This is a genomic window from Polynucleobacter sp. JS-JIR-5-A7 (assembly GCF_018687935.1).
Taxonomy (GTDB): Bacteria; Pseudomonadota; Gammaproteobacteria; order Burkholderiales; family Burkholderiaceae; genus Polynucleobacter.
Map to the genome: position 1 here is coordinate 1,724,582 of NZ_CP061308.1, position 57,671 is coordinate 1,782,252.

The window sequence follows — 57,671 nt, forward strand, 5'->3', positions numbered from 1 at the left end:
GGGTGGAGGCGCGTTTAATGTTCGAAATAGCAAAAGAAATACAAAAGATGTCATACCCAAAGGCGTTACTTGGATTAAAGACAAAATTATTGGATTTAACCCAGATGCGAATGAAGTCAATGTTTCGTATGGAGACCCAATTAAATATAAGTATCTTGCAGTAGCAACAGGGTTAAAAACAAATTGGAATGCCATCCCAGGCTTGATAGAAAGTATTGGGAAAAATGGTGTGACTTCAAACTATAGCTATGACTACTCCCCTTACACATGGGAGTTAGTTCAGCAAATGAAATCAGGTAAGGCAATTTTCACACAGCCGCCGATGCCAATTAAATGTCCAGGAGCTCCACAAAAGGCAATGTACTTATCTTGCTATGAATGGGAGCAACAAGGAAAACTCAAAAATATTGAAGTGGAACTAAACAATGCTGGCGCAGCTTTATTCGGTGTTGCAGACTTCGTGCCACCTTTAATGGAGTATGTAAAAAAATATAACGCTCAATTAAATTTTAATTGCAATCTGATCTTAATTGATGGGCCCAACAAGAAAGCGACCTTTGCAGTCAAAGATGCTGATGGCAATACAACACAAGTTGAAAAGTCATTCGATATGCTCCACGTCGTACCACCTCAAGGGCCACAGGATTGCGTCAAAGGAAGCCCCTTAGCAGACACAGCAGGCTGGGTAGAAGTTGATCAATTTACTTTGCAACATACTCGCTATCCAAATGTTTTTGGTTTGGGTGACTGTTGCTCATCGCCAAACTCTAAAACAGCTGCTGCTGCCAGAAAACAAATTGTTGTAGTTGCTGAGAACTTATTAGCACACAAACATCATCAAGCAATGCCACTTAAGTATGATGGTTACGGCTCCTGCCCTCTTACCGTCGAGAGGGGAAAAATTGTCCTTGCAGAATTTGGCTTTGGTGGAAAACTCCTGCCAACATTCCCATGGTTAATCAATCCACTTAAAGCCACTAAGCTTGCATGGATCTTAAAGAAAGATGTGCTTCCTTGGCTTTATTGGAATGCCATGCTTAAAGGTAGAGAGTGGCTTGCTCGTCCATTTGAAAATTAACAAATGGAAAATATGTTAATTGCTCCAGCGCTTGGAGTATTCATTGGCGTACTGATGGGGCTTACTGGAGCTGGGGGCGGCATTCTTTCGGTGCCCCTGCTCGTGTTTGCCTTTCACATGCCGATCTCGGAAGCCGGCCCCATTGCCCTGACTGCTATTGCCCTCTCTGCTGGGGTCGGTGCACTCATTGGATTAAGGACCAAAGTTCTGCGTTACAAGGCTGCCTTGTTTATGGCGCTCTTTGGACTTATCCTCTCCCCCGTGGGTTTATGGGTTGCACAACGCGCTCCGAATACGCCACTGCTATTATTGTTTAGTGGAGTATTAATTTACGTCGCAGGCAGAATGTTCATTCAGGCCACTCAAACGATTGCCGGTAAAGCACCCGAATTGACTAAGCCGCCGCCATGCCAGCTCGATATGTCAATTGGGAAATTAATTTGGACAGTACCTTGCGCCAGATCTTTGATGTTTGCTGGCGCCTGTGCGGGCTTCTTATCAGGATTACTCGGGGTTGGAGGCGGCTTCATTATCGTGCCATCTCTTAAGAAGTTTACAGATCTTCCAATGAAGGCAATCGTAGCTACATCATTGGGTGTCCTTGCTATGGTTTCTGCCGGGGGTGCAGCAATATCGCTAGCGTCAGGCATTTTAGATTTTTCGATTGCCGCTCCATTTGCCATTGGATCTCTAGTGGGTCTGCTAATTGGCAAAGTCTTAGAAAAAAATATTAGTGGCCCAAGAGTCCAACAAATCTTTTCTGTTTTCACTTTTTTAGTTGCTTTGAGTCTTATCTATAAATGCATTATTTAACCTGGAGAAATATATGAAACCAACCCGTCGTCAATTCATGATCATGTCAGCTGCTGGTGCTGCTACTTTGGCATTAAACAGCAAGGTTCAAGCCCAAGCAATGGTTGCTGAAACTGATCCACAAGCTGCCGCTTTGGGCTACAAGGCTGATGCCTCTAAAGTAGATAAAGCTAAGTACGCTAAATATGCTGCTGGCCAACAATGTAGCAACTGCGCCCTGTATCAAGGTGCTGCTGGTTCTGCTGCTGGTGGCTGTTCTTTGTTTGCTGGCAAGCAAGTTTCAGCTAAGGGCTGGTGCTCTGCTTACGCTAAAAAGGCGTAATTGCTGATTTTGCATTAATGCCAATACAAGGCTGCTTCGGCAGCCTTTCTTTTCACAATAATTAAAGGCCGCGCTCTGAAAAAGCACGAAGTGCATCAATACTGGGGACTTGGACTGTAAGCCTACTAATATTTGATATTAGTCCCTGCTCTGACATAGATGCTAAGGCCCTACTAATGGTTTCAAACTTTACATCCATCATCAACCCCATATCTTCGCGCTTAAACAATGGCGCAACTGCGGAATTACCAGATGGCTTTGCTAGCTTCAGAAAAAACCGTGCAAGCCTAACTTCGATCCTACCGGTATTAATCTCAGAGAACCATGACTCCGATTGCGATAAAGCCTCCCCCCATTTTTTAACGATTTGACGATGAAGGCGTGGAGACTCTTCACCAAGGGTAGAAATAATATTTTTAGGAATTCTGCAAAGACGAATATTGGTTAGAGCTGTCGCAGAGTGAGAGTAAAGATCACTCAATAAAGCTTCCATCCCAAATAAATCGCCAGGAGTCACAACGCGAACAATCCTCGTGGAGCCATCTGGATTGAGATGGAGTAACTTTATATACCCCTCCCGCAGAGTATATAGATGTGATGATGAATCATTCTGGGAATAAATTAATGAATTAGCTTCATACTTTAAATCGTCAATTGGGGCATGTATTTTCGAAAAGTCTTCCTCATTTAACTCTGCAAATAAAGCAGAGTTTCTGATAGAGCATGACCCACAGTCGCTCTGACCTTGCCACGCAATCTTGATGTCTACCGGCTTCATCATGGATTTATCTTCAAATTACTTTATACAGTTTTATGAATATATGCGTATATACGCATACATATATATGTACAAGGTCATATATAAGATGAATAATAAACGGTGTGAACAGGTTTAATAGTAAGTAAGCGCACTAGCTTTACCCTTAAATATCCGATATGAAAAAAGCGTATACCCCAAAATAGTTGGGAGCACGATGATTGCTCCCCAAAAAATTACCCATAGAGACTCAGTGGCTGCAGCAGCCTGCCATAAAGTCATTTTGCCAATGATGACATATGGAAAAATACTATAAGCAATGCCAAAGAATGCCAGCCAAAAGATCGCAACAACAAAAGAAAATGGTAACCACTCTAGCTTACTAGCACCCCGCTCTAAGGATTGGATAGAGTGATTTGTGAGCAGAAATAAAATAGCGGTTGCCAGTGGTACCGGTGAGAGCCAAAGAATTTGTGGCCATGCAAACCATTTGTTCATGATTTCAGGGCTAAAGTATGGTGTGGCAGCCGAGACCAATGCAATACCAAATCCAGTGAGCCATAAACTGGTTTTAGCCCATCGAAATGATTGCTGCTGAAGTTGTCCTTCTGTTTTTAAAATCAGCCATGTTGACCCAAGCAGCACGTAACCTGCTGGTAAACATATTCCAACCAGCAGTGAAAAACCCCAACCTAAAATTCCTGAATCAAACCCCACGATCAGGCGGCCGATCATGATGCCCTGAGAGACTGAAGCAATCAGACTACCGATATAAAACAATAAATTCCAAAGCGGCTTTTGTTCAATATTGACCTTAACCCTAAAGTCAAATGACACGCCTCGAAGAATTAACCCCATCAACATCGCCGCTACAGGTAAGTAGAGCTCAGTTAGTATCGGCCCATGAGCCAATGGAAACGCGACAAGTAATAGGCCAACACCTAAAACAATCCAGGTTTCGTTGGCATCCCAAAAAGGGCCAATCGATGCAATCATCATATCTTTGTCATGGTCTGATGCTCGATTGAGCAGCATTCCAATTCCTAAGTCGTAACCGTCCAGAACTACATAAGACAGCATGGCAAATCCCATGGCGACAAAGAAAAATAGCGGGAGCCAGACAGATGCTTGGGTATAGTCAATTGAGGTCATAACTTAAGTCCTAAAAAGACTCCACGAAGTTTCAGATTGCTTTTCAACTTGAGTTTTGGCGTTTTCTTTATCGTCAGCCTGGCGAGCCAGATAGAAGACAACCCAAATATAAGCAGCTAGTAAACCCATATATAAAGTTAAGTAGGCGAAAAGAGTAGAAAAGACCATGCTTGTTGGCAAAGTGGTTGCGGCTTGTGCAGTGGTCAGCACTCCAGTGACCAAATAAGGTTGTCGCCCAATTTCAGTTACGTACCAACCGGCTAAAACGGCAACCCAGCCAGAGAAGGTCATCAGCACTAAACCTTTGGCCAACAACTTTGGTAGAGGCCGATTTTGACGCATCTGCCAACGTCCCAACCATGAAAATAAGAGCATTAAGACACCAACGCCAACCATCACTCTAAAAGCAAAAAATACAGGGGCAACAGGAGGAATCTTATCTCCAAAGTCATTCAATCCCTTGACCTCACCATCCCAACTATGGGTTAAGTAAAAAGACGCCAACTTAGGAATGCTTATCTCATAGTCGTTAGTACGAGTTTGTTTATTGGGTATCCCAAAGATTACTGCAGGCACACCAGTACCGCCATTCCAAATTCCCTCCATAGCGGCTAGCTTTGCAGGTTGATGATGAAGCGTATTTAGGCCATGTAGATCTCCAAGCATAATTTGAATGGGCGTTAAAACCATGGCAGCAGTGAGCGCCATTTTCATCACCATCAAATTTGCTTCCGAGCGGCTATTACGAAGGTAGCGGTAAGCAGAAATACCGGCTAAGAAAAACGATACTGTTAAAAATGAAGCTAACATCATGTGCCCCAGGCGATAAGGCATCGATGGATTAAAGATGATGGCTATCCAATCAACGGCATGCGCTCTGCCATCAATCATGGTAAAACCCTGCGGAGTTTGCATCCATGAATTTAAAGCAATAATCCAAAAGGCTGAAAGGCTCGTCCCAAAAGCCACCAAAAAAGTAGCTAATGTATGCACTCTTTGCGAAACACGCTTTGCACCAAATAGCATGACGCCTAAGAAAGTTGCCTCAAGGAAAAAGGCTGTTAGGACTTCATAGGCCAATAATGGACCGGCAATATTGCCAACGGTTTCCATGTACCCAGGCCAGTTTGTTCCAAACTGAAAGCTCATCGTGATACCACTCACGACACCTAAAGCAAATGTTAAGGCAAAGACTTTGATCCAGAACTGATATGCCTCTTTCCAGCAATCTAACCCAGTCCTGTTGTGTTTAATCTTGAAGTAGAAAAGGAACCAGCCTAAGGCAATCGAAATAGTCGGGAACAAAATATGGAAGGAAATATTTGCACCAAACTGGATTCTGCTCATAATAAGTGTGTCCAACATCCTATTGCCCCTTATTTTTGATGTACTTTTTTATTATCCTCTTAACCACTATGAATTGCTGAGCTTGGCTTTATACCCATCTCATTTAATCGACCGTTAAGACAATGCGAGCGTCAAACCTCAAAATGGATTAATTTACGGGGAGTTGATGATGGCTGACCTATAGTGCCGTGAAAATTAATGTGTAAAGTGTGTGGAGTTTGCCTACACACTTTCTAGCATGTCCAGCGTTACTTAAATGTAACGTCCATCCTCTACTCCATCCTACAAAAGCAATATAGAAACTGTTGCGTAGTGCCCATTGGAGTTTGATGTAGCTCTGTTGAGCTATTAATTAGCTTGAATGTCTTACCGAACTGCCCGTGAAGGTTTTCTGAGTCATAGCGAACGACATCCAACCCACTACATTTCTCAGGGCCATCTGGACCAAAAGTGGACATAATCACATAGCCGCCATGCTTAACTGATCGCATAACTTGCTCTACATACTTCACTCGCTGAGCTTGTTCAGTTAAAAAGTGAAAGACTGCTCTGTCATGCCAAACATCAAAGTAGTTTTGAGGCAACGTAGCCTGCGTAATATCAGCACAATACCAATGAACTTTATCGGCTTTTTTGCCAATGCGATCCCTGGCAACATCAATTGCTTTTTGAGAAATATCTAAAACACTAATATCTTGATAGCCCTCAGATAAAAGATCATCGACTAGGGTCGCCTCGCCTCCACCAATATCAATAATGGCAGCATCCTTAATACTTGTGGCTTGATGAATCAGATTTAAGGATGTCTCTAAATGCGGCGCATACCAACTAACTGCATCTGGCGCCTTAGTGCCATAAACCTTTTCCCAATGCTCTTTGTTATCCATGACATCCCCAACCTATTAATAGGCTTACTTTAGCTTATATCCAGCATGACAAGCAACGCATGCCTGTGTTGTATTGCCCAGCGCAATTAATGCGGGCTTGATATTGCCTGTTGCGGCTGTATTTTGAACTTCAATTGCAAACTTACTGGCATTTCGATGCATAGCGGTACCAGCTTCTTGCATGCCCTTTGGCATGAACTTGGAATTTTCATACGCACCATGTAATTTAAGCGTATTCATGCCTAGACGATCCTCTGCAAGCTGTGCAGCTTTGTCATATTGCCCCTTGCCCATTGCCTCTTGTATTAGAGAGATTGTTTGCAAATGATCTCGCATATTCGTCAAGATATGCTCTTTCATCAGCGCAGGAAAATCTACTGCCACTCGATTATCTTGTGTAGTGCCATTACCAGTGTGCATCATATGCATTTGGTGCATTTGTGCCATATCAGCTTCTACAGCTGGCATAGGCGCGACACTCTGCTCACCATGCATCTGGTGTGTATCGGCACCTTTATATCCAAGTAAGGATGGATCTAACATACCGCTAATCATGGCAATGTGTCCGAAAACCAAGAACAAAGCTACACAGATTGCATGAATCTTGAGCTTGCCCATTTGATCAAGGCTTTTATTTACAAAACCAAATTCTTGTAGGGCAATCCAGATTAAAGGTAGACCACCAATCAAATATGTTGATACCGCCACTACATCAATTACGGTGCGCCATTCACCAGCCTTGGTAATAGGCAAAACGACTGTGGTCATTAAGTACGCAATGATGCCAATGAAATACAAGCCCACGGCGGTGCCAGCAAAGCGGTTTAGGTGAAATCCAAATCCATCAAACTTGCGGGTAAATAAAATGTAGAGCTCAGTAATAGCCAAGGTCTCTGCAAGCACTACTGGAATAGCCATAAAAATCAGCAGGTTCCAAGGCTGATTATCAGCAAGTAACTGCATATAGTGAGTCATATTCATTTTTAATCTCCTAATACATCAATGCGCAAAACCACCCGAAGGTGGCTTTGTACCAACTAATAACACTTTATAGTCTATCCGCAGTTTCTGCCTGACATCATTTGCGGACCATGTCCTGCTGGCAAAGTAATGCCTTTTTCTTTGGCGCGCTTTTCCATCTCGGTATGTGTAGCTGTCATGATTGCTTGACGCTCTTCTACTGTCTTGGCATCAATCATCTTGTCCATCATGGCAAGTCGTTCTGCTGGAGTCATCAACTCACGCATGATTTTCATGTTGGCGTTTTGTCCCATCATCTGACCTTGCATCATTTGGCCGCGCATCATGCCTGGGCCCATGCCATTACCCATTGGGCCTTGTTGAGCATAAACACTTGCGATGCCCAATCCAAGACCTAAAGCAGTCACTACGCCAATTACGATTTTGTTTACAGTTTTCATTTTGATTTCCTATTCATTTAGTTAGTTACAGCAACAGCTTGAGCCGCTCTTACAAGAACCACTTTTTGCTTTACTAGATACGTCTGTACTCACTTGTGCCGGATAGCCATCTTCTTCTAAAGCCGCAAAAATCTCTTTCAAGTGTTGCGTGACATAGCCCTCGACCTTGACGGCGCCAGAAGCAAGGTCTACCTCAACCTTCTGCACCCCGGCAATTGAATTAATGGCTTTTTCAACATGCTTTACGCAAGCACCACAAGTCATGCCACTGACAGTTAAATTGATTGTTTCCATAGCAACCTCCTTTGTATGGACTGATTATTGGCTCAATCATCCAAATGGCGTATGATTTAGATCATATGGAACTCTATATTCCTGAACTGCTAAAGGAGCTCCTGCCCAAAGGACTATTGGGGCAATGCCATGCCCATCACTTTGAAAAGGGTGATTACCTTTTCCATCAAGGTGAAAAGCCTGAATACATGTTTTTTGTTGTTTCAGGCGAAGCTGTTCTTACTAGGACTAGTAGCCATGGGGAGCCCACCACCTTACAAAGGTGCAAGGGTGGCTTTCTGAGTGAAGCCAGTTTACTAACAGATGCCTATCACTGTGATGCTATTGTGACCAATAGTGGGCAGGCAATTACGCTGCCTATTAAATCTTTAAGAGATGCGTTGACTGATAGCAAATTCTCAATGAAATGGGTGCAGCTACTTAGCAAAGAGATCATGCGCCTTCGAACACAATCTGAACGATTGGGACTCAAAGATATTCGCAGTAAATTAATTCATCTGATTGAGACCGAAGGCAAACAAGGCGTATTGACACTTCAGTCTGATTTCAAATCGATGGCTTCAGAGATTGGGGTAACGCATGAGGCTTTATATAGGGCTATTGCCTCCCTTGAGAAAGAAGGGTTACTGAGAAAGCAATCGAATTCTTTAGAGTTACTTAAGAAGAAATGATGCTGAATTGACAAAATCACATCGGTTTAGCCCCTCAATTGCCATTTGGCTCTCAATCGCCTTCCACATTGGTCTAATTCTGTTGTGGGCTAAGTATGAAGGCTTTATCCATGCAAAACCTCAAGATAAAAATCCAGACATCATTGAAGTTCACTTAGAAGATCCTATTATTAAAAATAGTAGCGATCAACAACTAGCATCATTAGCGGCACCATCAGCCCCAACTTCGGAAGAGTGGGCATTCGCATCTAAGTACACATTAAAAAATAGTAAAGGCTATAGACACTCTTTTGGTCAACAAGTGCGAAGCATGATGGGAACTGCTGTAGAGGGGCCGGATCAAGGGCATGTGAGATTTAGAATTGAAATTGCCCCAAATGGAACTGTCGCTAAAGTGGAAACACTTTGGAAAACATCAGACAAAGCAGAGCAATTAGCGAAAAAAGCAATGAGGTCTATGCCGCCTCTGCCGCCCACGCCAACAGGTAAGTCACTTATCTTTGAGAGAACAATTTCATTTACACCTTTTGCATCTAATGATGCCCCAGTCTATAGAGATGATTGCCTGCCCGATACACCAGCATCTGGCAATCCATTTGCTTGGGATGGCAAATCACCGCAAGAGATTAAGCAATATAAGCCTGCCGAAAAACTCAGCCCTGAAGCATTAGCAGAGTGCCTCAAACAATTACCTCAGGATTCTATCGAAGGTGTAGCCGCCCATAACCAGCGACAGCTGGATCAATGGGAGTCAAGCAATCTGAATCAAAGAAAGTAGTATTCACATACATACGTCTATGCGCATATATTTGTAATGTCGCTTAAAGCGACCTTCCTATAATGAAGTAGGCCCACACAATAAAGGCTTCTATGGCTTGGATCATCACCAAATATCTACTAACAGCAGGAATGGTTGTATTCATTTCTGAGGTTGCCAAACGCAGTGATAGGTTAGGCGGTTTTATTGCGGCATTACCCTTAATGACTCTTTTAACTCTTGTATGGCTGTATGTAGAAAACCAACCCGAAGAGAAGATAGCTAATCACGCTTATTACACCTTCTGGTATGTGATTCCCACGCTACCTATGTTTCTATTATTTCCATACTTACTTCCAAGGCTGGGGTTTTGGATGACGATGGGTGCGTGTGTAGTAGCGACGAGTATCTGCTTTGGACTGTTTGCTTTACTGATGAAGGGCTTTGGAATTGAACTGCTGTAAAAGTGTGCAGTAATTGCCTGCACACTTTCTTAGCATGCTCAGCGTTACTTAAAGTAACGCTCAAATGACCAAATCTCACCTTTAGTCTCAAAAGCTGGCTTTTTGTGACGTTTAGGTCCTGTTTAGGTTCTCTGGTTATGAGAGCAGATACCCAAGGTAGACCCATATAAACAGGGGCTCTGCGGGTGGTCAGTGCCGGTGTGTAAGCAAATGTGTAAGCAAATTCGTGGATTTAAAGGAGGTGCTAGCTCACTCTTTGGTTTTCATAACCACAGGAATTTTGGAGCAACCATCTAGCACTTCGTTGCTCCAAAGCTTGTATGCCCAATTATTCTGCTTGCCCTCCCTCTTCATGAACCTTCTTGTAAACCAACTCAAACATAGCAGTATTTACATAGTCATAAATCCAATCCTTCCAATCAAAAACTTCATCCCACTGCTCCTCTGAAATATCTAAAACATTATCAAATTCATGCCGCCTTTTAAACCACATGAAGATAACTTCATCCTCTGGGCAGCTTTTGAAAATATCAACAATCTCTTTAGCCGTATATCTCATGATTTCACCTCGCAACTGACGCTTGCTCTCTCACGCTTTAGCTCTCTATTTTTCCGATCCATTTTTGCAATTTCATTTCGAGCTAGATCCATGTTTTTGCATAAATGCTTGGAAAAATGCTTTATTGCTAGATCCTCTAACGCTGGATCTGCTGGTAATTTGCCAATGACGTGGTACTTATTACCAACCCCCAAAGAACATATGACGATTTCATAAGCACAGCTATTAGAATAAATTCCTTCAAATTCTTTCGGGCCATCAAAGCTTGTAAAGGGAGAATCTGCCTTCACAGCTAGGTATGTTTTAGCCAATCGAATTTTCTCTTGTTCAATATCAGCAGAGCCTTCATGATCAGCGCCTGAAATTCGAATCCGCTCAATACCACCATGATGCTCAATAAAACCAACTAGGTTATTAGGAAGAATTCCGCTTTCCCTAGCGCTTTCTATTGCGCGAGCATATCCATGTGCAGTTCTACGATCAGAACGGGTGATATAACGCACGAGCACAGTTAGATCGGGGGTATTTTCTTGCGTACGGATTTGATATTTGTCAGCCAGAACTGAACGCATGATGCTGATCTGTTCAGCTTTATCTATAGCGCTATCCAGCTTGACTGATAACGCATAGATCTTTGCTAACAACTCATAAAGCGCAATGCGACCTGAAACGATGTAGTTTGTATGAAAGCTTTCATGCTCTAAAGCTAAATCATCAGCCTGCCCTATCAAGGTCCTATTCATAACAGCAGTTTTAGCTTTTGTTTCTACTTCAATTAATTCTGTATTCATTTTTGTTTTCCTTTGTGGATTAGTAAGCGTTACTTCAAATAACGCTTACTTTGTAAGATTTAATGAAATGTTTTTTGACCAAGACTTTCAAAATCAAGGCATAAACGTTCGCAGGCCTCATCAATAGCAGACTGAAGGGCCCCACTTCTAGTTGAGGAATCAAGCTCCTCTAGAAAAAGTGACTCAACTTCATAGATCACCTCAAGATCTCTTCTACTTAGAGGCTGTTTTTTTAATACGCGACCAATAGTCAAAGAAAAGTCTTGGAAACGAGACTCACCCAACCGATCCAAAAGAAAATATCCAATCTGCAGATTTAGTTCACTCTCGGTTACATCTAAATCATTAGAAGAATGCGTGCTTGTCATTGCAGACATGTGGTCAATTAAGCCATCACGATCAATAAAATTTACGCCATATTTTTTACACGCTTTTAGACGTGCTTTAGTTACAAGCGAATCCTTCAAACACATGCCATGATGTTCAAAAGTGATCGCATCAATCTTATCCAATACAGCTAAGTCCTTTCTATTTAAAACCTGCTGCTTCTCCACCTTCATCATTGCGTGGCAATAACGCAATAACTCATCACTACTCAAATTTGCTTGAATAGTCTCTCCGGTATCCACTAAACAGACACCACTATAAGAATCAAATACATTTGCTACTGAAGACATCTTTACTGTTGTTTCCATTTCAAAACTCCTTTAAAAGCAGCGAAATTGCTGTATTAATAGAATCTCATAACTAACATTTAATAGAAATTACATTTAAAATGTGATCGTTAAGTGTTAATATATTTTTAAGTTATTAATGAGAAATCGAGTAAAAAATGCTGCCAAATAAGTCAAAGAAAGATTGGGCTACAAAGGGTATCCAGGGCTATGTGATGCTGATGCTCGAATATCTGCGCCTAAGTCCTACTTACGAGCTAGCTAGAAAAGCGAGGGCTGGCAAGCTAACAACTAAAGAGAAGAAGTTATTGCCTGAGGACTTTGACCTAGTTCTTAAGACTTACGATGAATATGGTGATGTAGCTAAAGTGAAGTTTGATGATTGGTGGATCAGTACCGGCATCAATCTATACGGTACTGAATACGTTAAACCTCAAGTACGTCAAATAGCTAATATTGAAAAGAATGAAGAGTATGAGTCTGAGTTTAATAAAGCACTGGAGCATTACTTCAAAACATTTCGCAAACAAGAGGGTTCTGGCCGTGCGCTAATTCTGGCAATTCCACTTGGCATGCCTAAGCGAGCCATCCTAAAGGAAGTTACCAGAGTGATTAATCGGACTGGCGTTACCGTTCCACCCAAAGCCCAAAAAGCCAAACGCTCACTCACAGCCAAACGTTTACGTTCTGCGCCATTATTTATTGGGATTAAATTACTCTGGGCAAAAGCGCAGCATCCAGATTGGGTGAACTGGCGCTTAGGTGTTGTAGCTAAAGTCAGTCCCACTAATGCAATAGGCCTTGATATCAGCGCCACTAAAGCGAGCGCCAAAACAGTCGATCAACGCAACAATATGACTGTACTTACCAGTAGAGCTTTAAAGAAAGCACAGTACATTGCCGAGAACGCAGCTCGCGGCAGATTCCCTGACCCAAAGCCAATCGCCCTGCCAGACTTTGATTACGAAGATATCTATAGGCGCATGCAAATCTCTAACCCAAAGCTTAAAAAAACTTAGATTAACTCTACCGCCCTGCGCTTCATATCATCATTAACATCAATGTATGCCTGTGTAGTACCGATATTGCGATGACCCGCTAAGCTCATCAGCACCCTTACCCCGATACCTTTACTGGCTAAGTTGGTAATAAAACTTCTACGACCACTGTGACTAGTGGCGCCGGATATTCCAGACTCTTTATAGATATGCTTAAAGTGCTGCGTTAATGTATTTGCTGTAAACCCACGTTTTGGGAACTTCTGTGTGGGAAAGAATGCATAGTTGCGGTCTTTAATGGTGATCTCATTGGCAAACGCTTGTAACTCCGCTTTTAGGCGCTCATTTAGGAATACTGTGCGTGGGTGGCGTCCTTTGGTTTGCTCTGGCAATAAGCGGATTTCACTTTTCACCTTGTTTTCACCGTCTAAAACGTCGCATATACGCAGGGCTGCAACTTCCCCTACTCTGAGCCCACCCCAATGGGTTAATAGCAACATAGCCCGGTTACGCACGCTATGTTTGGTGGTTTGTACATATGTCAAAACTTGGGTAAGTTCTGTACTACTAAACGATTTTGCTTGTGGCATATAGCTGTCCTTTAAATGTAATAAATACGCAGCTACAGTATGTTTTCTGATGTTTGGTTTGGACAACCGACTATGGCAGAAATGCCACAGAAAAAAGGGCTTTCGATTTCAATGACTTACAAGATAACTACAGGAAACTATACTTTCCTGTAGTTTTTTATTTAGCTGGTTTTTACTGGAAAACCATGGTGTAAATGGCTAAAGTTGTGGCTAAGATGCCGCGATATTTTGAAGGCTGTTTAAAACGACCGATAAGCGTTTTAAATTGGGGCCAAGCTACCCAAGCCAGCGAAAATGAAAGATCTCCGCTTAAAACTATTCTGTTGTTATAAAAATTAGCTATAGTTACTTAAACAAACTTAATTTGAGGTGAAAAATGTCTACACCTGTAGAAAGCACGTTTACTTTTTATGGCAATGAAAAAATTCGTGAATTAGAAAAAGAAATTATCCGAAGATTTAAGAATGATTTCGATAAAAATACAGATAGTTCTGGAACATACTCGTTTGATAAAAATGCAGAGAGATATTCTGCTGTCACAAGAATACTTTATGGCATGAGTAAAGGCGATGAATTTGATGGTGGTGAATTACTTGGAGCTTATGGTTGCTGGTATTTTGGTTCAACCCATAAGCTTGAGTTTGAAAGTAAAAATATCGCTCCTGAAAAGTTACAAGATCATATTGCTAAGTGCGCTTCAATCATAGATCCCGATGTTGTTGTTCAAATGGATTATAAGGACAATAACCCCTATTTAATTGGTACCAGAATTGTCTGTTTTAACGAATTACTTGGATTCATTGAGCACAAAGAGGAAGAAGAATTAAGCTATAGCTGGTCATGTGATATCGACGATATTGATGATGTATTAGAAGAAGAAACTGACTTAAGCAGGGATGACATCATGTCGTTCCAAGAAATGGATGAGCGAATTGAGGATTTAAGAGAAACTTGTATTGAAGAATTTAATTCAATATCAGGAAGAAATATTGAATTTATTGAAATAGATAGATAGGCGAACTACGTTCTCCTGTGATTTCGCTTGTCGCTCATCACATTTCTTTTTCGTATTAAGAGCTTTTGGAAGATTCAACCTACACTGAGCCTTAAGTAGCAGGCTCAGTAATAGAAAAGGACTTTTGTTGAGTTCTTTACTACACCACTTATGGGCACAACCAGTTTGGGAAGGGCGGTTTCGCTGTCTCCTTTTACGTGCGGCTTGAAACGCAACAATGACAAAAGCAATAAGTGGCTACCTTTGTCTTGTTTGAAAGTTGCCGTGTACGCAGGGCTTTCTCGTGATCTATAGAGCTATGTTCTACAATCTTTGTGCTAATTCATATACTTGATTCATATTAGTCAGCAAGGCTAATGGCGTCCTGTAAAGGATAGTGAATTAAGTCTCTGCTACCGCCCAGAATTTCCGTCTCCGTGATCAACAATGTCCAGTTTTCGGGTGACATAACGACTAGGTGTCACAGCCCTTGTTTCGGTAGTAATAAGTAATGGCATACAAAACGTTCTTTTGTTTTGTCGTCATAGTTATTTAGCAAACCACACAAATTCCTGCTTAATTCTGGATTCTTTTGGTTGCCTATTTTCTGGTTGCCCAACCACCAACTCAGATCATATTGTTATATGTGCCCATTCATTTACCAAGGAGCCAATGTGAGCACACTAGATTCACTTAAATTAGTAGCGGTCACCAAACCAGCTAAATTACCCCCAATTGTCCAAAGAAGAAACAAACTATCTGACAAGCTATGGGAGCAGATCCAACTTGCAGAAGCAAAAAGTAATGGCGGTACATACGCCCCACTTAAGTCCAAACGCATTAAAGATATTGAAGGCAACATCAAGCTACTGGATGTACCAAAGCGCATTAAGCCCTGGTGGTTTACTGCTCAAAATGGCAAAGTCTGCTTAATCCTGCGCTATGGCTCCAAAGCACTTGAAATTTCGCAAGGGAAAACTGCTATAGAGCTAGATAAAGCCAATGAGCTAATCCCAACATTACAAAAGATTAAAGCTGCGGTAGAAGCTGGGGAGCTAGATCATTTAATAGATGTAGCAACTGAAGCAGTAAAACTGGGTTTCAAACACTAGTTACTGGATTGCTAGTAAATACAGTTATGAAAAAATACATCGCAACCATCAAAGTAAAAGGCCAATCCATGAAGACTGCCGTTTTTGCAGATAGCTCCATTCATGCCAGATTAATATTGCAATACCAATTTGGCATGGATTGCATTCTCTCCAGCCCCACTGTATCGACCAAAGAAGATTTGGAATTTGAGCTCTTAGAAGAGATTATTAACAGAATCAAACCAATCAAACCCACTAAGCCCCTTACTATTGATCAAGCTCGTATAAATGACTTAAAACGACAAGATGCCGCTCTGAAACAAAGATTAAAGCGTGAACGTTTTAGGCAAGACCAAAAGCATGATTTACTAAAGCAAATGAATGACCACAACAAGAATCATTCAAATTATTAAAAAATTTACCGCGCAATTTTCAGCGCCATGCGAGATCTCGGCCCCTGGTGATTTAATCTAACCCTCAACCAAAATCAGGCGAAATGACCCGAATTCACCTGATTTTTAAGAATTTTCATATTGATCATTTATCTACCTAAAGACGACTGACAGACATAGTACAAATACTCACAAGCGTTACTTAAAGTAACGCTTGTTTCGACCTAAGCTACCCGCAACTCCCGTTCAGCCCTTTTCTTGCTAGGATAGTTTTCAGCAGCCCTGCTATCCGCCTCAATAAGCTTTCTAGTTGTAGCGCCTCGTAATTGCTCAATAGCCTGTATCACCTGCAAATGGCTATAGTGCCGCTCTATCATTAAGACGCTAGTACCCATCTGTTTGGCTAAGGTATGAATAGGCACCATATCGTGAGTAAGTGCTAACGTGGCATAAGTATGACGTAGGCTATAGAACACCCGCTTTTGATTAGTCTTTGGATCAATGAGCAAACCATGATCCGCTAAGAAACCATCAAACATGTGGTTTAAGACATCACTTAAATCTCTGCCTTCTTTCGTCCTAAAAATGTAGTCATCATTAGTGGGTTTAATCAGCTCAGCCAAAGGATCTTTAATAGAGCTAGCTACTCCATAGTTACGCAAGGCAATACGCTCTAAGACTCTGATGCTTGGTAAGCGTCCAATAATTTGCCTTTGCCCAGTTTTACCTTTTACTGTCATCTCGCAACTACGGTTTAGGCTATGTACTTCAATGACTTCTCCATCCTCGTCCAATTGATCTGTGACTGTACTAATTGGATTCATCATGAAACGGATTTGCTTCCATTTCATATCTAAGAGCTCTATACCTGGTCTTGCACCAGTATCGACCAGCATCTCTACATAGTCTCTAAGGATTTCACGACGCTCGCGCACATCCTTGGTTCGGCCTGACTCTATGTATGGGCCAAGTAGTTTTAATAGCGCTCTCAGTTCATGCAATTCAAATGCTGGACGACGAACACTCTCCTTAGTCTTACCATCTAGCTTAGGACGATTACTGTCAGTTAAGTAACCCCTGACAATGGCTTCATCAAAAACCCTGTTAAATGCGGCATTTTGAGTCTTACGATTGCTGTTTGATATTACCAAGCCGTATCTAGCTTCACGATCATCGTAGTACTGCTGTAGAGCATCGTAATCAATATTGGTAATGAGTCTTTGCCCAAGACTGGGGATGAAATGCTCATTAATAATGCGGATATAGTCTTTGTAGATTGATTTACCTAAGCCGCCCTTTAGATCTCGCTCCATGCGATCAATAGCCAACATGGCGATATCTTTAAAGCGCTTGGTTACTACTGGGATGCCAGAGCGCTTCCGAATCTCGGCTTCTACCAATAGCTCTTTAGCCTTATTGATCGCTAAATCAAGCTGAGTTTCTTTAGTAGTTGCTCGTATCCACTTGTTATCCACCTTATAGCGACATTGCCATACGGCACTATGCTCGCGTTGATAGAGAGTTAGGTTACGGTGTATGAGTTGATGTGTACTTTCTTTTTTAATTGCCATACATATACTTTAGCTTCTGACCACCAGCTAGGACAACCTGATTGGAGGAATTAGTAGGGTCAATTTAGCCAAAAGAACTTGTGGCTAAGAGTGGGGATTAATGGAGGGTTTGTGGGGATACAAGCACCAAAATCTAAGCCCTAGTTACAACTCAAAAAAGTTTATGAATGAATAAACAAGAGCAGACTTACTTACTAAAAAATATGAGAGATTCTTAGGTTGGATAGCCACCGAGGATTTTTAGGTGTTAGGCTAATGCTTGCTCAACAAGCACATCTGATAATTTTTGTTGCTGCTTACTTGCTTTGCAAATGAGATTTTTTAGACTATCGCAAATTAAAAACAACTCGGCAACCTTGTCGGCAATCCTATGCTGCTCCTCGAGAGGGGGCAAAGGAATAAAAGTATTCTTTAGATTATTTTGAGTAATTTGATTAATAGTTGTTGTCTCAACGCCATCAAGCAATCTACGAAATAAATCTGAGTCAAGAAAGATTTTGATATATCTTGCATAAGGGCTTCTTAAGACGGCCATGAAGGCCTCAAATACCATTGGCTCGTTTAGATCATCTATAAGCGCAGATTTGCCAACTAATGATTTACTTCCGTTTCTTGAGCAAATCAATATATCGTTTTTGTTTAAGAAAAGAGATGGCTTGATTGAAGTTGTTACCCTTACCAATTCCGTCAGATCAATTACTCCATTTTGGATATTGGTAGATCTAAGCACGGGAACGCCATCATTTGAAATATCATTTGGAGAATATGTTAGACCAATACTTGTCTCGCCAATTTCCCCCAATTTTGTCAATACCCAACCTTTAGGTAGGATATAACCAGAATTACCGTCCGAGCAATCTTTTAACCCCTGATCTATTTTTTCTCCCGGCATTTGTTCTACAAGTCGGCCCGTTACAGCCAGCATTAAAATACACTTTTTTAATCTTTCAATATCAACTTCTGAAACAAACAAGACATCAAAAAACTTCGACATTCTGATCCAGCAGTTTTTAAATTCATCTGAGTCCCTCGCCTCGAGAAGAGATAAAACTATGCATTCCGCTAACTTTGATCGAGAAAGATTTGATAAGATCATTTTTTCTTCCAGGAAATCACAAATCTTCAAATAATCTTCTACTTTTTCAGCAATTCGATACTGCTCAGAAAGAGGCGGCATCCCAAATGGAATGGATTTAATTTGTTCAGTACTTAAATTTGGTATTGCACTTCCATACGAATTCTTTAAATTTTCAGAAATTTTTGTTGTTAGAAAATAAAAAAGAAATTTTTTAGAGCAGAGGATGGGGTTAATTTTTCCTACGCGCTGATTCAAATACAAAATCTCATCCGTATTGTTAAATCCTAACTTACCAGTAGTCGCACCTGACATTGCAATTAATAAATCCCCTCTAACAACCTTTAAGCTCTCAGGCAAAGAGGCAACGACCGATTGAGGAACATAGGATAGATTGGAAAGGTCTACGCAACCATTTTGTATATCCCCAATCTTTACTATTCCAATTCCTACTGGAATAAAGTGCTTGCTTGAAAATGCATAGCCATTTACAAAATCTATGACCTCACCAACCCTAGTTGCAATCCATCCCTCTGGAAGGGAAAAATCTAACTCATCGTTACTAGCAATCTCGGTGGTTTTAGATTTTTTAATCTCATTCCCACTAACCATTGCCGCTCTTTTAAGTTTAATTTTTGCAAGGAGCTGGGTCGCACTTTCTTCTTCCGACAATTGAGGGGCTAACTTTCCCTTAATTCCCAGATGAATAATTAACGATCTTAATTTATCAACCCCATAAACTCGCCCAAATGATGAGGATTTTCGTCCGCGAGACAAACTATCTTCAAGAGAAGATGCGGTCCATAGATCTAAATGCTCAATAATAAGATCTGCAGCAGACTTCATAAAGAATTTCTGGGAAAAAGTGCGTCTGTTAGGGCATTTTTTAGCTTATCTCTCAAATGCTTAATTTCTTCCTGAAGTGCATCATACTCAGTTAGCAATATTTCTGGATTATGTGCTATCAGCTCACTAACATGAGGGTTCTTAATATCAAGATTGAAGTTTCGCGCCTTAATTGCATCAATCTCTACCTTCCAGGCTTGCTTGCAATCTATGCGCTCTCGAAAACTATCTTCTTCGCATCCCCACCATCTTTTCTCAGCCTCAAATTCCTCAATTTTCATTGGTTTTGTTTTGTTGTAACTCTTTACCCCTTCTGGATAAGGATGTTCGTAAAACCAAATATCTTTTGTTGGGGTGCCCTTAGTAAAGAATAGAAGATTTGTACTAATAGAGGTGTAAGGTGCAAATACACCTTTTGGAAGACGTACGATAGTGTGAAGATTGCATTCTTCTAAAAGCTTTTCTTTGATTCGAGTCTTTATTCCCTCGCCAAATAAAAATCCATCGGGAAGAACTACCGCAGCTCGTCCGCCGGGTTTCAGCATTTGCATAATGAGAACTAAAAAGAGGTCAGCAGTCTCCCTTGTTCTAAATGCTGCGGGAAAGTTCGTTTCAATACCATCTTCTTCCATGCCGCCAAATGGTGGGTTTGTAACCACTACATCTACTCGCTCTGATGGGCCCCAGCTAATTAACGGCCTTGCTAATGTGTTGTCGTGACGGATATTGCTTGGCACATCAATGCCATGAAGAATCATATTTGTTGTACAGAGCAAGTGTGGCATTGGCTTTTTCTCAATGCCAAAGATACTGCCTTGCAGCAGCGCTTCATCTTCTAATGTTCTGACATCATTCTTTCTAATGTGCTCAATTGAGCATGATAAGAATCCGCCTGTACCACAAGCTGGGTCCATTACCATTTCACCAAGGCGCGGATTAACCATCTGCACCATAAATTCAGTTACAGCTCTTGGCGTATAAAATTCACCCGCATTTCCGGCGGCCTGTAAATCCCTGAGGAGTTGCTCGTACATATCGCCAAACAGGTGGCGCTCTTGAGCTTTGTTGAAATCAACACCCTCTTGAATTTTATTGACCACCTGACGAATCAATTGACCAGACTTCATGTAGTTATAGGCGTCTTCAAATACCGAGCGAATAACGTAAGCGCGTTGATCCCCGCCTTTAGCCTCTAAGTTTTGCAGGGCTGGAAATAGGTCATTGTCCAAAAAATGCTTTAGTTCATCACCAGTCATGCCTTCGGCATTGGCCGCCCAATTTCTCCAGCGATATTTTTCTGGAAGCGGCGATTTATATTTATCTTGCAGCAATTCCCACTCGCTCTCACGATCATCAAAGATCTTAAGAAATAGCATCCATACCAACTGACTTAAACGCTGAGCATCCCCATCGACACCTACGTCTTTACGCATGATGTCTTGAATTGATTTAATGGTTGAACTAATACTCATAAGTGGTAAAGCCTATCTATTGGGGTGATGCTATGAATTTTAGGCGTAGAGCTGGTTTTCTAGCTCATGCAAAGCAGCTATATAGCCAGGCTTACCGCCAAAAGCTGATACCAGCTCACTTGCTGTGCCCATTTTACTGAATGGATCTAAAGTCAGAATCTTAATATCGTCAATATTTTCGATTCCAGTATCTGCATATTTTTCTAGCAGCGCCTCGAGAACTTTACGAGCTTGATCGCCATACTTGGTAAAGTAATTGCGTTTCTTCACTTGATCAGCACGCTCTCTTCGAGTCAGTGCTGGTTGATCGAATGCCACATGACATATCAGATCAAATGCATCGCAGTCTTTATTGACTTCCTGTGCCAATGCCTCAAGCAGCACACCATGCTCTTCGAGTTCTTTAATCACTGCAGCCTTACGTTCGGCAGAAGTCCATCTTTTTAAGAATTCATCTAATGTTGAGTAGTCCTTACGTACCGCCTTGCGGGTGTAGTCTTTCAATGATTCAGTAATTAACTTACCTTCGGGCCCGTAGTATTGGACCCGCTCTGCTACCACCTGAACCTCTACATCACCAATATAGTATTTGGCACGCTTACCTTCTGGACTCGGCGGAAATCCTTCTCCGCCAGTATCGCCGCCGGTACCACCATCCGACCCGCCCGTGCCGCCATCCTCACCCGGTTCATCAGGCGGCGTTGGAGGATCATTGGGTCCAGGGTTATATATAACAATTGGGGGTCCATCAAAACCTTCATCAGCAAAAAGCTCGGTGGCTTTTTTAAAGTCCATGATAGTGAACCAATACTTACCGTAATCCTCATTAATTCTTGTACCACGGCCAATCATCTGCTTAAACTCAGTCATCGACTTAATATGCTGGTCAAGCACCACTAGCTTACAGGTCTGAGCATCTACACCTGTGGTCATTAATTTTGAAGTGGTGGCAATTACTGGATAACGTTCTTCAGGATTAATGAAGTTATCAAGCTCTGCTTTACCCTCTTGCTCATCTCCGGTAATACGCATGACATACTTGCGATTTTCTTTGACGCGATCTGGGTTTAAATTAACTAAAGCCTGGCGCATGCGTTCCGCATGATCAATATCGTCGCAAAATACGATAGTCTTAGCATATGGATCGGTAGCCTCCAAAAACTCAGTTATCTTCTTAGCTACCAACTCCGTACGTTTTTCCAATACGAGCGTGCGATCCATATCACTCTGGTTATAGATGCGGTCTTCTATTACCTGTCCACGCTTATCGACTTGCCCACTACTTGGTCTCCACCCTTGCAAGTCTTTGTCTATATCAATTCGAATTACTTTATATGGCGCAAGGAATCCATCTTCAATGCCTTGTTTTAAAGTGTAGCTGTAAACAGGATCGCCAAAATAAGTAATGCTGGAAACATCCTTGGTTTCTTTTGGTGTAGCAGTTAAACCAATGTGTGTTGCTGATGAAAAATACTCCAAGATCTCACGCCACGCAGAATCTTCAGCCGCGCTACCCCGATGGCACTCATCAATCACAATTAAGTCAAAAAAGTCTGGTGAAAACTGCTTGTAGATATTCTTCTCTTCATCATTGCCCGTAACCGCCTGATAAAGGGAGAGATAAATCTCATAACTTTTATCAATCTGCCGCTTACTAATTTTGGTCATTGCAGCGCCAAAAGGCTTGAAGTCATTATTTTTTGTTTGATCTACCAAGATATTGCGATCAGCCAAAAATAGAATGCGTTTCTTGGTACCAGATTTCCAAAGGCGCCAAATAATCTGAAATGCTGTGTAGGTTTTTCCAGTGCCAGTAGCCATCACCAATAAAATGCGATTTGCGCCACTAGCCACTGCTTCAATCGCCCTATTTACAGCATTAACCTGATAGTACCTTGGGGCACGTCCGGTACCATCATCGTAATAAGGCATTTCTACGGTATTTTTGGCTTCAGGTGTATTAACACCTTTCCATCCACAGTAGCGCCGCCACAAATCCTCTGGCGATGGAAATGATTCTAAAGAAAGTTCTTGCTCAACCTTATCAGCTAGACCTGTTCGATCATGCATCAAGAAGGCATCGCCATTGGAGCTAAAAACGAATGGCACATCAAGCGTTTCAGCATAATCAAGCGCTTGCTGCATTCCAGCGCCTACGCTTAAATTATTTTCCTTGGCTTCAATGACTGCAATTGGAATATTAGATTTGTAATACAACACATAATCCGCACGCTTTTGCTTGCCTCTAGTATGCAGCTTCCCACGGACAATAATCCGTCCTTTAGTAAAGCTTAACTCTTCCCGAATTTGAGAATGCAAATCCCAACCGGCAGAAACTATGGCCGGGGTTATGAACTTTGTACATATATCGCGTTCACTAAGGGACTTCTTGCTCATTTATATCTTTTAATATTAAGGGTGTGTATAGATAATATAAGAATTATCCTGAAATTTTTGTAGATTTGGAGCGATTAACTGATGAAGACTTATATAAAAATACTGGGGCTATTGCCTCTTTTAGGATTAATCCTGGAATCAGCCTTCGCTCAAGCCATTTATGACGCTAACGGTCAATATAAGGGCTATAGTCAAACTAGCCCAAGCGGAGTAACCAATATTTACAACTCCCAAGGCCAAAACGTCCAATCATTTCAAACCGATAATGGACAAACTAACTTTTATAGTCCACAAGGCCAATATCAAGGTTCCAGCACTACCCCAATTCAAACTACCCCAAATACAACAATTAACACTCCGCGCCAAGCACCCCAGGTACCCACTGTTAAGGGATGGTGATGAGTAAGCGTCACTTAAAGTAACGGTCATTGATGAATATTCATCTCATCGAGAAAATATCTTCCTAACTCTTGATTAAGTTGGCGAACCCAATCTACAACTTCTCTCCCTTTGAGATATAAATCAGTAAAGCGGGCATCGTTATATTCCTTCTGATAATGAAATACCCCGTTACGATACCGCTTGAGCAGCCCAAGATTATCTGATTTAAGTAATGTGTTTATTGCATCATCTTTTAGTCCGAGCTCAATCCAACCTTCTGCAACCGCATATATAGTTCCATACCAATACCCCATATACATAAATGCATCCATACCATTGCTACCATCTTTTGTTACAGATGTCATAAGCGTTGAATCAAAGTGATCACGCATTTTATTTGCCCAAATGTAATAGCGGTGCAAGGATAGTAGCTTTTCTTTTTTGGATACTGTAATCATGGATATCATCCTATCATTTGCACAACTGTTACTTAAAGTAACGCTCAAAAAAATACCAACCCGAAGGTTGGTATTTTCATTTCTGGTGGGCCCACCAGGACTTGAACCTGGGACCAAAGGATTATGAGTCCTCTGCTCTAACCAACTGAGCTATAGGCCCGTTAATCTTTACATGCAGTTTTTACACTTCTTAACTACCTAAAACCACACTAAAACCGCATTTACTACACACCTCGGTTTTTGCTCCGGTGTGTAAGCGGTGTGTAGTGAATTTATACCGCCTAATTCACCACTAACCTCTTGAATCTATTGAGGTCTTAGCTACAAGACCACTAGGGCTTCTTTCTTATGAGTCCTCTGCTCTAACCAACTGAGCTATAGGCCCGTTAATCCTTCGATCAATCTTCCTCGAGGAAAGTCTTGAGTTTATCGCTGCGGCTTGGGTGACGCATTTTTCTCAAGGCCTTTGCTTCGATCTGACGAATACGCTCACGGGTTACGTCAAACTGTTTACCTACTTCTTCGAGCGTGTGATCTGTACTCATCTCAACACCAAAGCGCATACGCAATACTTTTGCTTCGCGTGGTGTCAGTGAATCAAGAACATCTTTCACTACATCGCGCATCGAGTCATGCAATGCTGCTTCAGCTGGAGCCAAGGTGTTGCCATCTTCAATGAAGTCACCCAAATGAGAATCTTCGTCGTCTCCGATCGGAGTTTCCATAGAGATTGGCTCTTTTGCAATCTTCATGATCTTACGAATCTTATCTTCTGGGATTTCCATCTTCAGTGCCAAGGTTGCAGCATCTGGCTCATGACCAGTTTCTTGCAAGATTTGACGGCTGATACGGTTCATCTTATTGATGGTCTCAATCATATGAACTGGAATACGGATCGTACGCGCTTGATCAGCAATAGAGCGAGTAATCGCCTGACGAATCCACCAAGTTGCATAAGTGGAGAACTTATAACCACGACGGTATTCAAACTTATCTACTGCTTTCATCAAACCAATGTTGCCTTCTTGAATCAAATCAAGAAACTGCAAACCACGGTTGGTGTATTTCTTAGCAATCGAGATCACCAAGCGTAAGTTGGCTACGGTCATCTCACGTTTTGCTTCACGCGCACGCTTCTCGCCCGCAATCATTTGCTTGTTCACTTCTTTTAATTCAGGAAGTGGGATAACCACATTCTTCTGAATATCAATCAACTTCTGTTGAAGTTCCTGAATCGCTGGTACGTTCCGTTGTAAGAGAGCGCTATAGGGCTTGTTCTCTTTGAGTAACTTGTCAGTCCAAGTGAGATTCATCGACATCTTAGGGAAATCTTTTAATACTTCACCACGATTAACGCCAACTTTATCTACCAACAAGTTAACGATGCCACGCTCTAGTTTCCACACTTGATCTACTTGTGAGCGCATCGTGTCACATAACTTCTCAACACTCTTCGCAGTTAAACGGAAACCCAGTAACTCTGCACGAATTGCATCTTGTGCCTTGATATAGGCCGGGCAGTTATAACCATCTTTATCAAAAGCACGACGCATCTTGTCAGCTTGCGTGCGAACAATTGCAAACTTCTCTAAGGAAATTTGCTTTAACTCTTCAAGCTGTTTAGCGTTCGCAGTTGCAGCGCCACCGCCACCACCTTCGTCTTCACCTTCCTCTTCACCTTCTTCAGCATCAGGATCAATCTCTGGCTCTTCTGGTCCAAGCTTGATGTCTTCCGCATTAGGATCTACCAAGCCATCAACGAACTGATCGATTTCCATTTCGCCGGAAGCAATCTTATCCACGTTGCTCAGAATCTCTGCAATCGTGACAGGGCAAGCAGCTAAAGCCATCACCATGTCTTTGAGGCCGGCCTCAATCTTCTTGGCAATGACGATCTCGCCTTCGCGAGTCAACAAATCTACTGTACCCATCTCACGCATATACATACGGACTGGATCAGTGGTACGACCGAACTCTGAATCTACTGTAGAGAGCGCTGCTTCAGCTTCTTCTTCAGCTTCTTCTTCAGACGCTGCAGCAGCAGTGTTATCAGACAGAATTAAGGTTTCAGCATCAGGCGCTTGTTCGTAAACAGTAATACCAATGTCGTTCAACAAACTGATCAAGGTTTCTAATGCATCAGCATCAGACAACTCATCAGACATCACGTCATTCATCTCGCCATGGGTTAAGTAACCCTTGGACATACCCATCTTGATCAAAGTCTTCAAGCGCGCACGACGTAATTCTTGTTGCTCTTCAGTACCTAACTGTTGTGCTGCGAATTCTTTTAAGAGGGCTTTTTCTTTCGCTTTACGCTCACGGGCTTTTTGCCGATCCGTTAATACTGGTTCAGCGCCATCTGCAGGAGTCTCAGCTTTAGCTTTACGGCCGCGCTTTTTTTCTTCATCAACGACTGGAGCAGCAAGCTCGGCTCCTTTTGCTTTTTTACCTTTTAACTCTTCTACTTTTGGTGCTGGTGCAGCCTTGCCTTTTTTAGCCGGCTCTACCTTTGCAACCTTAGCTGGTGCTTTCGCAGCAACCTTGACCGATTTGGCTGGAACTTTTACAGGTGCTTTCTTGGCGGCTGGCTTTGCAGCGGCTTTCACTGGTGCTTTAGCTGCTTTCACAGGAGTCTTCACTTTTACAGCTGGCTTAGCAGGTGCTTTCTTGGCAGCTGGCTTGGCAGCAGCCTTTACTGGTTTAGCAGTGGCCTTCTTAGCCGCTGGCTTGGCAGCAGCCTTTATTGGTTTAGCAGGGACCTTCTTAGCAACCGGTTTTGTGGTCGCCTTTTTGGCTGCTGGTTTTGCAAGCGCTTTTACTGGCTTAGCCGGAGCTTTTGCTGTTTTAACTGGTTTTTTGGTCTTGGTATTAGGCATTTATTAGCACTTACTCACATTACTGTTATTGATCTCGACTGATAAAACACAGCCCCTTAACTCACTTACTCACTTACCCCAAATTTCTTCAAAATAAAGCGCAAGTGGCTGAATTAATTCGTTTTTTTCTTGGGAACAGAGGATTATAGTCGATTGCGACTTTTTTAACCCCTGATTACCTAAAAATATGGGGTATTTTTCAGGTATTTCTAGGGGTGTTTCAGTAAATTCTTAGGAGAATTTCAGCTTTTCACCCAATTCACGATATCGGGCTTTATCTTGGTCGCTGGCGGTCTCACCAGCGATTTTTTGGGCAATGTCGGTCATTTCTTGTTTGAGGTGAATCAGCTCTAGTTTCTTAAAGGCCCCGTCTAAATCGGCAGCTGCCCCCTCAAGCTCCAAGTCAGAATCCATGACACGCTTTCTGAGTACTTCATACATTGAGGCAAGCTCACTACGAGAGAGTTGATCTTGAAACATTGCAAATGCCCCGGCGCCTACTGTGTCAGGTTTTCCGTTTTCCCCTGGAATCAATTCCACTTGATCACATTGAGATAAAAGATCTTTCATTAATGCGAGTGCATTGGCTGATCGTTGCTCAGCAGCTTTGAGTGCGAGCGCACGCTGATTGCTATCGAGCGCTTTACCTAAATGCGGAAACTGAATTAACACACGTAACATCTGCTCGGCTAAATCGGTTGGCGCTTTTGGTGGCTCAATATTCTGTGTCGCCACTCGCTTTGCAGAGCCTTTAGAGGCTTGCCATGGAGCGCCTTGTCGATTGCCGGTATTAGAGTAATTGCTTTGATTGTTTTGATAATGGGTTTGCTTTGCCTGAGCAGGCTGATAGCTTGTCTGTCGAACAGGCACTACCGTTAATCCGCAAAAAGCTTCTAACTCAGTAGGAGTGGTGTTAGTTCGAATGGCGAGCTCACGCAAAATTTGGGTACGCAACGCAATCGGTGGCATGGATAGTAGCAAAGGCTTGGCCGCATGATGCGTATGGGCTCTACCTTCCGGAGTTGTTAGATCGTGATCTTCGCTCGCAATCTTAAAGAAGAAGCTGGAGATCGACATTGCCTCTTTGATGACTTTTTCAAAAGCAGGTGCGCCATAAGCACGAACATAACTATCAGGGTCGTGCTCAGTTGGTAAGAATAGGAAACGAATTTCTTTATCGTCAGACATGAGAGGTAGACAGGCTTCAAGAGCGCGCTGGGCTGCACGTTGACCAGCAGAGTCGCCATCAAATGAAAAAACAACTTTGTCAGTTTGACGCAATAACATGCGTACATGGTTTGCAGTACACGCCGTACCCAGCGTGGCCACTGCATTAGGGAAACCCAATTGCGCCAGTGCTACAACATCCATATAACCTTCACACACCAAGACATATTCTTGCGCACGAATCGCTTGTCTTGCCTCAAATAAACCGTAAAGCGTATTGCCTTTAGAAAAGAGTGGTGTCTCTGGAGAATTTAAATATTTAGGCTCACCTTGATCTAAGATACGACCACCAAAGCCAATCGTTTGACCTTTGGGATTCCGAATCGGAAACATCACACGATCCCGAAAGCGATCGTAGCGCTTGACTGCTGGCTTAGTCATAGGGGAGCCTTCAGCCTGTTCCCCTTGAATCAGTAAGCCGCCTTCCACTAAAGTCTTGACTACTTCATCGTTGGCGTAGGAGCCAAAGACAGCTTCAAGACCTTGCCAACCATCAGGGGCATAGCCAAGTGAATATCGTTTAGCAATCTCACCAGTCAGGCCGCGCCCTTTTAAATACTCTACTGCGCGAGTACTACCCTTAAGTTGTTGGCGATACCAATCAGCTGCAGAACTCATCACCTCGCTAAGTGCCATCGCCTGCTGTTGTCTTGCAACATCATTCGCTGTGCGCTCTTCACGTGGTACATCTAAACCTGCAGAACGCGCGAGCTCTTCAATGGCATCGACATATCCAAGACCAGAATATTCCATCAGAAAACTGATGGCAGATCCATGGGCACCGCAACCAAAGCAGTGATAGAACTGTTTGGTTGGTGATACAGAAAATGAGGGGGACTTCTCTGAATGAAAGGGGCACAAGCCTTGGTAGTTTGCGCCTGCTTTTTTTAACTTTACGTGCTGCCCAACCACATCAACGATGTCGACCCGATTTAAAAGATCGGCAATGAAGGATTGTGGAATGAGCGCCATAAGGCTAAGAGTATGGAGCGAGTTCTCTTATTTTGCGAGTGCGGCCTTTACTAAGCCAGATACCTTGCCCATATCTGCTTTGCCAGCCAATTGACCTTTGAGTGCGCCAATGACTTTACCCATATCCTGTAGACCAGCAGCGCCTGTAGAGGCAACCGCGGCTGCTACTGCAGCAGCAACTTCAGCATCGGACATTTGGGCAGGCAAGTAAGCCTGCAGAATGACCATCTCAGCAGATTCCACTGCGACCAAATCGTCACGCTGTGCTTTTTCAAATTGAGAGATCGAGTCTTTGCGCTGCTTGATCATTTTTTCAATTGTCGCAATGATGGCTGCGTCATCGAGCACAATGCGATCATCTACTTCGCGTTGTTTGATAGCAGCTAACAAAAGTCGAATGGTGCCAAGACGTGCAGTCTCTTTAGCGCGCATCGCGTTTTTCATATCTTCGGTAATTTGATCTTTCAAACTCATTTGATTCTTTCTGATGTTGAATGTATCCAGTTTTAGTTGGCTATTTAAAAAGCAAAAACCCGCTGCGTTTCACCGTCAGCGGGTTTCAAAGCTTCTCGGTGAAGAGAGCTTTAAATTCTATTAGTAAAGCTTCTTCGGCAACATTTGGCTGCGAATACGCTTGTAATGGCGTTTAGCAGCGGCAGCCTTTTTACGCTTACGCTCAGCCGTTGGCTTCTCGTAAAACTCGCGGGCACGCAAGTCTGTCAAAAGACCATTTTTTTCAATGGTGCGCTTGAAACGGCGCAATGCCACTTCAAATGGTTCGTTTTCGCGGAGGCGGACTGTAGTCATACTTATTTAACTCGTATATGCTCGATAAATATCGAAAAATTAACTGAATTGCGATTCTAGCACGACCAAACCAAAAAATGATTGTTTTAGGAATAGAAACTTCTTGTGATGAAACCGGGGTGGCTTTATACAACACCACCCCCTGGGAAGAGGGCAAACCTGCATTCCAAGGCATTCTGGGGCAGGGTTTGCACTCTCAGATCGCCATGCACCGAGATTACGGGGGCGTTGTCCCAGAGTTAGCCTCTCGAGACCATATTCGCCGGGTTTTACCCCTTTTAGACCAATCTTTGACCCAATCTGGCCTGAAATTAGCCGACATTGATGCGGTTGCTTTCACTCAAGGTCCGGGTCTAGCAGGCGCCCTACTGGTTGGCAGTGCCTTCGCCAAATCCCTCGCCCAAGGCCTCCATTTGCCCTCGATCGGGATTCATCACCTCGAAGGACACCTACTTTCGCCACTTTTGGGCCAAACTGCACCCCAATTTCCCTTTATCGCTCTCCTAGTTTCTGGTGGACATACCCAACTCATGAAAGTCTCTGGCATTGGCCAATACGAACTTTTAGGTGAAACCTTAGACGATGCCGCGGGTGAAGCTTTTGATAAAACTGCCAAATTATTAGGTCTTGATTACCCCGGTGGTGCAGCTATTTCTAAACTCGCAGAACAGGGTCGCGTCGGAATATTTGATTTACCAAAACCGATGCTGCACTCTGGTGACTTGGATTTCTCATTCTCGGGATTGAAAACTGCAGTTCTGAATCAAGTCAAAAAGTTTGAAGAGAAAAAAGTATCTGATCCTACTAAGGTTGCACAATTTCATGCGGATCTTGCGAGAAGCTTTGTCGATGCCATCGTTGCGGTCTTAGTCAGTAAATCTGAAAAAGCACTGAAACAAACTGGCTGTCAGAATTTAGTACTTGCTGGCGGTGTTGGTGCCAACTTGCAATTGCGTGGCGCTTTAAATGAGAAGGCTACACGTCAAGGTTTTGAGGTGCACTACCCACCACTAGAGTTGTGTACCGATAACGGCGTGATGATTGCTTTTGCTGGTGCACTACGCATGCTTGCCAAAAATAATGGCTCCACAACTTCTGGAGCCTTTGATATCAAACCCCGTTGGGATTTGCAAAGCAATAATTTGGTTTAGCTTGCTTTACTTCTTATGACTGATACGAGCAAATGCACTGTGATTGTGGATGGACTCAAAGTTCTCAGCCTCAACTACAAAAGACTGGATACGCTGATCTGCCTTAAGATTGCCAGCTACATCACGCACTAAGTCTTCAACGAATTTAGGATTACTGTAGGAATGCTCAGTCACCCACTTCTCGTCAGGGCGCTTAAGTAAACCCCAGAGTTCACTAGATGCCTCGCTCTCGGCAGCGGCAACTAAATCTTCTACAGTCATCTGTGTTTTGGAATCCAATGTCACCGTCATCGTGACATGTGAGCGCTGATTGTGCGCACCAAACTCCGAGATCTCTTTTGAGCAAGGGCATAAACTCATCACAGGTACTTGTGCGCGTAGAACTAATTCAATATCGGTACCACTAGCTGTAGGTTGCGTATTTTGTTTGGCAGTGGCCATCCAAGTGACTTCGTAATCCATCAAGCTTTCGACACCAGAAACGGGCGCTGCTTTTTTAACGAAGTGGGTGTAAGTAAATTGCACATGGCCTTCTTTAGCATCTAACAAAGGCAACATCTCTTTTACGAGTGCGACAACCGTAGTGCTATCGACTGCCGCATCTTGCTTTTGCAAGAGCGCCATGAAACGAGACATGTGCGTGCCCTTGACATGCGCAGGTAATGCCACATCCATCTCAAAAGTACCAACCGATGGAAAGTTGCCAGTCTTGCTGCGAATCATCAGTGGATGACGTACACCCCGAATACCGACTTGCTCAATGGGCAACGCGCGCACATCCAAAGTGGATTGCACATCAGGCATTGCACTAGCTTTCAGAAAGGCGGGGTTCATGTCATTCATGACTCTATTTTCAAGCAAAACGGGCTTATTTGCCTGAAATTGCTGAATTTGCCATTAATACCGCAGGAAAACGCTTTTTAATAGAGTTTGTAATACCCTCAACATCCAAGCCACACTTAGTCATGAGCAGCTGATAGTCGCCATGTTCAATAAATTCATCAGGAAGACCTAACTGCAATAGGGGCTTGTTAATCCCGAGTGAGGAGAGCGCCTCCAAGCAAGCGCCGCCAGCGCCGCCAGCAATGGCGCCATCTTCAATGGTGACTAGATAATCATGATCGGCCGCTAATGATTTGATGAGATCAATATCGAGTGGCTTTACAAAACGCATATTGGCAACAGTCGCATCGAAACCTTCAGCTGCTTCTAATGCGGCATACAACAAAGTGCCAAATGCCAAGATCGCCACACGCTGTCCAGCGGGTGCGTTCGATTTACGACGAATCTCACCCTTACCCAAAGGCAAAGTACGCAGCTCTGTTGAAGGAATAGTGCCAACACCTGAACCACGCGGGTAACGCACGGCACTAGGGTGAGCTTGATGATATGCAGTCGTCAATAAATCGCGGCACTCTGCTTCGTCTGCTGGCGTCATCACCAACATATTTGGAATACAACGCAAGAATGGAATGTCATACGCACCGGCATGTGTTGCGCCATCAGCACCCACTAAACCTGCGCGATCGAGTGCAAATAAGACTGGCAAATCTTGCAGAGCAACGTCATGAATCAATTGATCGTAGGCGCGTTGCAAGAAAGTGGAATAGATCGCCACCACTGGCTTCATGCCTTCGCAGGCCATACCTGCTGCAAAAGTCACTGCATGTTGTTCAGCAATACCAACGTCGTAATAGCGTTTAGGAAAAGTCTTTTCAAATTCAACCAGACCAGAGCCTTCCCGCATGGCTGGTGTAATGCCAATCAACAAAGGATCAGCATGGGCCATATCGCAAAGCCATTCACCAAACACTTGAGTGAATGTTTTCTTGCTAGCAGCAGCTTTCTTGACGCCCTCTTTAGGATTAAATTTGCTTGGCCCGTGATATAGCACTGGATCAGCCTCAGCCAACTCATAGCCCTGACCTTTTTTAGTCACCACGTGCAAGAACTGTGGGCCATTTCCCTCGAGCGCTAGGCGGCGTACGTTCTGCAACATGGGAATCAAAGCATCTAAGTCATGACCATCAATCGGGCCAAAGTAGTTAAAGCCAAATTCTTGGAAGATGGTTGATGGTGAGACCATGCCCTTGGCATGATCTTCCAGGCGTTTAGCAAACTCGCGCAGTGGGGGTGCGATCGATAGCACGCTATCAATTCCTTTTTTGGTTGCTGAGTAAATATTGCCACTGAGCAATCTGGCAAGGTGACGATTAAGCGCACCCACTGCTGGTGAGATCGACATATCGTTGTCATTTAAAATCACCACAAGGGGCAAATCGTCATACACACCCGCATTATTCATTGCTTCAAAAGCCATGCCGCCCGTCATCGCACTATCACCCATCACAGCAACTGCAACTTGGCGTTCACCCTTGGTTTGAAAAGCACGTGCCATACCCATTGCTGCAGAAATACTAGTCGATGAGTGGCCAGTACCAAAAGCATCAAACTCGCTTTCAGCACGCTGAGGAAATCCTGACAATCCTTTGAATTGACGCAGAGTACTCATGCGCTCTCGACGACCAGTCAAAATTTTGTGCGGATAGCTTTGATGACCTACGTCCCAAACGATGCGATCGCGCGGCGTATCAAATACGTAATGCAAGGCAATCGATAACTCTACTGTGCCCAAGTTAGAAGACAAGTGTCCACCAGTTTTGGAAACGGATTCCAAAACAAATTGGCGTAACTCATCGGCAAGAGCAGGCAGCTCTTCGCGAGAAAGTGTTTTTAAATCGTCAGGAGAATTAACGGAATGCAAAGTCATCGAATCTAGTTTGTCTCATTTGCCTCTATTGACAACCAATAGGGCTAAATCTTTTAAGGCCTGCGCTTGATCACCAAAACCATCCAAACTACTGATGGCGGTTTCTTGCAATTCTTTCGCCTGTTTCTGTGCATAGTCTAAACCCATCAAGGTCACATAGGTTGGCTTGTCATTGGCTGCATCTTTACCAGCAGTTTTTCCAAGAGTTTGACTATCAGCCGTAGCATCCAGCACATCATCCACAATTTGGAAAGCCAAACCCAGGGCTTTTGAGTATTTTTGGAGTTGGGCCAATTGATTTGCATTGAGATCGGCAGCAATGCCACCGAGTTCTACCGCACAAGAAAGCAAAGCACCGGTTTTCATGGCATGCATTTGTTGTAAACCTGCCAGATCTAATTTCTTACCAACGCTCTCTAAGTCAATAGCTTGACCACCCGCCATACCGCGCGAACCAGAGGCTGCAGCTAAGACACTGATCATGCGTAAACGATTATTCATATCGCACTGGGCGGTAGCCAGAATTTCAAATGCGCGGGTTTGCAAAGCATCGCCCACTAACAATGCAGTTGCTTCATCAAAGGCTTTGTGTACTGTTGGTCTACCGCGGCGCAAGTCATCATCATCCATGCAAGGCAAGTCATCGTGCACTAATGAATATGCATGAATACATTCGATCGCTACTGCTGCAGCATCTAATGCCGCATTCTTTTCCTGGGAAAATTGATCACCCAGTTCACCTGCCGCATAAACCAATAGAGGACGAATCCGTTTGCCGCCACCTTGTGCTGCATAACGCATGGCTTCATGTAAACGCTGAGGCGTTACCTGCGCAGAATCAAGCAAACGATCTAAGGCAGATTCAGTGCGTTCAGAGTGAGCGGCAATCCACGCCTGAAATTGAAAAGGAGTACCCAATTAAGCCTCGAACACTCTCACTTGCTGTTCGACTTGCGCAAGAACCCCTTGGCAATGTTTCAGCAAAGCTGCGCCCCGTTGATAGGCCAATAAAGTCTCTTCTAGAGAAAATTTGCCAGACTCCATGTCAAAAATGAGCTTTTCAAGCTCTTTTACAGCTTGCTCATAGCGCAGATCTGGGTCGATTTGGATCTCAAGACCTGGTTTTTGACTCTCTGATTTCTTGGCTGGCATAAGCGGGTTCCTTCATATTTCCGATACGGATTGCCCTCCATATTAAAGCGAGATGCCCCTCAGATGGGTATAATCGACCCCTTCCTTTCCAATATCGATCCGTCGATGGTTGGATTGGTTATTCCGCTTAGCTTCGGCTGACGTTTTCGGGGGTGGGGAGAATGACTAATCTGGCTACCGCGCAGAAGCTTGCGCCGTCCAATCTACAACTGCCGGTTTCGGCATATTTCGATGCTGATTTGTATCAGCAAGAAATTGAACTGCTTTTTAAGCAGGGTCCTGGCTATGTTGGCCATGAACTCATGGTGCCTGAAGTGGGCTCCTATCAAACTTTAAGCGCAGAAAATGAAGGTCGCATCCTCGTTCGCAATAACGAGAGTGTTGAACTGCTTTCCAATGTTTGCCGGCATCGCCAAGCACTGATGCTCAATGGCAAAGGTAAAACTGAAAATATTGTTTGCCCCCTGCATCGTTGGACGTACGACTTAGGTGGCAATTTACTGGGTGCACCGCACTTTGAAGATAAGCCTTGTTTAAATCTTGGCAAGTCCCCTTTGCAAAATTGGCAAGGCCTATTGTTTGAAGGTCCCCGCGATGTGCGCGCTGATCTTGCCAAACTCGGTGTGGCAGACGATCTCCAATTTGATGGCTATCTGCTCGACCATGTTGAAGTACACGATTGCAATTACAACTGGAAAACTTTCATCGAGGTATATCTCGAGGATTACCACGTGGTGCCGTTTCATCCAGGCTTAGGCAAGTTTGTTTCATGCGAAGACTTGCATTGGGAATTTGGTGATTGGCATAGCGTACAAACTGTGGGCATTCATAAAGATCTCCAAATCCCGGGATCGCCAACCTACCGTCATTGGCACGAAGCCGTGCTGCGCCAATTTGACGGCAAAGCACCACGCCATGGGGCGATCTGGCTGACCTACTACCCTAATGTGATGGTGGAGTGGTACCCAGGTGTTCTGTGCGTTTCTACATTGCATCCGATGGGTGTCAACAAGACTCGAAATATCGTTGAGTTTTACTACCCAGAAGAAATTGCCTTATTCGAGCGTGAATTTGTGGAGGCCGAACGTGCCGCTTACATGGAGACCTGCATCGAGGATGATGAAATCGCAGAGCGCATGGATCAAGGAAGAGCAGCACTACTTGCTCGTGGCATTAATGAGGTTGGTCCTTATCAAAGCCCGATGGAAGATGGCATGCAACATTTTCATGAATGGTACCGTCGCGCTATGAATTTTCAAGGTGCATAATCTAAATTAGTAGCTTTCCTCCTTTCCTCGCTACCTCAATATAGGAAACATCATGACTCCTCTAATTACCGCAAACCAGTTAGAAGAAATCATCAATAGTGGTGAAGATGTTTTGCTCTGCGACTGCCGCTTTGATTTAACCGATCCAGAGTCAGGCAAGAAAGCGTATGAAGAGAGCCATATTCCTGGTGCGATTTACGTCGATCTTGATCGCGATATGTCAGGCAATAAAACAGGCAGCAATGGCAGACACCCTTTGCCAAGTCCTGAGGCATGGGCACAAACTAAAACCCGTTTAGGCATGACTCCCAATACTCTCGTAGTTGCTTATGACAAACAGGGCTCGGTCTATGCCAGCCGCTTGTGGTGGATGCTCAAAGCTACTGGCCATGCGAAGGTTCAAGTCTTAGATGGCGGTCTTGATGCCTGGAATGGCCCTATGGGCACAGTGCCACGCAAACCTAACCCTGCACCGCAAGCCATTGAGCCAAGAACCTATGTTGGGCTTGCCTTAGTAGATGAAGTGGTAGCCAACTTACAAACCAAGAAACTTACGGTCATTGATGCGCGAGCTAACGATCGCTTCCATGGTCAAAACGAAACTTTAGACCCAATTGCTGGACATATCCCTGGCGCAATCAATCATTTCTTCAAAGGCAATTTATCTGCGACTGCATTTAAACCCGCAGAGCAACTCTTTAAAGATTTTGTTGAATTACTAGGCCCTGTCAAACCTGCTGAAGTTATTCACCAATGTGGCTCAGGCGTTACTGCATGTCACAACCTTCTGGCGATGGAAGTCGCTGGTCTCAAAGGCTCTCGCTTATATGCGGGCAGCTGGAGTGAATGGTGTGCTGACCCTAGCAGACCAGTCGAAACTTAAAAACAAACTTTTGAATTAGTGCAGGAGCGAGAGTAGGATCACAAATCCTACGCCGCAGGCAATCAACACTGTTTGACGCAGTGACTCAGCCCAGTGTGGGCGACGGTGCATTTGCGGAATTAAATCACTCACCGCAATGTAAATAAAACTGCTTGAAGCAATCACGAGCAAATACGGCATCGCTGCATGCGCTTTCTCTAAAAAGAAGTAGGCCAATACCCCGCCCACTACAGCTGACAGACCACAGATGAAGTTGTAGAGCAAGGCGCGAGTGCGCGAGAAACCTGCATTGAGAAGCACAATGAAGTCACCAATCTCTTGTGGAATCTCGTGAGCAATGATGGCGATCGCCGTAAAGATACCCACTTGATAGTCGGCCATAAAAGCAGCGGCAATCAAAATGCCGTCCACAAAGTTATGAATACCATCACCTACCAAAATCATCCAACCACTGCGCCCTGCATTCTCCGCATCATGACCGTCATGATGGTGATGACCATCACCTTCGTGATGATGGTCATGGCGCAACAAGGCAATTTTTTCTAGCAAGAAAAATCCTAATAATCCCGCCAACAAAGTCGCAAATAAGTACTGGGGGTTAGTACCCTGCATATTGAATGCTTCGGGTAACGAGTGCAAGAGCGCTGTGGCCAGCAGAATACCAACCGACAAGCTGACCATGTTATTGACCATCTTCGACAGCAGCGCGATTGAAAAACTGGCGGCGACCAAAACGCTAGCAGTACCTGCTAATGCTGTCACCAAAAGAATACTTTGAAGAACCGTCATCGAGAGTTACGCTACACCCATTTTCTTAAACCAAGCAAGACATTTCTCCCAACCATCTTTAGCAGGGCCTTCGCGATAGGTTGCGCGATAGTCAGCATGGAAGGCATGAGGGGTATCGGGATATACCTCAATCAGAGAGGCTTTTGCCGCAGGATTTTTCGGTGCTGCTTGCGCAAGTGCTGCACGCATTTGCTCAACACTCTCCAAAGAGATGCCAGTATCAGCGCCACCATACAGGCCTAGTACTGGGGCTTTTAAATCTGCAGCTAAATCGACTGGATGACGTGGGCTATTTTCAGTTTTTTCACCAATCACTCTTCCATACCAAGCCACACCTGCCTTGACTTGCGGCAGAGTTGCAGATAGCCAAGTGATGCGCCCACCCCAGCAAAAACCAGTTACACCGACTCGCTTCAGATCACCACCATTTTTGCCAGCCCATACCAAGGCAGCCTGCAAATCATTTAAGACTTGAGCATCGGGTGTCTTGGCCACAATGTTTGCCTGAATTTCAGCAATGGTGCCGTAAGTATTAGGATCTCCTGCGCGCGTAAAAAACTCAGGGGCAATCGCGAGATATCCAAGCTTTGCAAAACGACGTGTGACGTCAGCGATGTATTCATGAACACCAAAAATTTCACTCACTACGATGATGATCGGCAAATTACCTTTTGCATTTTCTGGACGAGAAACATAAGCAGGTAGCTGGAAGTTACCGATAGGAATCATTTGCTCGCCTGCTTTGAGACCCTTAAAGTCGGTCTCAATGGCGGCCGCCATCACAGGATCAGAGGCAACTACAAAGCCAACACCCAGTGTAGTGACAGCACCACGTAATGCGGTAGCGCCGGCGACCGAGGTTTTCATAAAATTTCTTCTACTATTCAGTGTCTTATTGCTCATCGTGTTTATCTCCTAGCTATTTACTAACGCTACTAATGCGCCTCTTCCCAATTATCGCCAATCCCAATACTAACGACCAATGGCACCTTCAATTGAGCCACATTGCACATCAAATCCGGTAACTTTTCCTGCAACAGATCGATTTCATTCAAGGGAACGTCAAATACCAACTCATCATGCACCTGTAATAGCAGCTTCGTCTTAAGTTGTTGCTTTTCAAGCCAGTCTTCCACGGCAATCATGGCAAGCTTAATCAGGTCGGCAGCCGTTCCTTGCATCGGTGCATTAATCGCAGCACGCTCAGCACCCTGACGACGCGGACCATTGGAGCCTTTAATTTCCGGCAACCAGAGGCGTCTACCAAAAACAGTTTCTACATAACCATTTTCTCGAGCCTCTAGGCGAGTACGCTCCATATATTGCGCCACCCCAGGATAACGATCAAAGTACTTTGCAATATAGTTTTGCGCTGCTGAACGCTCAATCCCCAGATTGCCTGCTAAACCAAAAGCGCTCATGCCATAGATCAGGCCAAAGTTAATGACCTTGGCATAACGACGTTGCTCTGAATTGACATCATCTTGCGGGATACCAAAAATTTCTGCGGCAGTGGCTTGGTGTACATCTTTGCCATCACGAAAGGCTGCCAAGAGATTTTCGTCTTCCGCAATATGTGCCATGATGCGCAGCTCAATTTGAGAATAGTCGGCTGATAACAATTTGCAGCCCTCAGCCGCTATAAAGGCTTCGCGTATGCGACGACCCTCTTCTGTGCGCACCGGAATGTTTTGCAAGTTTGGATCACTCGATGCCAAACGCCCGGTGACTGCGGTTGCTTGCGAAAAGTTGGTGTGGACGCGCCCTGTTTTAGGGTCAGCCATGCGCGGTAGCTTTTCAATATAGGTCGACATTAGCTTGGCTAAGCTACGATAGTCCAAGATACGCGCCGGTAATGGATAGTCCTCCGCCAATTTCTGCAAAACTTCCTCGTCGGTTGACGGTGCGCCTGATGGCGTCTTCTTAATCACTGGCAGTTCCAGTTGTACAAAGAGGATTTCAGCAATTTGCTTGGGTGATTGAATATTGAATGGCTGCCCCGCCAGTTGATGAATCTCACCCTCCAGTTCCAAAAGGCGCTTGCCAACTTGCTGACCCTGTTTACCCAATAAAGCAGAATCGATTCGTATGCCATTACGCTCCATGATTCCCAGAACCCGCATGGCAGGCATCTCGATCTTTTCATACACATAGAGCAGGCCTGGGCTTTCCTGAATCTGTGGCCAAAGCTCGTGGTGCAGGCGCAAGGTAATGTCCGCATCCTCTGCCGCATAGTCAGTAGCAATCTTCAAATCGACCTGGTCAAAGCCAATTTGATGAACCCCTTTGCCACACACCTCTTCATAGCGGATCGTTTTCATCCCTAAGTGGCGTTCAGCCAAGCTATCCATATTGTGCGGAAGGTGTGACTCCAGCACATACGACTCGAGCAGAGTATCAAATGCAATGCCGCCTAAAGTAATCCCATAGTTTGCAAAAATATGCGCGTCATACTTTAAGTTTTGCCCCACCTTGAAATGACTTGCACTCTCTAGCCAAGGTTTTAATTTAGCAAGCACAGCATCTCGATTAAGTTGTACTTCACCATTACGATGCGCAACTGGAATGTAACAAGCTTCACCTGGCTTTACTGATAAAGAAATCCCAACCAACTCTGCAGCCAATGCATCTAGGCTGGTTGTTTCTGTATCAACCGCAGTCAGTTGCGCGCTTGCAATTTTTTTTAACCACTTCTCTAAAGCAAGGTCATCAGTGACACACTCGTAGTGACGCTCAATTGCATCCTGAAGATCTGTCGTGTCTTGCGAGAGTGCTTTAGTGGGGGCAGTGGCAATAACTCGTGATTTTTTAGAGTCATTTTCTGCGCTGGTATTGGTGATGGGCGTACCCACCAAATCAAAGGCAGCGGGCTCAGAACTATCATTTCCTGGGCTGGTGAGCTGCTTTTCAACATCTCGCAACCAAGTCTTAAAGGCATAGCGTTCGAATAGCTCTCGAAGCAAAGCAGCATCTTCTGACTTCGCATGCAAATCATCTAAGCCTGGCAAATGAGGAGATAAATCACAATCCGTTTTGACGGTGATGAGTTGTCGTGCTTGTGGCAACCACTCTAAAGAAGCGCGAAGATTTTCACCCACTACACCTTTGACTTGATCGGCGTTGATCATCAAATTATCGAGATTGCCAAACTCTGCCAACCATTTGTTCGCAGTTTTGGGGCCTGCTTTAGGAACGCCTGGCACGTTATCCACTGCATCGCCAATGATGGATAAGTAGTCGACGATGAGTTCAGGAGGTACACCAAACTTTTCCTTTACCCCTTCGATGTCCAGCTTTTCATTGGTCATCGTGTTAATAAGTGTGACAGAGGGATTGACTAACTGGGCTAGATCTTTATCACCAGTAGAGATAATCGTTTCCCAACCTGCTTGGGTTGCTTGGCAAGCTAAAGTACCGATCACATCATCCGCCTCAACGCCTGACACCATCAATACCGGCCAACCTAAAGCTTTGACCATTGCATGAATCGGTTCAATTTGCTTCACCAAATCCTCGGGCATGGGAGAGCGATGGGCTTTGTACTCGGCATACATTTCATCTCGGAACGTCTTGCCCTTGGCGTCAAAGACGCAAGCGATATGGTCAGCCTTGAGCTCAGATCTAGCCCGGCGCATCATATTGACCATGCCATAGATGGCGCCAGTAGGCTCCCCAGCCCCGTTTCTGAGGTCTGGCATGGCATGAAAGGCGCGATACAGGTAGCTAGAACCGTCTACCAACAAGAGTCTATGTTTAGTCATACCGCAATCGTACAATCTAGTTATGAATTGCCTACAGGTCTGGTTAAAGAACCACCCGAGAGTAGGCCAAAAAAGGTGAAAAATGATGCATGCTCTAACAAACTTAATTAGCCATAACTACAGTCAAAGCCCTGCTTTAATCAGCTTTTTGCTAGCTTTTAGCCTATTTGGAGCAGGATCGGCATTGGCTCAGAATACCAGCCAAGCCCTCAGCCAATCTGAGCTCAACCGAATCAACAACCAGCCGCTTGCTCCTGCGGTGAGTCCAGGGGGAGTCTTGGGTAGCCCAGAAAGTCGCAAACCCAGTTTTCAGCACAAAGAGTCTACTGGTACTGAAATCATTGAGTACAAAGACGCTAACAGCCCAACTCAAGTGCAAGTGAAAACCAAATACACCACTTATGAGATGTCACCACCCGACTCTGTTATGCCTGGACCCCCATCTGGTGAAGGCGGCCTCTTAAGCGTACCTAGCATTAGCATTCCCATTAAGTAAAGAATTGAAAGCATAGTTACTGCTTTATGGCTGTATTCACACCTATTGAATTGAGTGAGATCTCCCCTTGGATTTCTCAACATTTCAATATTGGTGAAGCCGCCGATATTCGCGGCATTCATGGTGGGATTGAAAATTCCAATTTCTTTTTAGATACGATCCAAAATGGTAAGACGCAAGAATACGTTCTCACTATTTTTGAAAGATTGTCCGCCGAGCAACTCCCCTACTACTTAGAGTTAATGCGCCACTTGGCAAACAAGGGCATCCCAGTACCCAAGCCAATTGAAAATCATCAGGGAGAAATTCTTTTCTCTCTAAAAGGTAAGCCTGCAGCCATCGTCAGTAAATTACCGGGCATATCTAGACTACAACCCGCAGCAAAACACTGCGCCCTGGTTGGCGAGATGTTAGCCAAGATGCATTTAGCTGGCAAAGATTTTCCTCAGTCACAAGAAAATCTGCGGAGCCTTGGCTGGTGGCAACAAACCATTCCTTTAGTGTTGCCGCATGTCAATTCATCCCAAAAAGATTTGCTGACAAATGAACTTGCTACGCAAGAAGCATTTTTTGCTTCCAGCAACTACGATGCACTTCCACAAGGTGCCAGCCATTGCGATCTCTTTAGAGATAACGTGCTCTTCGATCCCAATAGCAGCAACGATCCTCACGAGGATCAACTCGGTGGTTTCTTTGATTTTTATTTCGCAGGTACCGATAAGTGGTTGTTTGATCTTGCTGTGACCGTAAATGATTGGTGTCTAGCTGACAATAAACAAGATCTTGACCTGGCGCGCTGTGATGCCCTGCTGCAAGCCTATCAAGCTATACGCCCCCTCACCAAAGAAGAGCATGCTAGCTGGCCCCTCATGATGCGCGCTGCGGCACTGCGTTTCTGGGTCTCTCGCCTCTGGGATTTTTATTTACCGCGCAATGCGCAGATGCTCACCCCTCACGACCCAAGTCACTTTGAACACATTCTTCTCAGCCGTCGCTCCTTATGAAACTAAACACTGTCGCCCCAAAAGAGGGTTATACCTGGATCAGACAAGGGATTTGGCTTTTTAAGCAAAATCCTTTGGGCTTTTTGATGCTGGTCTTTATGTATGTCTTCGCCGCACAACTCGCCGTCATCATCCCGGTGATTGGGGTGTTTGCAGTATTGCTGTTAACGCCTACTTTGTCAGTTGGTTTTATGACAGCCTGTCGCCAAGCAATTCAAAAGGAGCGTATTCGTCCTACTGTGTATTTGGTAGCACTTCAATCGGGCGAACTGATTCGTAAACGGATACTGCAGTTGGGATTAATTTATGCGGCTCTGATCTTATTACTCAGCTTTGTCTTAAGTCTCTTAGTCGATTTTGAAATGCTCATACCTCTCTTGACGAGTGACACCATCATTACACCTGAAGCACTTCGTCAAATCTATTTAGTACTTTTGTTTGGCGCTATCTTGTATATCCCTGTAGCCATGTTGATGTGGTTTTCCCCTGTCTTAGTAGCTTGGGCAGATATGTCGGTTTCTCAAGCGCTTTTTTCTAGTTGGCTTGCCTGTTGGACAAATAAAGCAGCTTTCTTTTTCTACCTCTCCATTTGGAGTGTCGTGTTGATTGCCATTCCTTTGACGATTGGCATGCTGTTTGATGCCTTAGATTTTGGTCAAGCAGCATCCTTCCTTGTCGCCCCCATTTCTATGGCGGGCCTAACACTCATGCACTGCTCTTTCTATGCCACCTGGAAAGCGTGCTTCACTGAAGATGAAGTCATTCTGTAGGTTTTATAAACTTCGTTTTACAGACTGAGATTCATCAATCAATCGCAGCAAGCTTGGCAATACTGAGTTGTAACCACTTCACACCGTGACGCTTAAAGCTCACTTGCGCACGAGCATCTGCATCAACGCCCTCTAAACCAGTCACGCGACCTTCACCAAATTTAGTGTGAAATACATTCTGTCCAATCTTAAATGGATAATCTCCACGCGGCGGTGATGCTAAGCGCTTCACTTCCATTGAAGCTGAGCCTACCCGCTTCACAGGTCGCCGTTGATCGCTACCGGAATCAAAGAAATCATTAGACTCATATTCACGTTGACGGGTATAGCCGTCTTGCCAAGTCGAGCCTGATCTGGAGCTACCGCCCCAGCGCGCATCTTTCGCTTTAGGCGTTAACCATTTCAGTGAGTCAGAGGGTAGCTCCTCTAAAAAACGGGAGGGCATGTTGTAACGTACCTGACCATGCAACATTCGCGATTGGGTGTGCGACAAATATAAGCGCTCTTTAGCACGAGTAATTGCCACATACATCAAACGACGCTCTTCTTCGAGACCATTGTGCTCGTTAATGCTGTTCTCATGAGGGAACAAGCCTTCCTCAAGACCGGTAATAAAGACCGAGGTGAACTCTAAGCCTTTGGCAGAGTGCACTGTCATCAATTGCACGGCATCTTGACCTGCTTGGGCTTGGTTATCACCCGCCTCTAATGAAGCATGAGATAAAAACGCAGCCAAAGGAGAAATATCTACAACACCAGGCGCATTTTCACCGGGTAGCATCGCAGCGGCAGCATCTTGACCATAGCCTTCTTCCGCAATGAAGGCAGTAGCGGCGTTGATTAATTCTTGTAAGTTTTCAACACGATCTTGTCCTTCGCGTTCAGATAAATAATGTTGAATCAAGCCACTGTGCTGGATCACAAACTCCACCGTTTCAGGCAGGGTGTTATGACGGGTTGCTTCGCGCATATGATCGACTAAGCGAATGAAACCACCCAAGGAAGCACCGGCCTTACCTTCAAGAGACGAAGCGGCCAAATACAAAGAACATTGCTGCGCTCTTGCCGCATCTTGTAAGGCTTCAATCGATCTTGCACCAATTCCCCTGGTTGGGAAATTCACCACCCGAGAAAATGAGGTGTCATCGTTCGGATTCTCAAGCAAGCGGAGATAAGCAAGTGCATGTTTAATTTCAGCGCGCTCGAAGAAGCGTAGACCGCCATAGACACGATAGGGAATCGCTGCTGAGAACAAAGCGTGCTCAATAATGCGTGACTGTGCATTACTTCGATACAACAATGCTACCTCTGTACGCTTGATCCCGCTATTGATCAGCGCTTTGATTTCATCTACCAACCATGCGGCTTCGGCATGATCACTGGGGGCTTCATAAATACGGACTGGCTCGCCATGCCCAGCATCAGTCCGTAGGTTTTTGCCAAGACGCTCAGAGTTATTTGCAATCAGGTGATTAGCAGTATCGAGAATGTGGCCGTGTGAGCGATAGTTTTGCTCGAGCTTGACCAATAAGGGATGAAACTGCTTTTCATAGAGACGCATGTTCTCGACATCGGCACCACGGAAGGCATAAATACTTTGATCGTCATCGCCGACTGCAAATACAGAACTGCTACCCATGCCGCTGACATTGACTTTACTGGCGTCATGTCCAGAAAGCAGCTTGAGCCAAGCGTATTGCAAGGCGTTGGTATCTTGAAACTCATCAATCAAGATGTGACGAAAACGTTCTTGATAATGCGTACGAATAGGTTCGCTATGCTTTAGTAATTCATAGCTACGTAAGAGTAGTTCCGCAAAATCAACCACACCCTCACGCTGACACTGCTCATCATAAGCGGCATAGAGCTGCGCCATCTTCGCCTGAAAGTCATCGCCTACCGATAAATCCTTGGCGCGTTGACCGCGCTCTTTGGCATGCGCAATGAAATACTGCAATTGCTTGGGTGGATACTTTTCATCATCTACCTTTAAGCCCTTCAAAAGACGCTTAATCGCTGAAAGTTGATCTTGGGTATCCAATATCTGGAAGGTGGACGGCAAGCCCGCTTCTTTATGGTGAGCTCGTAATAAACGGTTACAAAGACCATGGAAGGTGCCAATCCACATTCCCCGAGTATTGATGGGCAACATGGCGCTCAAACGCACCATCATCTCTTTAGCTGCTTTATTCGTAAAGGTAACTGCCAGCACACCAATGGGAGAAACCTGACCGGTCTGGATCAACCAAGCTATACGGGTTGTCAGTACACGCGTCTTACCGCTACCAGCGCCAGCCAAAATTAAGGCTGATTGGGCTTGGCCATCTGGGCTAACAGGCGGGAGGGTCACTGCCTCGCGCTGTTCTGGATTGAGGTTCGCGAGCAAGTCTGAGTACATCAGCCCAATTATAATTTGCCTCTTATGCCAAACGCCTCAAATACCCCTAATTCACCAGTAGCCGGTTCAGTTGACGAACTGGCCAAATCCTATGAACCCGCCCCAATCGAAGCTTACTGGGGACCAGAGTGGGAACGCCGAGGCATTGCTGATGCCAGCATGGATGAGGGCAAAGACAATTTTTCGATTCAGCTGCCACCACCCAATGTGACCGGCACCCTGCATATGGGTCATGCCTTTAACCAAACCATCATGGATGGCTTGGTGCGTCATGCCCGCATGTCTGGCAACAATACCTTGTGGGTTCCAGGAACCGACCATGCTGGTATTGCCACTCAAATTGTTGTTGAACGGCAACTCGATGCGCAAAAAGTGTCACGCCACGACTTAGGTCGCGAGAAGTTTTTAGAAAAGGTATGGGAGTGGAAAGAAACTTCTGGTAACACCATCACTCGTCAAATTCGTCGCCTCGGTGCTTCGATTGATTGGGGAAAAGAATATTTCACGATGGACAGCAAAATGTCCAAAGCAGTGGTTGAAGTGTTTGTGCGCCTCCATGAACAAGGTTTAATTTATCGCGGCAAGCGTTTGGTGAACTGGGATCCTGTATTGGGAACGGCAGTCTCCGATTTAGAGGTGGTGAGTGAAGAAGAAGATGGCTCCATGTGGCACATCCACTATCCCTTGGCTGATGGCTCAGGCCGCTTGACCGTTGCTACTACCCGCCCAGAAACCTTACTAGGTGACGTAGCAGTCATGATCAACCCAGAAGATGAACGCTACAAACACCTCATTGGCAAATCAGTGAATTTGCCTTTATGTGATCGTCAAATTCCGATTATTGCCGATGACTATGTAGATTTGAACTTTGGTACTGGTGTAGTGAAGGTTACTCCAGCGCATGACTTTAATGACTACGCAGTTGGACAACGTCACCAATTACCGCTCATCAACATCTTCACCTTGGATGCCAAGATTAATGAGAATGCTCCTGCCGCCTATCAAGGCATGGAGCGCTTTGCTGCTCGTAAACAAATCGTGGCCGATTTAGATGCTGCTGGTTTATTAGAAAAAGTTCAGCCACATAAACTGATGGTGCCCCGTGGTGATCGCACCCAAACCATTATTGAGCCCATGCTCACTGACCAGTGGTTTGTGGCGATGTCTAAACCCAGTCCAGATAACCAATATCAACCTGGCTCATCGATTGCCGGTGCTGCATTGGATGCGGTAACCAAAGGTGATATCAAACTGGTTCCAGAAAACTGGATTAATACTTACACCCAGTGGTTAGCCAATATTCAAGACTGGTGTATCTCTCGCCAACTCTGGTGGGGCCATCAAATCCCGGCTTGGTATGGTGATGATGGACAGATTTTTGTGGCACGCTCAGAAGATGAGGTCAAAGCGAAGGCTGCTGCTGCAGGCTACACAGGCAAACTCAATCGCGATGCAGATGTGTTGGATACCTGGTTTAGCTCCGCCCTTGTGCCCTTTAGTTCACTAGGCTGGCCAGAAGAAACAGCTGCTCTCAATCACTTCTTGCCATCATCCGTATTAGTAACTGGCTTTGACATCATCTTCTTTTGGGTGGCGCGCATGGTCATGATGACTTGCCACTTCACCGGCAAGGTGCCTTTCCATACCGTCTATGTTCATGGCTTAGTGCGTGATGCAGAAGGCCAAAAGATGAGTAAGTCCAAAGGCAACACTTTGGATCCAATTGATTTGATCGATGGCATCCAGATTGAAGACCTAATAGGTAAGCGCACTACAGGCCTCATGAATCCCAAGCAAGCAGAAAGCATTAGCAAGAAAACCAAGAAAGAGTTTCCGGAAGGTATTCCAGCATTTGGTACTGATGCTTTACGTTTTACTTTTGCATCCCTTGCCTCGCTCGGTCGCAACATTAACTTTGACCAGAAGCGCTGCGAAGGCTATCGCAACTTCTGTAACAAGCTTTGGAATGCAACGCGTTTTGTACTGATGAACTGCCCTGGTGGTGATGAAGACAATGGCTTAGCGCCTTGTGATAACCAATGCGGCCCAGAAGGCTATTTAGATTTCTCACCAGCAGACCGCTGGATTGTGTCCCAACTACAGAGAACGGAAGCCGAGGTAGCAAAAGGCTTCCAGAACTATCGCTTTGACAATATTGCTAGCAGCATCTATCAATTTGTCTGGGATGAGTATTGCGATTGGTACCTAGAGCTTGCCAAGGTACAACTCCAAACCGGCACACCAGCGCAGCAACGCGCAACTCGTCGGACCTTGCTACGCGTGCTAGAAACCATCTTGCGTATGGCGCATCCACTCATTCCGTTTATCACTGAAACACTTTGGCAAACCGTTGGACCAAAGTCTGGCAAGGAATTAGCAAAACAAAGTCAGCAAACCATCGCCTTGCAACCCTACCCTGTTGCTCAGCCTGAAAAGATTGATGAGCAAAGTGAAGCGTGGGTTGCCCAAGTGAAAGCGATTGTGGATGCCTGCAGAAATCTTCGCGGCGAAATGCAGGTACCCCCAGGGCAAAAAGTGCCGCTGTGGATTTATGGTCCAGAAGCCTTCTTACAAAAAGCGACTCCTTACTTACTCGCATTAGCCAAGCTCGCTGAAGTCAAAATCTATAGCGATGAATCCGCCCTCGAAAAAGATGCGCCTGGCGCACCAATTGCATTAGTTGGCGATATCAAGCTCTTACTCAAAATCGAAGTGGACGTGGCGGCTGAGCGTATTCGACTTGGTAAGGAAATTGAACGCCTTGCTAATGAAATCACTAAAGCCCGCAGCAAATTGGGAAATGAGAGCTTTGTGGCTCGCGCCCCTGCTGAGGTTGTAGCCCAAGAAAAACAGCGCCTTGCTGGATTTGAACAAAATCATGAGAAGCTTGTTGCACAATTAGAGCGTCTTCAATAAAGATCGGATATCCCATGCCATTGACTACTAAAGCCGTTACAAAAGCCGTCTTCCCTGTTGCCGGTCTTGGTACCCGTTTCTTGCCAGCCACCAAGGCAAGCCCAAAAGAGATGCTCAATGTAGTCGACAAACCACTGATTCAATACGCAGTAGAAGAAGCGATTGCCGCTGGCATTACTGAAATGATTTTTGTCACTGGTCGCAGCAAACGTGCCATTGAAGATCACTTTGATAAAGCGTATGAGCTCGAAGCAGAGCTCGAGGCTAAAAATAAACAAGCGCTACTAGACATCGTGCGTAACGTGAAACCCAGTCATGTTGACTGCGTATATGTCCGTCAGCCTGAAGCACTAGGTTTAGGTCATGCCGTATTGTGTGCAGAAAAACTCGTTCGGGATGAACCCTTCGCTATCATTTTGGCTGATGACTTATTAGATGGTCAGCCTCCAGTCCTCAAGCAAATGCTCAAAGTCTTTAATGAGCAAAACGGCTCTGTCATCGCAGTTGAAAAAATTGATCTAGCAAAAAGTAGTTCTTACGGCATCGTCGCCGGCTCAGAAGTAGCCAAGGGCATCTACCGCCTCAACGGTATTGTCGAAAAGCCTCAACCTCAAGATGCGCCTTCCAACCTCGCTGTGGTTGGTCGTTATGTGCTCTCCTCAGAAATCTTTAAACACATCCGCAATCTCAAACCTGGTGCTGGTGGCGAGATCCAGCTTACCGATGCGATTGCAACCTTGCTTAAGGAAGAGCCAGTATTTGCTTATGAATATGATGGCGTACGTTATGACTGCGGTAGCAAGTTGGGCTATCTCAAAGCGTCGGTGGAATTTGCATTGCGCCACCCGGAGGTCTCTGCTGATTTTGCAGCCTACTTAAAGAGTCGCTCTTTAACTTAAGACTGCTTGCCTTGCTTATCTTCTCTTTAAGAAGAACACCAAGACATCACCTTCAGTACTGCTAGCAATCAGCTCATTGCCCGTTTGCTTCGCAAAGGCTGGAAAATCTCTCGCCGCTCCTGAATCAGTTGCCTTGATCTTTAAGACTTCACCAGAATGCATTGTTGCCAATGCTTTCTTGGTACGCAAAATCGGCAGTGGGCAGTTCATGCCAATCGCATCCACTTCTGCATTAAATGCAATGCTTGCTACATCATTCATTTGCTAGCCACCCAATCTTTAACACCTTCTAAAGCAGCACCAAGCTTAGTAGGATCGTTACCGCCAGCCATGGCCATCTCTGGCTTACCGCCACCTTTGCCGCCAACCTGCTGCGCAACAAAGTTCACGAGATCACCAGCTTTCACTTTGCCAATCGAATCTGCAGTCACACCGGCAATCAAGCTGACCTTATCGCCTTGCACAGAGGCTAAGACAATCGCAGCCGTTTTGAGTTTGGCTTTTAGTGCGTCCATGGTTTCGCGAAGAACCCCTGCATCGGCACCGTCTAATTTGGCAGCCAATACTTTTAAGCCATTGACGTCAATAGCCTGACCAGCTAGCTCATCGCCTTGGCTAGCGGCTAATTTGGAATTGACTTTTTCTAATTCGCGCTCAGCCTGACGCAAGCTATCTTGCAGTTGCGCAACCCGATTCACTAAATCGCCAGGATGGGTTTTAAGGATGGCTGCAGCCTCGTTAATTTTGTCTTCAAGGCCTTGCAAGAAGTGGAGTGCATTAGTACCGGTCACTGCCTCAACTCGACGAATACCAGCAGCAACCCCGCCTTCAGAAACAATCTTCAAACTACCGATATCGCCAGTACGTGACACGTGAGTACCGCCACACAATTCTTTAGAGCTGCCGATTTCTAAAACACGGACTTCAGCGCCATACTTCTCACCAAAGAGCATCATGGCACCAGTCTTTTGGGCATCGTCTAAAGACATGACTTTTCCAGAGGTGGCTGTATTCGCCAAGATCTCTGCATTCACAATACCTTCAATACGACGAATCTGTTCTGCCGTTATAGGCGCATTGTGCGTAAAGTCAAAACGGGTTTTAGTTGCATCAACTAAGGAACCTTTTTGTTGCACATGATCGCCCAAGACTTCACGCAGAGCTTTGTGCAAAATATGGGTTGCACTGTGATTACGCATCGTATCGGTTCTTTGCTGCACATCGACCAAGGCATTTAGTGCATCACCTACTTTAAGCTCGCCCTCGAGCACCTCACCTTGATGACCGAATACGTCAGCTTGAATCTTGAAGGTGTCATCTACTGAAAAACGGACAGACTCATTGCGAAGCTCGCCCTGATCACCGACCTGACCACCAGATTCAGCGTAGAAAGGGGTATTGTCTAAAACGATTACCGCAGCATCGCCTGCTTTTACTGAGGTAACTTCAGAGCCATCGATGTATAGCGCAGTCACTTTAGCGCCCTCATGTTTCAAGGAATCGTAGCCGTGAAACTGCGTAGGCTTTCCTTTGTAATCTAAACCTTGAGCCACTTTGAACTTGCCGGCTGCTCTGGCTTGATCACGCTGCTTTTGCATAGCGACTTCAAAACCTTCGGCGTCTACTGTCACACCACGTTCGCGACAAACGTCTGCTGTTAAATCTAATGGGAAACCAAATGTGTCGTGCAAGCGGAAAGCGGTTTCACCGTCAACCACTTTGGCGCCTCCCGCTAATGCACCATCCAAAATTTCCATGCCATTGGCAATCGTTTGGAAGAAGCGTTCTTCTTCTTGCTTGAGTACTTCACTCACCTTATCTTGCGCAGCACGCAACTCTGGATAGGCCTCGCCCATCTCTTTTACGAGTGCAGGGACTAGTTGATAGAAGAATGGTTTACGTGCCCCTAACTTATAGCCATGCCGAATCGCACGACGTGCAATACGACGCAAGACATAACCACGTCCTGCATTACCGGGAATCACACCATCCACGACAATAAAACTACAAGCCCGAATATGGTCAGCAATCACTTTTAATGAAGGGCTTTCCGCATCACAGTTCTCGCCGCCAGCAGCGTCTACCGCTTCCTTAGAAGCCCTGAGTAGGTTGACGAAGAGGTCAATTTCATAATTGGAATGTACGTGTTGCAAGACGGCAGCAATGCGCTCAAGGCCCATACCCGTATCGACGCTAGGCTTTGGCAATGGATGCATGACGCCTGCCTCATCGCGATTGAACTGCATGAACACGTTGTTCCAAATTTCGATAAAACGATCGCCATCTTCCTCTGGACTGCCAGGAGGACCGCCTGGAATGTGAGCACCGTGATCATAAAAAATTTCAGTACAAGGTCCGCAAGGGCCGGTGTCACCCATCATCCAGAAATTATCGGAAGCGTAACGCGCCCCTTTGTTATCCCCAATCCGAATAATGCGATCTGCAGGAACGCCAATTTGGTCTTTCCAGATGGCATAGGCTTCGTCATCTTCTGCATAGACAGTAACTAACAGTCTATCTTTTGGCAGCTTAAGTACTTGGGTCAATAAATCCCAAGCAAATTGAATCGCATCTTTTTTGAAATAGTCTCCAAATGAGAAATTACCCAACATTTCAAAAAAGGTATGGTGGCGGGCGGTATAGCCCACGTTATCCAAGTCATTGTGTTTTCCACCCGCCCGAATGCACTTTTGCGCTGTCGTGGCACGATGATAGGAGCGCTTATCAAAGCCCAAAAACACGTCCTTAAACTGGTTCATGCCTGCATTCGTAAATAGCAGGGTAGGATCATCCCCAGGCACTACCGGGCTGGAAGTGACGATTTGGTGGCCTTTTTCGGCAAAGAAATCCAGGTAAGCCTGGCGAATTTGGGAGACTTTCATGTCAATAATTATCGCATTGGCACTAGCCTAGGGCAAAAGCTAGGCAATATGCCCTCGTCCTGCCTTACAATCCCACAACATTAATATAAATCGGCACCTTAGCAATTAAGTCGACATACAAGGAGAGCAACTTGAAAATTCGCAATCAACGGGATTTTGGGGCGGGGGTCATGTATATGGTCATCGGCCTCTTCTTTACCATTGTGGCTAGAAATTACCCCATGGGAACTGCCGCCAAAATGGGTCCTGGCTACTTCCCCTTCTACTTGGGCATATTGATGATTTTGCTAGGTTTACTGGTCGCCGTTAAAGCATTCAACGCAAAAGCTGCCATCGAATCCATTCCGAAATTCAACTGGAAGATCATTGCTCAAATTACGGGTGCGGTTGTCTTGTACGGACTTTTGCTTCCAAGAATGGGCTTCTTAGTTGCCGTAGTGGTTTTGGTATTCGTGTCTGCCAGTGCCAGCAAAGAATTCACCTGGAAAGGCACTGCTATTAATGCAGCATTCTTAGTGACTTTCACTTATTCCGTGTTTGTAGTGGGCTTGAAACTTCAGTTCCCACTCTTGCCTGTCTTCCTTCAACAATAACGAAACGGGACTCTGAAAAATGGATTTATTTGCTAACTTAGGTCTCGGTTTTGAAACCGCATTTACCTTACAGAATCTTTTGTACTGCCTAATTGGCTGTATCTTAGGAACCCTTATTGGTGTTTTGCCTGGACTTGGCCCTATCGCTACGATTGCGATGCTCTTGCCAGCAACGTATGCCTTGCCTCCCATTGCCGCATTGATCATGTTGGCCGGCATTTACTACGGCTCACAATATGGAGGCTCAACCACTGCGATTTTGCTCAACATCCCGGGGGAGACGTCCTCGGTGGTGACGGCGATTGACGGCTACCAAATGGCCCGCAATGGCCGAGCAGGTGTTGCCTTGTTTACCGCTGGTATGGGTTCATTCTTTGCGGGTTGCGTCGCAACTTTGGTGTTAGCTGCTTTTGCTGCGCCACTCTCACAGCTTGCCTTTAAGTTTGGACCTGCTGAATACTTCTCCCTCATGGTCTTGGGTTTAATTGGTGCAGTGGTATTGGCATCCGGATCTTTGATCAAGGCAATCGGCATGATCGTGCTTGGTCTATTGATGGGCTTGATTGGTACTGACGTGAACTCCGGTGTATCCCGCTATGCGTTTGATATTCCCGAATTGAGTGACGGTATTGGCTTTGTGGCAGTTGCTATGGGCGTATTCGGCTTCGCTGAAATCATGGGTAACCTTGAAAAAACAGGTGATGACGAAGGCTTCCTTAATAAGCTCACGAGTATGGTCCCCACCAAGACTGATGTGAAGCGCATGATTCCATCGATCTTGCGCGGTACAACGATTGGTTCGATCTTAGGCATTCTGCCCGGTGGTGGCGCAGCTCTAGCCGCATTCGGTGCTTACTCTGTCGAGAAAAAATCTTCCAAGTACAGCCATGAGTTTGGTAAAGGCGCGATTGAGGGTGTTGCTGGTCCAGAAGCAGCGAACAACGCAGCTGCTCAAACCTCCTTTATTCCATTGCTCACATTAGGTATTCCACCAAATGCGGTGATGGCCTTGATGGTTGGCGCGATGACGATTCATAACATTCAACCAGGTCCACAAGTAATGACCAGCAACCCGGCTTTGTTCTGGGGTCTGATTGCATCCATGTGGATTGGTAACGTGATGCTGATTCTCTTGAACTTGCCTTTGATTGGTATCTGGGTAAAGCTCTTGAAAATTCCTTATCGCTTCCTCTACCCAGCGATCTTGGTTTTCTGCTGTATCGGTGTATATACCGTGAACAATACGGTGTTTGACGTGTATGTCACGGCAGGCTTTGGCTTGATTGGCTACCTCTTCTTCAAACTTGGTTGCGAACCTCCTCCATTACTCTTGGGCTTTGTGCTTGGCCCGATGATGGAAGAGAATTTCCGTCGTGCGCTACTCTTGTCGCGCGGTGATTTCACAACCTTTGTCACTCGCCCACTCTCCTTAGGATTGCTGATTGCAGCAGCCCTCTTAGTCGTGATCGTGGCTTTGCCAGCAGTGAAGAAGACCCGCGAAGAGGCATTCGTCGAAGACTGATTGTCTTAGACCTTACAGAAACGAGCCCGCAGCAGTTTGCGGGCTTTTTCTTTATGGTGCGGGGGTTTTCTCTACAATGTGGCTATGTCCCAAGATAGCAAACCCTCTAAAGTCGTTGCCGGCGCAGTCGCCGAGCCTTCCAACTTTTTACGTCAGATCATCGATCATGACTTAGCCAGCGGTGCTTTTTCACAGCGTACGAATTTAGCGGGCGAGCATATCCCATCGATCATCACTCGTTTTCCACCGGAACCAAACGGGTATTTGCATATTGGCCACGCTAAAAGTATTTGCCTCAACTTTGGCTTAGCTGCCGATTACAACCATCAAGCTGGTGGTGCGCGTTGCAATATGCGCCTAGATGACACCAACCCCGTTAAAGAAGATGTTGAATACGCTGACAGTATTCTGGATGCAGTGAAGTGGCTTGGATTTGATTGGGGCACACATCTTTATCATGCCAGCGATTACTTTGATCGACTGTATGAGTTTGCAGAGATTCTGATTCAGAATGGCAAAGCGTATGTCGATAGCCAAAGTGCGGATGATATTCATACCAATCGTGGCAACTTTGGACAAGCTGGAAAAAATAGTCCCTATCGTGAGCGTAGCCCTGAAGAAAATCTGACCCTCTTTCGCGAAATGCGCGATGGCAAGTTCAAGGATGGTGAACATGTTCTGCGTCTCAAAATTGAGATGGCGCATCCCAATATCGTGATGCGTGACCCTGTGGTCTACCGTATTCGCCATACTGATCACCATCGCACCGGAAGCAAATGGTGCATCTATCCACTATATGACTTCACGCATTGCATCTCCGATGCGCTGGAGAGTGTCTCTCACTCCATTTGTACCCTCGAATTTGAGAACAATCGTCCACTGTATGACTGGATCGTGAATTCACTTAAAGAATTGGGTGTCTTTAAAGATCCCGTCCCTCACCAATATGAATTTGCCCGGCTCAATTTAACTTACACCATTACTAGCAAGCGTAAGTTATTGCAGCTCGTTGAAGAAAAACAGGTTGATGGCTGGGATGATCCACGGATGCCAACCATTGTTGGAATCCGTCGTCGTGGTTACACCCCAGAGAGCATTCGTCTATTCTGTGAACGTATTGGTGTCTCAAAAGCCGATAGCTGGATTGATATGAGCACGCTCGATCAAGCCTTGCGTGATGACCTCGAGGCAAGAGCACCACGCGCAACAGCTGTCTTAAAACCACTTAAGCTGGTAGTTGAAAACTTTGATGCTGCTGCAAAAGAATCTTGTTCAGCACCGCGCCATCCTCAACACCCTGAATGGGGTAATCGTGAATTCAACTTCACCCGCGAACTCTGGATTGAAGCGGATGACTTTATGCAAGAACCGATTAAAGGCTTCTTCAGACTCTACCCACCAATTGGCGATCACGCTGGTAGCCGTGTGCGCCTACGTCATGGCTTTGTTGTTGAGTGCACTGGTTTTGAGACGGATGCGCAGGGCAATGTCACGCAAGTCAATGTGAGCTACTTCCCAGACAGTAAGAGCGGCACCGCTGGTTCCAATAACTATAAGGTGAAGGGCAATATTCACTGGATTAGCGCTGCAGAAGCAATCCCAACCGAAGTGCGCTTGTATGACCATCTCTTCACTGATCCACATCCGGATAGTGGCGATAAAAATTTCTTAGATGCCATCAATCCAAACTCTAAAGAAACAATAACAGCTTACTTAGAGCCTTGCATGAAAGATGTGAAAGCTGAAGATTGTTTTCAATTTGAACGTCACGGCTACTTTGTTGCAGATAAAACAGACTCCAAACCTGGCAAGCCTGTATTTAATCGCACAGTTGGTCTTAAGGATTCTTGGAAGTAGTCTGCAAAAAATCGGCTAAGCTGGGATAACGCAGCGGAGTTTTCAACTCATGTAGTCGAGCATTTGTCACTCGTCTCGATTCCCGCATAAATGACCACAGCATCGGGCTCACCATCTGTTGCAGTTCACTAGCAGGCATACGTGGTGGCCTATCCAAACCAAAGGCATCAGCCACTTCATCAAAGTAATCGCCCATTTTGGTTTCACTCCCATCGCAGGTATTGATAATGCGCTGTGGCTTACCGTGATATACCGCCGCGCACACTAAGCGCGCTAGATCATCACTATGAATATGATTTGAGTAAGCATCTTCCTCTGGGAGTAGCGCCGGGGTTTTAGACTGTAAGCGCTCTAGGGGCAAACGATCAGCCGCATAGATTCCGGGCACACGCAAAATGGTGACAGCCACACCATGTGCTGGCC

52 protein-coding genes and 1 tRNA gene (2 of these 53 running past the window's edge) are annotated in these 57,671 nt (G+C 44.9%); 21 read left to right on the top strand and 32 right to left on the bottom strand.

The genetic code is table 11. The features are described from left to right. The 3 genes in view from AOC29_RS09035 to AOC29_RS09045 are tightly spaced (at most 13 nt apart) and all read left to right on the top strand, a layout consistent with a single transcriptional unit that may run on beyond the window. Window positions 1–1,078, top strand: the 3' portion of a protein-coding gene (locus AOC29_RS09035; RefSeq protein ID WP_215295670.1) for an FAD/NAD(P)-binding oxidoreductase. The gene continues 164 nt to the left of window position 1, outside the view; the window shows 1,078 of its 1,242 coding nt (coding positions 165–1,242); the start codon falls outside the window, past its left edge; the stop codon is at window positions 1,076–1,078. Window positions 1,079–1,081: 3 nt separating this feature from the next. After that, window positions 1,082–1,891 (top strand): sulfite exporter TauE/SafE family protein, encoded by an 810-nt coding sequence (locus tag AOC29_RS09040; RefSeq protein WP_112205047.1) that lies wholly within the window; start codon window positions 1,082–1,084, stop codon window positions 1,889–1,891. A 13-nt stretch (window positions 1,892–1,904) separates the two neighbouring features. After that, entirely contained in the window at window positions 1,905–2,213 is a 309-nt protein-coding gene (locus AOC29_RS09045) for a high-potential iron-sulfur protein (protein ID WP_112205049.1), read from the top strand. 61 nt (window positions 2,214–2,274) lie between these two features. Here AOC29_RS09045 and AOC29_RS09050 read toward each other — a convergent pair whose 3' ends face one another. The 7 genes from AOC29_RS09050 to AOC29_RS09080 all read right to left on the bottom strand — a co-directional run bounded on the left by AOC29_RS09050 (window position 2,275) and on the right by AOC29_RS09080 (window position 8,071). Further along, window positions 2,275–2,994 (bottom strand): Crp/Fnr family transcriptional regulator, encoded by a 720-nt coding sequence (locus tag AOC29_RS09050; RefSeq protein WP_251369981.1) that lies wholly within the window; start codon window positions 2,992–2,994, stop codon window positions 2,275–2,277. A gap of 111 nt (window positions 2,995–3,105) precedes the next feature. Then, entirely contained in the window at window positions 3,106–4,122 is a 1,017-nt protein-coding gene (locus AOC29_RS09055; protein WP_215295671.1) for a cytochrome d ubiquinol oxidase subunit II, read from the bottom strand. Between the two features lie 3 nt (window positions 4,123–4,125). Further along, window positions 4,126–5,469 (bottom strand): cytochrome ubiquinol oxidase subunit I, encoded by a 1,344-nt coding sequence (locus AOC29_RS09060; protein ID WP_251369982.1) that lies wholly within the window; start codon window positions 5,467–5,469, stop codon window positions 4,126–4,128. 272 nt (window positions 5,470–5,741) lie between these two features. Then, a complete protein-coding gene (locus AOC29_RS09065) occupies window positions 5,742–6,356 on the bottom strand; it encodes a class I SAM-dependent methyltransferase (protein WP_215295673.1) in 615 nt (204 codons plus the stop codon). Window positions 6,357–6,380: 24 nt separating this feature from the next. Further along, complete coding sequence (locus AOC29_RS09070) at window positions 6,381–7,337, bottom strand: DUF6803 family protein (protein ID WP_215295674.1); 957 nt, start codon at window positions 7,335–7,337, stop codon at window positions 6,381–6,383. A 74-nt stretch (window positions 7,338–7,411) separates the two neighbouring features. Then, window positions 7,412–7,777, bottom strand: coding sequence for a hypothetical protein (locus tag AOC29_RS09075; RefSeq protein ID WP_215295675.1), 366 nt, complete (start codon window positions 7,775–7,777; stop codon window positions 7,412–7,414). Between the two features lie 21 nt (window positions 7,778–7,798). Beyond that, window positions 7,799–8,071, bottom strand: coding sequence for a heavy-metal-associated domain-containing protein (locus AOC29_RS09080; protein ID WP_215295676.1), 273 nt, complete (start codon window positions 8,069–8,071; stop codon window positions 7,799–7,801). Between the two features lie 44 nt (window positions 8,072–8,115). Here AOC29_RS09080 and AOC29_RS09085 point away from each other — a divergent pair, with 44 nt between their 5' ends. From AOC29_RS09085 to AOC29_RS09095, 3 genes are all read left to right on the top strand, one after another. Beyond that, window positions 8,116–8,742, top strand: a complete 627-nt coding sequence (locus tag AOC29_RS09085; protein ID WP_215295677.1) for a Crp/Fnr family transcriptional regulator — start codon at window positions 8,116–8,118, stop codon at window positions 8,740–8,742. A 7-nt stretch (window positions 8,743–8,749) separates the two neighbouring features. Then, complete coding sequence (locus AOC29_RS09090; RefSeq protein ID WP_215295678.1) at window positions 8,750–9,520, top strand: energy transducer TonB; 771 nt, start codon at window positions 8,750–8,752, stop codon at window positions 9,518–9,520. A 92-nt stretch (window positions 9,521–9,612) separates the two neighbouring features. Then, window positions 9,613–9,963: a DUF3147 family protein gene (locus tag AOC29_RS09095; RefSeq protein ID WP_215295679.1), complete on the top strand. Its 351-nt coding sequence runs from the start codon at window positions 9,613–9,615 to the stop codon at window positions 9,961–9,963. Between the two features lie 328 nt (window positions 9,964–10,291). On the opposite strand, the gene AOC29_RS09100 is transcribed toward AOC29_RS09095, so the two are convergent. From AOC29_RS09100 to AOC29_RS09110, 3 genes are read right to left on the bottom strand one after another with little or no spacing between them, the layout of a single operon-like run. Then, a complete protein-coding gene (locus AOC29_RS09100; RefSeq protein WP_215295680.1) occupies window positions 10,292–10,522 on the bottom strand; it encodes a hypothetical protein in 231 nt (76 codons plus the stop codon). Continuing rightward, window positions 10,519–11,313, bottom strand: coding sequence for a hypothetical protein (locus tag AOC29_RS09105; protein ID WP_215295681.1), 795 nt, complete (start codon window positions 11,311–11,313; stop codon window positions 10,519–10,521). The genes AOC29_RS09100 and AOC29_RS09105 overlap by 4 nt, the downstream gene beginning before the upstream one ends. A gap of 59 nt (window positions 11,314–11,372) precedes the next feature. Beyond that, window positions 11,373–12,008: a hypothetical protein gene (locus AOC29_RS09110; protein ID WP_215295682.1), complete on the bottom strand. Its 636-nt coding sequence runs from the start codon at window positions 12,006–12,008 to the stop codon at window positions 11,373–11,375. A gap of 137 nt (window positions 12,009–12,145) precedes the next feature. On the opposite strand from AOC29_RS09110, the gene AOC29_RS09115 reads away from it, so the two are divergent. Next, window positions 12,146–13,006 (top strand): hypothetical protein, encoded by an 861-nt coding sequence (locus AOC29_RS09115; RefSeq protein ID WP_215295683.1) that lies wholly within the window; start codon window positions 12,146–12,148, stop codon window positions 13,004–13,006. Here the strand turns inward: AOC29_RS09115 and AOC29_RS09120 are convergent. Next, complete coding sequence (locus AOC29_RS09120; RefSeq protein ID WP_215295684.1) at window positions 13,003–13,575, bottom strand: site-specific integrase; 573 nt, start codon at window positions 13,573–13,575, stop codon at window positions 13,003–13,005. The two genes, AOC29_RS09115 and AOC29_RS09120, sit on opposite strands and share 4 nt — an antisense overlap. A gap of 376 nt (window positions 13,576–13,951) precedes the next feature. On the opposite strand from AOC29_RS09120, the gene AOC29_RS09125 reads away from it, so the two are divergent. The 3 genes from AOC29_RS09125 to AOC29_RS09135 all read left to right on the top strand — a co-directional run bounded on the left by AOC29_RS09125 (window position 13,952) and on the right by AOC29_RS09135 (window position 16,073). Next, window positions 13,952–14,590 carry a hypothetical protein gene (locus AOC29_RS09125; protein WP_215295685.1) on the top strand — a complete coding sequence of 213 codons (639 nt, stop codon included), beginning with the start codon at window positions 13,952–13,954 and terminating at the stop codon, window positions 14,588–14,590. 653 nt (window positions 14,591–15,243) lie between these two features. Then, a complete protein-coding gene (locus AOC29_RS09130) occupies window positions 15,244–15,681 on the top strand; it encodes a DUF6641 family protein (RefSeq protein WP_215295686.1) in 438 nt (145 codons plus the stop codon). A gap of 26 nt (window positions 15,682–15,707) precedes the next feature. Then, entirely contained in the window at window positions 15,708–16,073 is a 366-nt protein-coding gene (locus tag AOC29_RS09135) for a hypothetical protein (RefSeq protein ID WP_215295687.1), read from the top strand. A gap of 203 nt (window positions 16,074–16,276) precedes the next feature. Here the strand turns inward: AOC29_RS09135 and AOC29_RS09140 are convergent, their stop codons facing one another. The 10 genes from AOC29_RS09140 to rpsU all read right to left on the bottom strand — a co-directional run bounded on the left by AOC29_RS09140 (window position 16,277) and on the right by rpsU (window position 30,137). Then, complete coding sequence (locus tag AOC29_RS09140; RefSeq protein ID WP_215295688.1) at window positions 16,277–17,623, bottom strand: hypothetical protein; 1,347 nt, start codon at window positions 17,621–17,623, stop codon at window positions 16,277–16,279. A gap of 247 nt (window positions 17,624–17,870) precedes the next feature. Next, on the bottom strand, window positions 17,871–19,544 hold the full coding sequence (locus AOC29_RS09145; RefSeq protein ID WP_215295689.1) for a restriction endonuclease subunit S: 1,674 nt from the start codon (window positions 19,542–19,544) through the stop codon (window positions 17,871–17,873). Continuing rightward, entirely contained in the window at window positions 19,541–21,016 is a 1,476-nt protein-coding gene (locus AOC29_RS09150; RefSeq protein WP_215295690.1) for a class I SAM-dependent DNA methyltransferase, read from the bottom strand. Before AOC29_RS09150 ends, AOC29_RS09145 begins: the two co-directional genes overlap by 4 nt. A gap of 39 nt (window positions 21,017–21,055) precedes the next feature. Further along, window positions 21,056–23,413 carry an EcoAI/FtnUII family type I restriction enzme subunit R gene (gene hsdR / locus AOC29_RS09155; RefSeq protein ID WP_215295691.1) on the bottom strand — a complete coding sequence of 786 codons (2,358 nt, stop codon included), beginning with the start codon at window positions 23,411–23,413 and terminating at the stop codon, window positions 21,056–21,058. Between the two features lie 425 nt (window positions 23,414–23,838). Beyond that, window positions 23,839–24,252, bottom strand: a complete 414-nt coding sequence (locus AOC29_RS09160) for a hypothetical protein (RefSeq protein WP_215295692.1) — start codon at window positions 24,250–24,252, stop codon at window positions 23,839–23,841. A gap of 83 nt (window positions 24,253–24,335) precedes the next feature. Next, window positions 24,336–24,412: transfer RNA gene (locus tag AOC29_RS09165), tRNA-Ile, on the bottom strand. Between the two features lie 238 nt (window positions 24,413–24,650). Further along, the gene (gene rpoD / locus AOC29_RS09170) at window positions 24,651–27,131 is read right to left on the bottom strand and encodes an RNA polymerase sigma factor RpoD (RefSeq protein WP_215295693.1); all 2,481 of its coding nucleotides are present in this window, start codon (window positions 27,129–27,131) and stop codon (window positions 24,651–24,653) included. 231 nt (window positions 27,132–27,362) lie between these two features. Next, entirely contained in the window at window positions 27,363–29,330 is a 1,968-nt protein-coding gene (dnaG, locus tag AOC29_RS09175; protein ID WP_215295694.1) for a DNA primase, read from the bottom strand. A gap of 27 nt (window positions 29,331–29,357) precedes the next feature. Then, window positions 29,358–29,804, bottom strand: a complete 447-nt coding sequence (locus AOC29_RS09180) for a GatB/YqeY domain-containing protein (RefSeq protein ID WP_215295695.1) — start codon at window positions 29,802–29,804, stop codon at window positions 29,358–29,360. A gap of 120 nt (window positions 29,805–29,924) precedes the next feature. After that, window positions 29,925–30,137, bottom strand: coding sequence for a 30S ribosomal protein S21 (gene rpsU, locus AOC29_RS09185; RefSeq protein ID WP_011903537.1), 213 nt, complete (start codon window positions 30,135–30,137; stop codon window positions 29,925–29,927). Window positions 30,138–30,214: 77 nt separating this feature from the next. Here rpsU and tsaD point away from each other — a divergent pair, with 77 nt between their 5' ends. Continuing rightward, a complete protein-coding gene (gene tsaD / locus AOC29_RS09190) occupies window positions 30,215–31,288 on the top strand; it encodes a tRNA (adenosine(37)-N6)-threonylcarbamoyltransferase complex transferase subunit TsaD (RefSeq protein WP_215295696.1) in 1,074 nt (357 codons plus the stop codon). Window positions 31,289–31,294: 6 nt separating this feature from the next. Here the strand turns inward: tsaD and folE2 are convergent, their stop codons facing one another. The 4 genes from folE2 to xseB are packed head-to-tail and all read right to left on the bottom strand — an operon-like array spanning window position 31,295 to window position 35,210. Then, the gene (gene folE2, locus AOC29_RS09195) at window positions 31,295–32,131 is read right to left on the bottom strand and encodes a GTP cyclohydrolase FolE2 (RefSeq protein WP_215295697.1); all 837 of its coding nucleotides are present in this window, start codon (window positions 32,129–32,131) and stop codon (window positions 31,295–31,297) included. Window positions 32,132–32,156: 25 nt separating this feature from the next. Continuing rightward, window positions 32,157–34,058, bottom strand: a complete 1,902-nt coding sequence (dxs, locus tag AOC29_RS09200; protein WP_215295698.1) for a 1-deoxy-D-xylulose-5-phosphate synthase — start codon at window positions 34,056–34,058, stop codon at window positions 32,157–32,159. A 15-nt stretch (window positions 34,059–34,073) separates the two neighbouring features. Next, window positions 34,074–34,976: a polyprenyl synthetase family protein gene (locus tag AOC29_RS09205; protein ID WP_215295699.1), complete on the bottom strand. Its 903-nt coding sequence runs from the start codon at window positions 34,974–34,976 to the stop codon at window positions 34,074–34,076. Then, the gene (gene xseB, locus AOC29_RS09210) at window positions 34,977–35,210 is read right to left on the bottom strand and encodes an exodeoxyribonuclease VII small subunit (protein ID WP_215295700.1); all 234 of its coding nucleotides are present in this window, start codon (window positions 35,208–35,210) and stop codon (window positions 34,977–34,979) included. It lies immediately after the preceding gene. 161 nt (window positions 35,211–35,371) lie between these two features. Here xseB and AOC29_RS09215 point away from each other — a divergent pair, with 161 nt between their 5' ends. Next, the gene (locus AOC29_RS09215) at window positions 35,372–36,478 is read left to right on the top strand and encodes an SRPBCC family protein (protein WP_215295701.1); all 1,107 of its coding nucleotides are present in this window, start codon (window positions 35,372–35,374) and stop codon (window positions 36,476–36,478) included. A gap of 52 nt (window positions 36,479–36,530) precedes the next feature. After that, window positions 36,531–37,361 carry a sulfurtransferase gene (locus AOC29_RS09220; protein ID WP_215295702.1) on the top strand — a complete coding sequence of 277 codons (831 nt, stop codon included), beginning with the start codon at window positions 36,531–36,533 and terminating at the stop codon, window positions 37,359–37,361. A gap of 15 nt (window positions 37,362–37,376) precedes the next feature. Here AOC29_RS09220 and AOC29_RS09225 read toward each other — a convergent pair whose 3' ends face one another. From AOC29_RS09225 to polA, 3 genes are all read right to left on the bottom strand, one after another. Beyond that, complete coding sequence (locus AOC29_RS09225; protein WP_215295703.1) at window positions 37,377–38,150, bottom strand: ZIP family metal transporter; 774 nt, start codon at window positions 38,148–38,150, stop codon at window positions 37,377–37,379. A 6-nt stretch (window positions 38,151–38,156) separates the two neighbouring features. Beyond that, entirely contained in the window at window positions 38,157–39,017 is an 861-nt protein-coding gene (locus tag AOC29_RS09230) for a dienelactone hydrolase family protein (RefSeq protein ID WP_251369983.1), read from the bottom strand. Window positions 39,018–39,085: 68 nt separating this feature from the next. Next, complete coding sequence (polA, locus tag AOC29_RS09235; protein ID WP_215295705.1) at window positions 39,086–41,911, bottom strand: DNA polymerase I; 2,826 nt, start codon at window positions 41,909–41,911, stop codon at window positions 39,086–39,088. 82 nt (window positions 41,912–41,993) lie between these two features. Here polA and AOC29_RS09240 point away from each other — a divergent pair, with 82 nt between their 5' ends. The 3 genes from AOC29_RS09240 to AOC29_RS09250 are packed head-to-tail and all read left to right on the top strand — an operon-like array spanning window position 41,994 to window position 44,181. Next, window positions 41,994–42,407 carry a hypothetical protein gene (locus AOC29_RS09240; RefSeq protein WP_215295706.1) on the top strand — a complete coding sequence of 138 codons (414 nt, stop codon included), beginning with the start codon at window positions 41,994–41,996 and terminating at the stop codon, window positions 42,405–42,407. 26 nt (window positions 42,408–42,433) lie between these two features. Next, window positions 42,434–43,411: a homoserine kinase gene (locus AOC29_RS09245; protein WP_215295707.1), complete on the top strand. Its 978-nt coding sequence runs from the start codon at window positions 42,434–42,436 to the stop codon at window positions 43,409–43,411. Next, entirely contained in the window at window positions 43,408–44,181 is a 774-nt protein-coding gene (locus AOC29_RS09250; protein ID WP_215295708.1) for a BPSS1780 family membrane protein, read from the top strand. Before AOC29_RS09245 ends, AOC29_RS09250 begins: the two co-directional genes overlap by 4 nt. A gap of 34 nt (window positions 44,182–44,215) precedes the next feature. Here AOC29_RS09250 and AOC29_RS09255 read toward each other — a convergent pair whose 3' ends face one another. Continuing rightward, window positions 44,216–46,579, bottom strand: a complete 2,364-nt coding sequence (locus tag AOC29_RS09255; RefSeq protein WP_215295709.1) for a UvrD-helicase domain-containing protein — start codon at window positions 46,577–46,579, stop codon at window positions 44,216–44,218. A 24-nt stretch (window positions 46,580–46,603) separates the two neighbouring features. Between AOC29_RS09255 and AOC29_RS09260 the strand changes: the two genes are divergently transcribed. Both AOC29_RS09260 and galU read left to right on the top strand, forming a co-directional pair. Next, window positions 46,604–49,495: a valine--tRNA ligase gene (locus AOC29_RS09260; RefSeq protein ID WP_215295710.1), complete on the top strand. Its 2,892-nt coding sequence runs from the start codon at window positions 46,604–46,606 to the stop codon at window positions 49,493–49,495. 14 nt (window positions 49,496–49,509) lie between these two features. Beyond that, on the top strand, window positions 49,510–50,394 hold the full coding sequence (gene galU, locus AOC29_RS09265; RefSeq protein ID WP_215295711.1) for a UTP--glucose-1-phosphate uridylyltransferase GalU: 885 nt from the start codon (window positions 49,510–49,512) through the stop codon (window positions 50,392–50,394). Between the two features lie 15 nt (window positions 50,395–50,409). Here galU and AOC29_RS09270 read toward each other — a convergent pair whose 3' ends face one another. Beyond that, entirely contained in the window at window positions 50,410–50,637 is a 228-nt protein-coding gene (locus AOC29_RS09270; RefSeq protein ID WP_215297487.1) for a sulfurtransferase TusA family protein, read from the bottom strand. A 14-nt stretch (window positions 50,638–50,651) separates the two neighbouring features. Beyond that, window positions 50,652–53,276, bottom strand: coding sequence for an alanine--tRNA ligase (gene alaS / locus AOC29_RS09275; RefSeq protein ID WP_215295712.1), 2,625 nt, complete (start codon window positions 53,274–53,276; stop codon window positions 50,652–50,654). 131 nt (window positions 53,277–53,407) lie between these two features. On the opposite strand from alaS, the gene AOC29_RS09280 reads away from it, so the two are divergent. From AOC29_RS09280 to AOC29_RS09290, 3 genes are all read left to right on the top strand, one after another. After that, on the top strand, window positions 53,408–53,869 hold the full coding sequence (locus AOC29_RS09280; protein ID WP_215295713.1) for a tripartite tricarboxylate transporter TctB family protein: 462 nt from the start codon (window positions 53,408–53,410) through the stop codon (window positions 53,867–53,869). Between the two features lie 19 nt (window positions 53,870–53,888). Further along, window positions 53,889–55,391 carry a tripartite tricarboxylate transporter permease gene (locus tag AOC29_RS09285; RefSeq protein WP_215295714.1) on the top strand — a complete coding sequence of 501 codons (1,503 nt, stop codon included), beginning with the start codon at window positions 53,889–53,891 and terminating at the stop codon, window positions 55,389–55,391. A gap of 84 nt (window positions 55,392–55,475) precedes the next feature. Further along, window positions 55,476–57,248 carry a glutamine--tRNA ligase/YqeY domain fusion protein gene (locus AOC29_RS09290; protein ID WP_215295715.1) on the top strand — a complete coding sequence of 591 codons (1,773 nt, stop codon included), beginning with the start codon at window positions 55,476–55,478 and terminating at the stop codon, window positions 57,246–57,248. Here AOC29_RS09290 and AOC29_RS09295 read toward each other — a convergent pair. Further along, window positions 57,229–57,671 carry the 3' portion of an SDR family oxidoreductase gene (locus tag AOC29_RS09295; protein ID WP_251369984.1) on the bottom strand. It continues 454 nt past the right edge of the window, so only the last 443 of its 897 coding nucleotides appear in the window; its start codon lies beyond the right edge, outside the window; it ends in the stop codon at window positions 57,229–57,231. The genes AOC29_RS09290 and AOC29_RS09295 overlap by 20 nt on opposite strands.

Bases quoted from the DNA above. Each gene is read 5' to 3' on its own strand.
- hsdR (WP_215295691.1), bottom strand. From the start codon at position 23,413: ATGAGCAAGAAGTCCCTTAGTGAACGCGATATATGTACAAAGTTCATA.
- AOC29_RS09085 (WP_215295677.1), top strand. From the start codon at position 8,116: ATGGCGTATGATTTAGATCATATGGAACTCTATATTCCTGAACTGCTA.
- folE2 (WP_215295697.1), bottom strand. From the start codon at position 32,131: ATGAATGACATGAACCCCGCCTTTCTGAAAGCTAGTGCAATGCCTGAT.
- AOC29_RS09050 (WP_251369981.1), bottom strand. From the start codon at position 2,994: ATGATGAAGCCGGTAGACATCAAGATTGCGTGGCAAGGTCAGAGCGAC.
- AOC29_RS09215 (WP_215295701.1), top strand. From the start codon at position 35,372: ATGACTAATCTGGCTACCGCGCAGAAGCTTGCGCCGTCCAATCTACAA.
- AOC29_RS09100 (WP_215295680.1), bottom strand. From the start codon at position 10,522: ATGAGATATACGGCTAAAGAGATTGTTGATATTTTCAAAAGCTGCCCA.
- AOC29_RS09230 (WP_251369983.1), bottom strand. From the start codon at position 39,017: ATGAAAACCTCGGTCGCCGGCGCTACCGCATTACGTGGTGCTGTCACT.
- AOC29_RS09080 (WP_215295676.1), bottom strand. From the start codon at position 8,071: ATGGAAACAATCAATTTAACTGTCAGTGGCATGACTTGTGGTGCTTGC.
- xseB (WP_215295700.1), bottom strand. From the start codon at position 35,210: ATGCCAGCCAAGAAATCAGAGAGTCAAAAACCAGGTCTTGAGATCCAA.
- AOC29_RS09150 (WP_215295690.1), bottom strand. From the start codon at position 21,016: ATGAGTATTAGTTCAACCATTAAATCAATTCAAGACATCATGCGTAAA.
- AOC29_RS09180 (WP_215295695.1), bottom strand. From the start codon at position 29,804: ATGAGTTTGAAAGATCAAATTACCGAAGATATGAAAAACGCGATGCGC.
- AOC29_RS09070 (WP_215295674.1), bottom strand. From the start codon at position 7,337: ATGAATATGACTCACTATATGCAGTTACTTGCTGATAATCAGCCTTGG.
- AOC29_RS09105 (WP_215295681.1), bottom strand. From the start codon at position 11,313: ATGAATACAGAATTAATTGAAGTAGAAACAAAAGCTAAAACTGCTGTT.
- AOC29_RS09065 (WP_215295673.1), bottom strand. From the start codon at position 6,356: ATGGATAACAAAGAGCATTGGGAAAAGGTTTATGGCACTAAGGCGCCA.
- AOC29_RS09135 (WP_215295687.1), top strand. From the start codon at position 15,708: ATGAAAAAATACATCGCAACCATCAAAGTAAAAGGCCAATCCATGAAG.
- AOC29_RS09110 (WP_215295682.1), bottom strand. From the start codon at position 12,008: ATGGAAACAACAGTAAAGATGTCTTCAGTAGCAAATGTATTTGATTCT.
- AOC29_RS09240 (WP_215295706.1), top strand. From the start codon at position 41,994: ATGATGCATGCTCTAACAAACTTAATTAGCCATAACTACAGTCAAAGC.
- AOC29_RS09160 (WP_215295692.1), bottom strand. From the start codon at position 24,252: ATGATTACAGTATCCAAAAAAGAAAAGCTACTATCCTTGCACCGCTAT.
- AOC29_RS09250 (WP_215295708.1), top strand. From the start codon at position 43,408: ATGAAACTAAACACTGTCGCCCCAAAAGAGGGTTATACCTGGATCAGA.
- AOC29_RS09140 (WP_215295688.1), bottom strand. From the start codon at position 17,623: ATGGCAATTAAAAAAGAAAGTACACATCAACTCATACACCGTAACCTA.
- AOC29_RS09045 (WP_112205049.1), top strand. From the start codon at position 1,905: ATGAAACCAACCCGTCGTCAATTCATGATCATGTCAGCTGCTGGTGCT.
- AOC29_RS09060 (WP_251369982.1), bottom strand. From the start codon at position 5,469: ATGAGCAGAATCCAGTTTGGTGCAAATATTTCCTTCCATATTTTGTTC.
- AOC29_RS09260 (WP_215295710.1), top strand. From the start codon at position 46,604: ATGCCAAACGCCTCAAATACCCCTAATTCACCAGTAGCCGGTTCAGTT.
- AOC29_RS09225 (WP_215295703.1), bottom strand. From the start codon at position 38,150: ATGACGGTTCTTCAAAGTATTCTTTTGGTGACAGCATTAGCAGGTACT.
- AOC29_RS09125 (WP_215295685.1), top strand. From the start codon at position 13,952: ATGTCTACACCTGTAGAAAGCACGTTTACTTTTTATGGCAATGAAAAA.
- AOC29_RS09145 (WP_215295689.1), bottom strand. From the start codon at position 19,544: ATGAAGTCTGCTGCAGATCTTATTATTGAGCATTTAGATCTATGGACC.
- alaS (WP_215295712.1), bottom strand. From the start codon at position 53,276: ATGAAAGTCTCCCAAATTCGCCAGGCTTACCTGGATTTCTTTGCCGAA.
- tsaD (WP_215295696.1), top strand. From the start codon at position 30,215: ATGATTGTTTTAGGAATAGAAACTTCTTGTGATGAAACCGGGGTGGCT.
- AOC29_RS09115 (WP_215295683.1), top strand. From the start codon at position 12,146: ATGCTGCCAAATAAGTCAAAGAAAGATTGGGCTACAAAGGGTATCCAG.
- rpsU (WP_011903537.1), bottom strand. From the start codon at position 30,137: ATGACTACAGTCCGCCTCCGCGAAAACGAACCATTTGAAGTGGCATTG.
- AOC29_RS09075 (WP_215295675.1), bottom strand. From the start codon at position 7,777: ATGAAAACTGTAAACAAAATCGTAATTGGCGTAGTGACTGCTTTAGGT.
- dnaG (WP_215295694.1), bottom strand. From the start codon at position 29,330: ATGGCGCTCATTCCACAATCCTTCATTGCCGATCTTTTAAATCGGGTC.
- AOC29_RS09055 (WP_215295671.1), bottom strand. From the start codon at position 4,122: ATGACCTCAATTGACTATACCCAAGCATCTGTCTGGCTCCCGCTATTT.
- dxs (WP_215295698.1), bottom strand. From the start codon at position 34,058: ATGACTTTGCATTCCGTTAATTCTCCTGACGATTTAAAAACACTTTCT.
- AOC29_RS09255 (WP_215295709.1), bottom strand. From the start codon at position 46,579: ATGTACTCAGACTTGCTCGCGAACCTCAATCCAGAACAGCGCGAGGCA.
- polA (WP_215295705.1), bottom strand. From the start codon at position 41,911: ATGACTAAACATAGACTCTTGTTGGTAGACGGTTCTAGCTACCTGTAT.
- AOC29_RS09220 (WP_215295702.1), top strand. From the start codon at position 36,531: ATGACTCCTCTAATTACCGCAAACCAGTTAGAAGAAATCATCAATAGT.
- AOC29_RS09290 (WP_215295715.1), top strand. From the start codon at position 55,476: ATGTCCCAAGATAGCAAACCCTCTAAAGTCGTTGCCGGCGCAGTCGCC.
- AOC29_RS09245 (WP_215295707.1), top strand. From the start codon at position 42,434: ATGGCTGTATTCACACCTATTGAATTGAGTGAGATCTCCCCTTGGATT.
- AOC29_RS09285 (WP_215295714.1), top strand. From the start codon at position 53,889: ATGGATTTATTTGCTAACTTAGGTCTCGGTTTTGAAACCGCATTTACC.
- AOC29_RS09120 (WP_215295684.1), bottom strand. From the start codon at position 13,575: ATGCCACAAGCAAAATCGTTTAGTAGTACAGAACTTACCCAAGTTTTG.
- rpoD (WP_215295693.1), bottom strand. From the start codon at position 27,131: ATGCCTAATACCAAGACCAAAAAACCAGTTAAAACAGCAAAAGCTCCG.
- AOC29_RS09040 (WP_112205047.1), top strand. From the start codon at position 1,082: ATGGAAAATATGTTAATTGCTCCAGCGCTTGGAGTATTCATTGGCGTA.
- AOC29_RS09095 (WP_215295679.1), top strand. From the start codon at position 9,613: ATGGCTTGGATCATCACCAAATATCTACTAACAGCAGGAATGGTTGTA.
- galU (WP_215295711.1), top strand. From the start codon at position 49,510: ATGCCATTGACTACTAAAGCCGTTACAAAAGCCGTCTTCCCTGTTGCC.